Source organism: Streptomyces sp. CB00316, from assembly GCF_001905595.1.
Lineage (GTDB): Bacteria > Actinomycetota > Actinomycetes > Streptomycetales > Streptomycetaceae > Streptomyces.
Window position 1 is genome coordinate 55,603 of sequence record NZ_LIXI01000002.1, and the last position, 56,483, is coordinate 112,085.

Genomic DNA, 56,483 nt, shown 5'->3' on the forward strand with positions numbered 1-56,483 from the left:
GCGAGCGCCCTGGTCACCGCCCTGGTCGCCGGGATGTACGGCGGCACGGGCGTCTTCCTGCTCAGCTTCCTCGACGTCCCGCCCCGCCGCGACCAGGCCATCTACGCGGGCGCGGCGGCGGTGGCGGGCATCGGAGTCATCGCGGCCGCCTTCTTCCTGGAACGCGTCTGCCGCCTCCCCGAGGACGGCGAGAACAACCACGACGGCACGGGCACGGCGACCGCTTAGGGCGGCGGGCCGGCCAGTACCGTCGGGGCCGTCGTCAGGCGATGTCAGCGGGCCATGATGAGGCTCATCGCCTCGGCGCGCGTCGCGGGGTCGCGGAGCTGGCCGCGCACCGCGGAGGTGAGGGTCTTCGCGCCGGGCTTGCGGATCCCCCGCATGGACATGCACATGTGCTCGCACTCGACGACGACGATGACTCCGCGCGGCTCCAGGATCGACATGAGGGACTCGGCGATCTGGGTCGTCAGCCGCTCTTGGACCTGTGGGCGGCGGGCGTAGACGTCCACCAGCCGGGCCAGCTTGGAGAGACCGGTGATCTTGCCGGTGGCCGCCGGAATGTAGCCGACGTGCGCGACGCCCCGGAACGGCACCAGGTGATGCTCACAGGTGCTGAACACCTCGATGTCCTTGACCAGGACCATCTCGTCATGACCCAGGTCGAATGTGGTCGTCAGGACGTCTTCGGGCTGTTGGTACAGGCCCGCGAATATCTCCTTGTACGCCCGCGCCACCCGCCCCGGTGTCTCCCTGAGGCCCTCGCGGTCCGGGTCCTCCCCGACGGCGACGAGCAGCTCGCGTACGGCCGCCTCGGCCCGCTTCTCGTCGAAATCGCCGATCGATCCCTGGCCGTCGAGCGTCACCGGGTCGGTCATCTGTGCCTCGTTCCTCTGTGCTGCCCCGTGCGCGGTTCGCACGTGGACATCGCAGGCATACGGAAAAGCCGCGCCCCCACAGGCTAAAACCTGGGGGGCGCGGCATCCATTCCGGACCTGGTGAGACCCCCGTGACGGAGGTCTCACCGGATGCGCTGCGGATCTAGCTCTCGGGACGGTCCTCGGGGATCCCCTCCGTGGAGGGGGCGATGTCCTTCGTGAGGTCCGTCGCCGGGGCGATCTCCGGCGGGGTGGCCGAGCCGTTGGCGGTGGAAGCGCCGTTGGTGAGGGCCAGCTCCTTCGGGGAGAGCACCGGAGGCCGCGTCGACGGGGTGCGCCGGGCGGAGCCGGTCCACGCCGGGCGGGCGGGACGCTTGACGATCGGGGCGAAGATCTCCGCGATCTCGTCCTTGCCGAGCGTCTCCTTCTCCAGGAGTTCGAGCACGAGGGCGTCGAGGATGTCGCGGTTCTCGACGAGAATCTCCCACGCGTCGTTGTGGGCGCTCTCGATGAGCTTCTTGACCTCTTCGTCGACGAGCGCCGCGACCTCTTCCGAGTAGTCGCGCTGGTGGCCCATCTCACGGCCCAGGAAGGGCTCGGTGTTGTCGCCGCCGAACTTGATGGCGCCGAGCCGCTCCGTCATGCCGTACTGCGTGACCATCGCGCGGGCCGTCGCCGTGGCCTTCTCGATGTCGTTCGCGGCGCCGGTGGTCGGGTCGTGGAAGACCAGCTCCTCGGCCGCGCGCCCGCCCAGCATGTATGCCAGCTGGTCGAGCATCTCGTTGCGCGTCGTGGAGTACTTGTCCTCCTCCGGGAGCACCATCGTGTAGCCGAGGGCGCGGCCGCGGGAGAGGATCGTGATCTTGTGGACCGGGTCCGACTGGGGGGAGGCCGCCGCGACCAGGGCGTGGCCGCCCTCGTGGTACGCGGTGATCTTCTTTTCCTTCTCGGACATGATCCGGGTCCGCTTCTGCGGGCCCGCCACGACGCGGTCGATGGCCTCGTCGAGCATCTCGTTGTCGATGAGCTTCTTGTTGCTGCGCGCCGTCAGGAGCGCGGCCTCGTTCAGCACGTTCGACAGGTCGGCACCGGTGAAGCCGGGCGTCCGGCGGGCGACGGCGCCGAGATCGACGTCCTTCGCGACCGGCTTGCCCTTCTGGTGGACCTTGAGGATCTCCAGCCGGCCCAGCATGTCGGGACGGTCGACCGCGATCTGCCGGTCGAAGCGTCCCGGGCGCAGGAGGGCCGGGTCGAGGATGTCCGGGCGGTTGGTGGCGGCGATCAGGATGACCCCGCCCTTCACGTCGAAACCGTCCATCTCGACGAGCAGCTGGTTGAGCGTCTGCTCGCGCTCGTCGTGGCCGCCGCCCATGCCGGCACCGCGGTGCCGGCCGACGGCGTCGATCTCGTCGACGAAGACGATCGCCGGGGCGTTCGCCTTGGCCTGCTCGAAGAGGTCACGCACCCGGGAGGCACCGACACCGACGAACATCTCGACGAAGTCGGACCCGGAGATCGAGTAGAACGGCACGCCCGCTTCGCCGGCGACGGCGCGTGCGAGCAGCGTCTTGCCCGTACCGGGCGGCCCGTAGAGCAGGACGCCCTTGGGGATCTTGGCGCCGACGGCCTGGAACTTCGCCGGCTCCTGGAGGAACTCCTTGATCTCGTGGAGTTCCTCAACCGCCTCGTCGGACCCCGCCACATCGGCGAAGGTCGTCTTCGGGGTGTCCTTGGTGATCAGCTTGGCCTTGGACTTGCCGAACTGCATGACCTTGGAGCCGCCGCCCTGCATCTGGTTCATCAGAAACAGGAAGACGACGACGATCAGGACGAAGGGCAGCAGCGAGAGAAGGATCGAGACGAACGGGGACTGCTTCGACGGCGAGACGGTGTAACCCTTCTCGATGTCACCCGCTTCGAACTTCTGCTGGAGCGTGTCGGCGAGCTGGACGCCCTGGTTGCCGATGTAGCTCGCCTGGAACTTGGTGCCGGACTCGCCGGCAAGCTTCTGGCCGTCCTTAAGTTCGATCTTGAGAATCTGTTCGTCACCGGTGGTCAGCTTGGCCTGCTCCACCTGGTCCTTGCTGATCGCCTGGATCACCTTGGCGGTGTCCACCGTCTTGTAGCCGCCCGACGAGCCGACGACCTGCATCAACACGACCACGGCGAGGACGGCCAGCACGATCCACATGACCGGCCCACGGAAGTATCGCTTCACGTCCATCCATACGGAGCGAAGACGCCCCGTCCCTCCTGCCCGTAGGTAAATGCTGCTGTGTTTGAAAGCTCTGTTGGAAAAGAGTGCTCTTCGGACGGTACCCCAGCTAGGAGGCCCGCGACCGCTGCGTGCGGCGGAGAAACCCGCTTTCGAAGCTTCAACGGCCCGCGGGCGGCCAGGGTTCCCCGGGGGTCAGCCGCCGTAGACGTGCGGGGCGAGCGTGCCGACGAAGGGGAGGTTGCGGTACTTCTCCGCGTAGTCCAGCCCGTACCCGACGACGAACTCGTTGGGGATGTCGAAGCCGATCCACTTCACGTCGATCGCGACCTTCGCGGCGTCCGGCTTGCGCAGCAGGGTGCAGACCTCCAGGGAGGCAGGCTCCCGGGAGCCCAGGTTGGACAGCAGCCAGGACAGCGTCAGGCCGGAGTCGATGATGTCCTCGACGATCAGGACGTGCTTGCCCTTGATGTCGGTGTCCAGGTCCTTGAGGATCCGGACGACACCCGAGGACTGGGTGCCCGCCCCGTACGAGGAGACGGCCATCCAGTCCATCGTGACGGGGGTGGACAGCGCGCGCGCCAGGTCCGCCATGACCATCACCGCACCCTTGAGGACGCCGACGATCAGCAGGTCCTTGCCCGCGTACTCCGCATCGATCTTCGCGGCCAGCTCGACGAGCTTCGCGTCGATCTCTTCCTTGGTGAGGAGCACCGACTGAAGGTCGGTACCCATGTCCTTCTCGTTCACCCACGTCTCTTTCTCTGCCTGCCGGGCCCAGGGTGCGCCCCGGGTCCGGCCCGGCTGTTCGCCTGCGTTTCAGCCGCTCGCGCGTCAGCTCTGCCGAATGACCAGTCTGCCACCCTGCCGTCGGGCCTCGACGCGGCCGGGCAGGTTGATGGCCCGCTGGCCGCGCCAGCCGGTGATCAGACGGTCGACTTCTTCGAGGTGGCGGGCGAAGAGGGAGCCGGCCGGCGCCCCGGCCTCGATGACGGCCCGGCGCAGCACCCGGCGGCGTACCGCGGGGGGCAGGACGTAGAGCTTGGCGCACTCCAGCCGGCCGGTCTCGTCGCGTACGGCGAGCTCGGCCTCGGCGGCCCAGGTGTCCAGCGCGTCGGCGTCGTCGCGGGAGAGCTGGGCCGTCCGGGCGAGGGCTTCGACGACGCCCTTGCCGAGCGCCTTCTCCAGGGCGGGCAGGCCCTCGTGGCGGAGCCGGGAGCGGGTGTAGGCGGGGTCGGTGTTGTGCGGGTCGTCCCAGACGGGGATCGACTGGACCAGGCAGGCCTTGCGGGCGGTCTGCCGGTCGAGCTGGAGGAACGGGCGGCGGTAGCGGCCGGCCGGCCCGGAGGCGGCGGCCATGCCGGAGAGCGAGCGGATGCCGGAGCCGCGGGCGAGGCCGAGGAGGACGGTCTCGGCCTGGTCGTCACGGGTGTGGCCGAGCAGCACGGCGGCGGCGCCGTGGCGTTCGGCGGCGGCGTCCAGCGCGGCGTAGCGGGCGTCGCGGGCGGCGGCCTCGGGGCCGCCCTCGCGTCCGACATGCACGGCGACGGCCTCGACGGGGTCGAGGTCCATGGCGGCGAGCCGGGTGACGACCTCGGCGGCGCGGAGGCCGGATCCCGGCTGGAGGTTGTGGTCGACGGTGATGCCGCCGGCCCGGACGTCGAGCTTGCGGGCCTCGAAGGCGAGGGCCGAGGCGAGCGCCATGGAGTCGGCGCCGCCGGAGCAGGCGACGAGGACGAGGGGGGCGGCGGGCCGTTCGGGGAGGGCGGGCCGTTCGGGGAGAGTGAGCCTGCCCGCCGCGCCGGCCTCGGCGTAGCGGGAGGCGGCGGGCGCCGAGCGCCCGGCCTCGTCGGCGGGACGGTCGAGGCCGCCGGGGCCGCCGTGACGGTGGAATTCGGTGAGGACGTCGTGGAGTACGCGGCGGACCGCCAGGCGTATCGCCGCGACCGCAGGATGGGGACCCATGTCCGGTGCCCTTCATGGAGGTTCGGGAGGAGCGTCGAGCGCCGGAACGCGTGAGTCCCGTCACTCAGAGTGCGTCGATGGTGACAGAGGCGAGCTGTTCATCGAGCATTGCACGCCTTCCCATGCCCTCATGGTCCCTCGGATGGGTGATTGAGGGGCAGTTTCCCGGCCCTGAGCCGGGAGAGGGTCACGATTCCGCCGTGCGGTGCACCCGCGCGACCCACTCGGCGGGTTTGGCGATCTCCGCCTTGGTCGGGAGGGTGTTGGGCGAGGTCCAGACGCGGTTGAAGCCGTCCATGCCGACCTCTTCGACGACCGATCGTACGAACTTCTCGCCGTCCTTGTACTGCCGGAGCTTGGCGTCCAGTCCGAGCAGCTTGCGCAGCGCCTGGTCGAGCCGGCCGGCGCCCTGGGCACGGCGGCGCTGGAACTTCTCCCGGATCTCGGCGACGGAGCCGACGACCTCGGGACCGACGCCGTCCATCACGAAGTCCGCGTGGCCCTCAAGGAGGGACATCACCGCGGTGAGGCGGCCGAGGACCTCGCGCTGGGCGGGGGTCTGGACGATGTCGACAAGGCTGCGTCCGCTCTCCTCGCCGCGTTCGCCCTCGGGGCGGCCGGCGCCGGAGAGCGACTGGGCGGCCTCGCGGAGCCGCTCCAGGAAGGTCATCGGGTCGACGTCGGTCTCGTCCAGGAACGTCTGGATCTCGCCCTGGAGGTGGTCGCGGAGCCAGGGGACGCCGGTGAACTGGGTGCGGTGGGTCTCCTCGTGGAGGGCTACCCAGAGCCGGAAGTCGTGCGGGTCGACGTCGAGTTCCCGCTCGACGTGGACGATGTTGGGCGCGACCAGGAGCAGTCGTCCGCCGCCGTCGGCGGAGCCGGGGAGCTCGCGGGTGGCGGGGGCGAACGTCTCGTACTGGCCGAGGATCCGGGAGGCCAGGAACGAGAGCAGCATGCCCAGCTCGACGCCGGTGACCTTGCCGCCGACCGCGCCGAGCACGGCTCCACCGGGTCCGCCGGGGCGGCGGCTCTCCATCTTGGCGAGCAGCGGGCGCAGCAGTTCGCGGAAGCCCGCGGCGTTGGCCTTGATCCAGCCGGCCCGGTCGACGACCAGGACGGGGGTGTCCTCCGGCTCGGTCCCTTCCGGGATCATCCGGGTGAAGAGCCGGACGTGCTCCTCGGAGGCCTTGGCGTGCCGCCGGAGCTCCGCGACGACGGCGCGGGCCTCCTCGCGGCTGATCTCGGGCCCGGGCCGCACCAGTCGGGTCGCGGTCGCGACCGCGAGGTTCCAGTCGACCATCTCTGCACCACCGATGCTCGTCATGCGTCAACCGTACGTGAGCGACTCGCCCGGTGGTGGGGTGTTGCGCCGCCCTTCGGGTGGGGGTCCTTCAAAGGAGCGGGGCTCAGCCGCCCGGTCCGGCGAGGGCGGCGGCCAGTGCGTCGAGGGCGGATTCGGCCGCGGACGGCGATGTGGAGCCGGAGGCGAGGAAGGCGAAGGCGAGCAGTCGGCCCTGCGGGTCGACGACGGTTCCGGCGAGGGAGTTGACGCCGGTGAGGGTACCGGTCTTGGCGCGGATCAGGCCGCTCGCGCCGGTGTCGTCCCGGTAGCGGGTACTGAGAGTGCCGTTGAAGCCGGCGACAGGGAGGCCGGTGAGGACGGGGCGCAGTCCGGGCCGCTCCGGATCGGCGGCGCGGGCGAGGAGCGCGGTGAGGAGGGCGGGGGTGACCCGGCCCTCACGATCGAGTCCACTGCCGTCCGCGAGGCGGGCTCCGGCGGTGGGTACGTCGAGCTTCCTGAGTTCGGCGGTGACGGCTCGGCGGGCGCCCGCGAAGTCGGCGCTCTCACCCTTGGCGATGGCGGTCTGCCGGGCGAGGGCCTCGGCGATGTCGTTGTCGCTGTTGGTGAGGGCGCGCTCGACGAGAGCGGAGAGCGGGGCGGAGTGGTGGGTGGCGACGGTACGGGCCGTGTCGGCCGCCCGGGCCGCGTGGGGGGCGCCGGAGACCTCGACGCCCGCCTTCTTCAGCTCGGCGGCGAAGGCGCGGGCCGCGTCGCCCGCAGGGTCGTCGGTACGCGGGGCGTGGCCGTGATCCGTGCCGTTGAGGCGGCCCTCGTCGACCATCAGGGCGGTGACGGGGGCGATGTTGGGGTTCTTGCCGATGGGGTGGCGTTCGGGTCCGGTGTAGCGGGAGGTGTCGTAGGCGAGCCGTACGGAGTTCTCGCCCTCGCGCAGGGCCGTGGCGGCCTCGGTGGCCATCGAGCGCAGGGCGGCCTTGCTCAGGGTGGGGTCGCCGCCGCCGACGAGGGTGAGGGTGCGGTGGTCCTCGGAGACCCGGACGGTGGTGGCGATGCGGTGGTCGGGGCCGAGGGCGGAAAGCGCCGCGGTGGTGGTGGCGATCTTGACGGTGGAGGCCGGGGTCATCGGGGTGGCGGCGCCACGCCCGTACAGCTGCTCGCCGGTGGCGGTGTCGATGACGGAGGCGGCGACCTGGGTGCCCAGGGCGGGTGCGCCGATGAGCGGGGCGAGGGCGGTGCGCAGACCCGCGGGGTCCTGGGGGGCGGAACGGGTGACCGCGGTGTCGAGCGCGCCGAGGACGGCGGGGGCGCTGGGGGCCGGTTCCGGGGCGCCGGGGAGCCTGCGGCCGTGATGTGCGCCACCTGTACGGTCCGCGGCGGCTGCGAGCTGCCGCTCGGCCTTACGCTGACCGTTGTCCCAGGGACCGGCGGCGAGGACGGCGCCGGTGGCCACGACCAGGCCGAGCACGGCGGAGCCTGCGACGACCTGCCAGGTGTTGGACCCGTTGCGCTTGCTCTTCAGGTTCTTGATCCGGCCCCAGGGGTCCGACGGGCGGTTCGACGGTTCTTCCACCGGCTCGGCCACCGTTGACCAGCCCCTTTCGCGAGCACTCTTCTGCGTGGGGGACACTTAACCACCAGTCGTATGTGTTGATCATGGAGGAGCCACCCGTGGAGTTCGACGTCACCATCGAGATCCCGAAGGGTTCGCGGAACAAGTACGAGGTGGACCACGAGACCGGTCGGATCCGCCTGGACCGTCGACTCTTCACCTCGACCAGTTACCCGGCCGACTACGGCTTCGTCGAGAACACCCTCGGCGAGGACGGCGACCCGCTGGACGCGCTGGTCATCCTGGACGAGCCGACCTTCCCCGGCTGCCTCATCAAGTGCCGCGCCATCGGCATGTTCCGGATGACGGACGAGGCCGGCGGCGACGACAAGCTGCTGTGCGTCCCGGCCTCGGACCCGCGGGTGGAGCACCTGCGCGACATCCACCACGTGTCGGAGTTCGACCGCCTGGAGATCCAGCACTTCTTCGAGGTCTACAAGGACCTGGAGCCGGGCAAGTCCGTCGAGGGCGCCGACTGGGTCGGCCGTACCGAGGCGGAGGCCGAGATCGAGGCCTCGTACAAGCGTCTTGAGGCGCAGGGCGGCAAGCACTGACGTACCTCTTCCGGTTCCGTTTGTGAGCCGGACGGCCGTACGCGAACGGGCGGCACACCTTCCGGATGTGCCGCCCGTTCCGCTGTGCGCATCGCCCCGTCATGCGGCGGTCATGTCGGTGGCCATACTGGGCACACGTGCGCCCGGAAGGTGTAGCCGAGGAGGAACGAGGTCGAGTGGTGGCGGAATCGGGCGGTCCTGAGGACCAGAAGCCCCAGTCCGACGAGGCACGGAGCGCTTTCGCCCCGCCTGCCGGGACGAGTCACCCGGCGTCGCCGCCCGAGGAGGACCACCCGACGTCGGAGTTCGCGATCCCGACCGGGGTGCACCCCGAGGCGAGCGGTCCGGGCGGTTCCGGCGGCGGTTCCACCGGCGGCCCGAACTCGGACACGCTGAGTTCCGCTTTCACCCCGCCGAGCACGTACAACGCCCAGCAGGCGCCCCCCGCGTTCACCCCGGCGCAGGGCATTCCGATGGTCAGGCTGACCAAGGAGGCGCCCTGGCAGGACCGGATGCGCACGATGCTCCGGATGCCGGTGACCGAGCGTCCGGCCCCGGAGACCGTCCAGCGCACCGACGACGACACGGGGCCTGCCGTACCGCGTGTGCTCGACCTGACGCTGCGTATCGGGGAGTTGCTGCTGGCGGGCGGCGAGGGCGCCGAGGACGTCGAGGCGGCGATGTTCGCGGTGACCCGGTCGTACGGCCTGGACCGCAGCGAGCCGACGGTCACCTTCACGCTGCTGTCCATCTCGCACCAGCCCTCGCTGGTCGACGACCCGGTGACGGCGAGCCGTACCGTACGCCGCCGGGGCACCGACTACACCCGGCTGGCGGCGGTCTTCCGGCTGGTCGACGACATCACCAGCGAGGACGCCGACGTCTCCCTGGAGGAGGCCTACCGACGCCTCGCGGAGATCCGGCGTAACCGGCACCCGTACCCGGGCTGGGTGCTGACGGCGGCTGCCGGGCTGCTGGCCGGCTCGGCCTCCGTGCTGGTCGGCGGCGGGGTGCTGGTCTTCATCGTGGCGGCGGCGGGCGCGATGCTCGGCGACCGGCTGGCGTGGCTGTGCGCCGGGCGCGGGCTGCCGGAGTTCTACCAGTTCACGGTGGCCGCGATGCCGCCCGCCGCGATGGGGGTGGCGCTGACGCTGACCCACTCGACGGACATCCGCCCGTCCGCGGTGATCACCGGTGGGCTGTTCGCGCTGCTGCCGGGGCGGGCGCTGGTGGCCGGGGTGCAGGACGGGCTGACCGGCTACTACATCACCGCCTCCGCCCGCCTGCTGGAGGTCATGTACTTCTTCATCGGCATCGTCGCGGGCGTGCTGATCGTGCTGTACCTGGGCGTGCAGCTGGGGGCGGCGCTCAACCCCGAGGCGCAGTTCGTGCCCAACGACCGGCCGGTACTCCAGATCCTGGCGTCGATGGCGCTGAGCCTGGCCTTCGCGGTGCTGCTCCAGCAGGAGCGCTCGACCGTGCTGGCGGTCACCCTGAACGGCGGTGTCGCCTGGATCATCTTCGCGGCGATGGCCCGGACCGGGGGCATCTCGCCGGTCGCGGCGACGGCGGTGGCGGCCGGTCTGGTGGGCCTGTTCGGCCAGCTGTTCTCGCGTTACCGGTTCACCTCCTCGCTGCCGTACATCACGGCCGCGATCGGACCGCTGCTGCCCGGTTCGGCAACGTACTTCGGTCTGCTGGGCGTGGCGCAGAACGACGTGACCCAAGGGCTGACCTCGCTGTCGACGGCGGTCGCGACGGCGCTGGCCATCGCGATCGGGGTGAATCTGGGGAGCGAGATCTCACGGCTGTTCATGGGGGTACCGGGCGCGGTCGGCGGGGCGAGCCGCCGGGCTGCGAAGCGGACCAGGGGGTTCTGAGGGGCCGCGGGCCCACCCGTTCCGCCTACGGGCCCCTCCCTTGCGGGGCCGCCACTACGTGACGCCTAAGATGGTCGTCTGCTCCCCTCAACGGCCGAACGCCGAACCACGGCCGAGAGCCGACAGCCGAAACAGGAGATCATGGCGAAGCCAGCCGGTCACCACGTCTTCAACGCCTTCCGCGGCGCTCTCATCGGTACCGCGGAGGCCGTGCCCGGCGTCAGCGGCGGCACTGTCGCCCTGATCACCGGGGTGTACGAGAAGCTGATCGACGGCGCCGGGCACATCACCAGCGCGCTGCGGACGGGCGCGTCCGACCTGCCCCGCGGCCGCGGGACCGCGCGCGCCAGAGCTGAGCTGAGGAGTGTCGACTGGACGGTCCTGCTTCCGCTCCTGGCGGGCATGGCGGTGGCCCTGGTGCTCGCGGCCAAGCTGATCGCGCCGCTGGTCGAGGAGCACCCCCAGTTCGCCTACGCCTTGTTCTTCGGACTGGTTCTGGCCTCTCTGTGGGTGCCGTACTCAGGCTCGGGAAAGCGCTGGACCGTCGGGAACTACGTGCTCTGCGTGGTCGTCGCGGTGGGCGCCTTCACCCTGACGGGGCTGCCGCCCGGCGAGATGCCGACCCACCCCGTGGTGGTCGCACTGGCCGGCTCGATCGCGATCTGCGCGCTGGTGCTTCCCGGTATCTCCGGCTCGTTCCTGCTGCTGACCATGGGCCTGTACGAGCCGACGATCGAAGCCGTCAACGAGCGTGACTTCGGCTATCTCGCAGCCTTCGCGCTGGGTTGCGCGGGAGGGCTCGCGCTCTTTGTCAAGCTGCTGAAGTGGCTGCTGGAGAACTACCACCACATGACGCTGGTCGTGATGACCGGTCTGATGGCTGGTTCACTGCGCGCACTGTGGCCCTGGCAGGACGACGACCGCGGGCTGCTCGCCCCCAGCGGCTCGGTAGGCCTGACCTGTGCTCTGTTCGCGCTCGGTGCCGCCGTGGTGATCGCTGTTCTGGTGGTGGAGCACCGGGCGCAGGGCAAGAAGGCGGAGCCCACGGCCGCCGAACCGAAGCGTGGCCGGCACGCGCGCGTCCCCTCAGGCTCCAGGCGGGGCTGAGCCCGGCCTGCCGAGCCCCTGGGGCAGGGCACTCACCGGTCGCCCCCGACGGGGTCGGCCGGCGCCTCGACCGCGGCGGCCTTCCTGCTCTGGCTGCGGGCCCTCACGACCTCGATCACGATCGGCACCACCGAGATCAGCACGATCAGGATGAGGATCATCTCGATGTGCTCGTGCACGAAGTCGATCTTGCCGAGCAGCGCGCCGAGCACGGTGACGCCTACGCCCCAGAGCAGCGCACCGACGATGTTGTACGTGATGAAGGAGCGGTAGTTCATCCGGCTGACGCCCGCGATGATCGGCGTGAACGTCCGCACGATGGGCACGAACCGCGCCAGGACCAGCGACTTCGGGCCGTGCTTCTCGAAGAATTCGTGGGCCTTCTCGACGTTCTCCTGCTTGAAGAGGCGGGAGTCCGGGCGCTTGAAGAGGGCCGGGCCGACCTTGCGGCCGAAGAGATAGCCCACCTGGTCGCCGACGATCGCGGCGACGGCGATCAGCGTGCAGACGAGCCAGAGCGGGTACTTCAGCTGTCCCGTGGTCACCAGCAGCCCTGTGGTGAACAGCAGCGAGTCGCCGGGCAGGAAGAAGCCGATCAGGAGTCCGGACTCGGCGAAGACGATGAGAAGCAGGCCGGGCAGGCCGAACGTGTTGAGCAGATAGTCCGGGTCCAGCCAGCTCGGTCCGAGGGCAAGAATATTCAAAGCTCTGGGCTCCAGGATGATGTGTGCGGTGGCGACAGCGTAGCGACAGACGCTAACGACGCCAGGTGAGCGCCCTTGGTTCCGGTGGCGCACAGTGGTGATGCGCATCTCGTGGAGCGGGCCGAAGCTGATCCTAGGAGGTGCCACAGACATGGGCATTGAGGATTTCGGCGGCGGGCAGACCGCACAGGCGGACGTGCTGGTCGTCACCACCAATGACGTGCCGGGCTATCAGGTGACCCAGGTCATCGGTGAGGTCTTCGGGCTGACCGTACGGTCGCGCCACCTCGGCAGCCAGATCGGCGCCGGGCTGAAGTCGATGATCGGCGGTGAGCTGAAGGGGCTGACCAAGACCCTGGTCGAGACGCGTAACCAGGCGATGGAGCGGCTGGTGGAGCAGGCCCGGGCGCGGGGTGCCAACGCGGTCCTGATGATGCGGTTCGACGTGTCGGAGGCGGCGGACGTGGGGACGGAGGTCTGCGCGTACGGGACGGCGGCGGTGATCAGCAAGGGGTGACGCGGAAGGGGCGCGGTTTTGCCGGAGCCCGAAGGAGAGGCATGGTTCCACCCGAGCCCGAATAGGGGCGGTTTGGCCGTTTGGTCGCCCTAAGGTGTGCCGGTGGCCCCTGAATCCCCCGCGCCTGCGCACCCCCACCCCCCGGCCGCCCCTGCCCGGCGGCTTCTACCGCTCGCTCTGCCCGCACTCGTCGTCGGCGTGGTCTGCGCGCTGGTCCTGCTCGGGGTCAGCCTCCTGGCGGAGCAACTCCAGGACGTGCTCTGGGAGACCCTGCCCGACGCGATCGGCGTGGGGCGGTTCTCCTCGCTCTGGATGATCGTCATGCTCACCGCGACCGGCCTCGCGGTGGGCCTGGTCCTGCGTGCGGTGCCCGGTCACGGCGGACCCGACCCGGCCACCACCGGGCTGGTGGACGCCCCGATGCGGCCGGGCGTCGTCCCCGGACTGCTCCTGGTGACCACCCTGGCGCTGGCGGGCGGGGTGAGTCTCGGGCCGGAGAACCCGATCACCGCGGCCAACATCGCCCTCGCCTACTGGCTGGGCCGGCGGGCCGCGCCGGGCGCGCCGGTCGAGCTCTGGGTGGCGCTCGCCGCCGCCGGGACGATCGGCGCCCTCTTCGGCACCCCGATCGCCGCCGCGCTGATCCTCTCCGAGACGCTGGCCTCGCAGCCGGGGCCCGGGGCGTTCTGGGACCGGCTGTTCGCCCCGCTCGCGGCCGGTACGGCGGGGGCGCTGACCATGTCGCTGATCGCGGAGCCCGGCTTCGACCTCTCGCTCCCCTCGTACGCCGGACCGCACTGGGGCGACCTGCTCTCCGCCCTCCTGATCGCCTCGGCGGGTGCGCTCCTCGGCATGGTGGCGGTGTACGCGTTCCCGGTGGCGCACCGGGCCTTCCGCGCGCTGCGGTACCCGGTGCTCGCGCTGACCGCAGGCGGGCTGGCACTGGGGCTGCTCGGGGCGCTGGGCGGCCATCTGACCCTCTTCAAGGGGCTGGAGGAGGTGAAGGAGATCGCCGAGGACCCGGACGGCTGGTCGGCCGGGGAGTTCGCGGTGATGGCGGTGGTGAAGATGGCCGCCCTGGTGATCGCGGCGACGTGCGGCTTCCGGGGCGGGCGGATCTTCCCAGCGGTCTTCGCGGGGGCGGCGCTCGGCCTCTGCGCCCACGCCCTGGTCGACGCCGTGCCGCCGGCGCTCGCGGTCTCCTGCGCGGTGCTGGGCGTACTGCTCGCCGTCACCCGGCAGGGGTGGGTGAGCCTGTTCACGGCGGCGGTGCTGGTCAGCGACGCGTCCGTACTGCCGCTGCTGTGCGCCGCCACCCTGCCCGCCTGGCTGCTGGTGACCGGGCGCGTGCAGATGCAGCTGGACGGGGAGGGCAAGGCGCTGCGGTGAGGCGGGGCCGCAGGCCTACGGGACGGGGGTACCCGGCGCGCCGGGTGCGGCGGAGATCCGTATGGTCAGCTTCATACCGCTATGCACCGCTATACACCGGTTCACCCTGATACTGTCCCGACGGAGGTCCCCGCATGTCCACGCCCGTCAACGTCGCCGTCGTCTACTACTCGTCCACCGGCACGATCACCACCATCGCCCGGGCCGCCGCCGAGGACGCGAAGCGGGCCGGGGCGCAGGTGCGGCTGCGCCGGGCGGCCGAACTCGCCCCGCAGTCCGCCATCGGCTCCAACCTGTGCCGTGATGTCCCCGTACCGGGTCGGCGAACCGAAGATCACCGCGTCCGCCCACACCATGTCGTCCGGCGAGACCTCCGGGATGGAGGCGGGTCGCCTCGATGTTGGCGGCCCACGCCGGGCGGGCTCTGGCAGTCCGGGCAGTCGGCCGACAAGGTCTACAGCGGCTTCACCGCCAGCTCCACCGCCCACGGCGGCCAGGAGTCCACGCTGCTCGCGCTCTACAACACGATCCACCACTTCGGCGGCATCCTCGTCGCCCCCGGGCACACCGCCCGTCGAAGTTCGTCGACGGCAACCCGTACGGCACCTCGCACGTGTCCGGGCAGGGCGACATCCCCGTCGGCGAGGTGACACTCACCGCCGCCCGCGTGCAGGCCGAGCGCGTCGTGAAGTTCACCCGGGCGCTGAAGGCCGGGCTCGCCACCGAGAGCTTGAGAGACCCCAGAGCCCCAGAAGCCGAGAGCCGAGGAAGAGGACTCCCCCATGCCGCTCCACCGAGGCGCCCACCCACAGCGGGACCAACACTCCGAGGAGCGGCTCAGGCTCGCCCTCAACCCCTTCTACGGCGAGGCCGATCCGACGGCGGCGATGAACACCGCGCCGCCCCGGCACAAGCTCCCCGACGGGCCGCTGCCGCCGCTGACGGCGTACCGACTGGTCCATGACGAGCTGATGCTCGACGGCAACTCCCGGCTCAACCTGGCCACCTTCGTCACCACCTGGATGGAGCCGCAGGCCGGGGTGCTGATGGGTGAGTGCCGGGACAAGAACATGATCGACAAGGACGAGTACCCGCGCACCGCCGAGCTGGAGCGGCGCTGTGTGGCGATGCTCGCCGACCTCTGGCACGCGCCCGATCCGGCGGCGACCGTGGGGTGTTCGACCACCGGGTCGAGCGAGGCGTGCATGCTGGCCGGGCTCGCCCTCAAGCGCCGCTGGTCCCAGCGGAACGCGGACCGCTATCCGGCGACCGCCCGGCCCAATCTGGTGATGGGCGTCAACGTGCAGGTCTGCTGGGAGAAGTTCTGCACCTTCTGGGAGGTGGAGGCCCGGCAGGTCCCGATGGACGGCGAGCGCTTCCATCTCGACCCGCAGGCCGCCGCCGAGCTCTGCGACGAGAACACGATCGGCGTCGTCGGCATCCTCGGCTCCACCTTCGACGGCTCCTACGAGCCCATCGCCGACCTCTGCGCCGCCCTGGACGCCCTCCAGGAACACACCGGCCTCGACATCCCCGTCCATGTCGACGGCGCGTCCGGCGCGATGGTGGCCCCCTTCCTCGACCCGGAGCTGGTGTGGGACTTCCGGCTGCCGAGGGTGTCCTCGATCAACACCTCGGGCCACAAGTACGGGCTGGTCTACCCCGGGGTCGGCTGGGCGCTGTGGCGTACGGCGGACGAGCTGCCGGAGGAGCTGGTCTTCCGGGTCAACTACCTGGGCGGGGACATGCCGACCTTCGCGCTGAACTTCTCCCGGCCCGGGGCGCAGGTGGTCGCGCAGTACTACACGTTCCTGCGCCTCGGGCACGACGGCTACCGGGCGGTCCAGCAGGCCTCCCGGGACGTGGCCTGCGGACTGGCCCGGGCGGTGGAGGAGCTGGGCGACTTCCGACTCCTCACCCGGGGCGACGAGTTGCCGGTCTTCGCCTTCACGACGAACCCGGACGTCCACGCGTACGACGTGTTCGACGTCTCCCGCCGGCTGCGGGAGCACGGGTGGCTGGTCCCGGCCTACACGTTCCCCGCCAACCGGCAGGACCTGTCGGTGCTCCGGGTGGTGTGCCGCAACGGCTTCTCCTCCGACCTCGCCGCACTGCTGATCGACGACCTGAGGCTGCTGCTCCCGGAACTGCGTTCGCAGAAACACCCGTTGAGCCATGACCGGGGGGTGGCGACGGCCTTCCACCACTAGCCGCCCCGCCCTGCGACAGCTGGTCCGAAACCGGGGCAGGACGCCGTTCCGCTGCTGTAGGTTCCTGCCATGTCCACGAGCAAAGACATGGAGAACCCCGAGTCGCGGTTCTCCGCGATACTAGGGAGCGCGGCACGACTTCCGGGCGTACGTATCGACCGGGCTTCGTATCTGCGTCGGGCGCTGGCCCGCCATTGCTCCGAGGCCGAGATCCGCAGGGCGGTCGAGCTGAGTCCCGCGCTGGCGGGCATTCCGCTGGAGGTTCTGGACCGGGTGGCCAACGAGTCCATCACCTTCGAGACCGCCAAGGTGAGTGCCTTCTCCGCTGCGGCCGGCATGCCGGGCCTCCTGGCCCTTCCCGCCACCGTGCCCGCCGACCTGGCGCAGTACGCCGGCCATGTGCTGCGCATCGCCCAGAAGCTCGCCTACCTCTACAGCTGGCCCGATCTGTTCTCGGAGGACGCCGACCTCGACGACGCGACCAGAAACGTCCTCACACTTTTCGTCGGCGTCATGTTCGGTACCCAGTCGGCGAACACCGCGGTCGGGAAGGTCGCGACCATGATGTCGCGGGAGGTCGCCAGAAAACTGCCGCAGAAGGCGCTCACCCAAGGCGTCGTCTACCCGGTGGTGAAGAAGGTCGCGGGCTATCTGGGCGTCGAGATGACGAAGCAGACCTTCGCGAAGTCCGTCTCGAAGGCCATCCCCGTCGTCGGAGCCGTGCTCTCCGGCGGGCTCACCCTCGCGACCTTCCGTCCCATGGCGAAGCGGCTCAAGAAGCACCTCTCCGGCTTGGATCTGGCAAGGCCCGCGCCCGGCGTGGTGATCGGGGAGGTCGTCGCCGTCCACGACTCCCCGCTCTCCGGTCGGGATCGCGCCTTCTGACCTGCGGCCGATCGGGTCCCGCTACCGGCTCAGCCGTGCGAACCTTCCCCACCGCCAGTGGGAAGAACACGGTGATGATCGCCACCGGCCGAAGAACCGCCAGGAGTTGGGCATGCTCGGCGGCCCAGGAGCCTCCAGGACGATCGCGTCGGTCACGTTCCCCGCCATCCTTCGGCTGCCTCTTCGTAGGCAAGCTTGACTAGTCGTCGTCCCCGGGGTCGGGGACACCCGTCGCGTACGGGTTCTCCTCACCCTCGGCGAGTACGCCGACGAACGGGTCACCCTCGCCCGCGAAGGTGTACGCGCCGCCCTCGATCCGCTCGATCAGCCCCCGGGTCCACTCCGCGCCCGCGTCGGCCGAGTGCACCCACAGGTTCATGATCTCGCCGATGTGGCCGAGGGATGCGGGGCCCTCCTCGGGCGTGTAGTACCCGGTGACCGAGTCCCGCCACTCCTTCATGCCCTCCACCCGCTCCTTGAGCAGCGCGACCGCCTCCTCGCGGGGCAGGTCGACGATGAACCCGATCGCCGCCGAGAGGACGTCGAGGTTCTGGTCGTAGGAGCGGATGGCGTCGCGCAGCAGGGTGCGGTACTCCGCGAGCCCCTCCTCCGTGACCTCGTACTCGGTACGCGGCGGTCCGCCGGCCGTGGAGGGGGCCGTCTCATGGGCGAGGAGCAGTCCCTGCTTCGCCATCTGCTTCAGGGCGTGGTAGATCGACCCGGGCTTCGCGTTGGACCACTCGTGGGCACCCCAGTACTCCAGGTCGTTGCGGACCTGATAGCCGTGCGCGCGACCGTGCATACGCACAGCACCGAGGACCAGCAGCCGGATCGCGGACATGACACCCATCCATCCTTCCCGAGGGCCGACCGCTCCCGGGCTTCCTATTCAACTTTGACTAGGGTAGCCCGTACGGCCGGGGCCAGCAGCGCCGCCACCAGGCGCCCGGCACTCAGGGCGACCCACACCACGTCGTACGCACCGAACACGTCCCGTGCCGTCGCACCGAGGAAGGCCGAGGCCCCCGCACCCAGCAGGTGGGCGGCGTTGGCCCAGCCGAAGACGACGGGGCCGCTCTCCCCGTACACGCGGCGGCAGAGCTCGATGACCGGCGGCACGGTCGCCACGTCGACGAGACCGTGGACCGGGACGAGGCCGGGATGACGCCGACGACCTGGCTGAACCAGCAACGCGTCTACCTCGCGCGCGCGTTGCTGGAGGAGTCCGACCTGCCCGTCGAGCAGGTGGCCGAGCGGACGGGGCTCGGGTCTGCGGCCAACCTGCGGCGGCACTTCCAGAGGCCCTGGGCGTCTCGCCGAGCGCGTACCGTACGACGTTCCGCGGGCCGGCCCGGTAAGGAGTCCGCGGGCCGGTCCCGTGAGGCGGCGCGCTGCCAGGAGGCATGCCGTCAGAACGGGAAGACCGAGCGTCCGTGCTGGATCGACATCCACTTCTGCGTCGTGAACGCCTCCACGACCGCCTCGCCGTTCAGCCGCCCCACGCCGGACGTCTTCTCGCCGCCGAAGGCCACCAGTGGGTCGTCCTGGACGGTGGAGCCGTTGACGTGGAACATCCCGCTGACGATCCGCTGCGCGAACCGCACCCCGCGCTCCGCGTCGCCCGTGTGCACGGCGCCGCTGAGCCCGTAGGGGCTGTCGTTGACGATCCGTACGGCGTCGTCCTCGCCGTCGAACGTCATCAGCAGGGCCACCGGGCCGAGGATCTCCTGCGCCAGCAGCGGGGAGCCGTCGGGGAGGTCGGTCAGGACGGTCGGCTCCACGACGTTGCCGCGGGTCCGACCCCGTACGAGCGCCGTCGCCCCGTCCGCGACCGCGCGGTCGACCAGCCCGGTCAGGGCGTCGGCCTGGAAGGCGTTGACGACCGGGCCGATCCGGGTCTCCGGGTCTCTCGGGTCGCCCGACTTCAGGGCGGCCACCTCGGCGGTGAAACGCTCGGTGAACTCGGCGGCCACCGAACGGTCCACCAGGATGCGGTTGGCCGCCATGCTGACCTGGCCCTGGTAGAGGAAGCGGCTGAAGACCGCTACCCGGACCGCGTAGTCGATGTCGGCGTCCTCCAGCACCACCAGGGCGCTGTTGCCGCTGAGTTCGAGGATGGTCCGCTTGAAGAACCCGGCCGCCGTCGCGGCTATGTGGCGGCCGACCCGGTCGGAGCCGCTGAACGAGATCACCTTGGGCACGGGGTGCTCGATGAACGCGTCACCGATCTCGGCGCTGTCGGTGATCAGGACGTTGAGCAGCCCGGCCGGCAGCCCGGCGTCCTCGAATATCCTCGCGATCAGTCCGCCGCCCACGACGGGGGCACTCTGGTGGGGCTTCACGACGACCGCGTTACCCAGCGCCAGGGCGGGCGCGACCGACTTCATCCCCACCAGGAAAGGGAAGTTGAAGGCGTTGATCACCCCTATGACGCCGACGGGGAGCCGGTACAGACGGTTCTCCCGACCGTCGGAGACCGCGGGCAGCAGGCGGCCGGTGGGCCGCAGCGACTGGCGGACCGCCTCGCGCAGGACCTCCGTCACACCGCGCACCTCGTACGCGGCGCGCAGCCGGGTACCACCCAGCTCGTCGATGATCGCCTCGGCGATCTCGTCGGCACGCTCCCCCGTGATGCGCAGGGCGCGCTCCAGGACGGCCCGCCGCTCGTAGGGGTTGGTGGCGGCCCACTCCTGCTGTGCCCGCTCGGCCGCCCGGTAGGCCTGGTCGACCTCCAGCGCGGTCGCCACGGTGACGGCGGCGAGTTTCTCACCGTTGTAGGGATTGAAATCGATGATGTCCCATGAGCCGCTGCCCGTGCGCCACTCGCCATCGATGTACTGGTGGGCCAGTTCATGGAAGAAGGACATGCAATCCCTTACTGCAGGCGTTCGCAGACTCCTGATGCGACGTCATCGTAACTACAAATCAAGTCAGTTGGAGGAGTCCTCGCAGGAGATCGCGGCTCTCCTCAGGTCCGGGGCTGTCCTTCCGCAGGCACCCCATGGCCTTTTCGTACTGCGCGACTTCCTCGGCCTTGTCCAGATAGAGCGCACTTGTCAGCTGCTCCAAATAGACAATGTCCGACAGATCGGATTCCGGGAATCGGAGCATCGTGAACGAACCGCTCTCGCCCGCATGCCCTCCGTAACTGAACGGCATCACCTGGAGCGTGATGTTCGGCTGCTCCGACATGTCGATCAGGTGGCGCAATTGTGCGCGCATCACGTCGCGCTCGCCGTACGGGCGGCGGAGCGCGGCTTCATCCAGGACGGCGTGGAAGGCCGGGGCCCGTTCGGAGACGAGCACCTTCTGGCGCTCCAGGCGCAGGGCGACCCGGCGTTCGATGTCGGCGACCGGGGCGCCGCGCATTCCGCGGGCGACGACGGCGTGTGCATAGGCCTCGGTCTGCAACAGGCCATGCACGAACTGGACTTCATAGATTCTGATGAGGGAGGCCGCTCCCTCCAGACCTACATAGGTCTGGAACCAGCCGGGCAGCGCATTGCCGTAACTGTGCCACCAGCCCGCCACATTGGCCTCGCGCGCCAGGCCGAGGAGCGCGTCGCGCTCCGCGGCGTCCGCGACACCGTAGAGCGTGAGCAGATCCTCGACGTCCCTGGCCTTGAAGCTCACCCGTCCCAACTCCATGCGGCTGATCTTCGATTCGGAGGCCCGGATGGAGTAGCCGGCCGCCTCACGGGTGATACCGCGCGACTCCCGCAGCCTTCTGAGCTGAGAGCCCAGCAGGATGCGCCGCACCACCGATCCACTCGACTCGCCTGCCGACACTGGTCCGACCCTCCCCATCGCCTACCGGGCACTCGGGGCGCCCCCGCGACCCCGAAGCCAGGATTCTGCCACCAAAACGCTTCAGCCCGTACTCATTCGATTACGGAAATGGGAAGACGTCCGGAAAGCTCCGAAACTGCCCGACGGAAGAAATGCCCTGGAATCACCACGGTATCGGGCAGGTCCGGCGCGTGCACGTGCATCTGCCCTTGCATCTGCTCTGCGCATTGGGAAGCATGACCCCTGCGCACCTGCGTGCTCGTGTTGTGCCGCTGTACCCCCCGCAGTACCGCTTACAGGCAGTGCCGCTACAGCCGCGAATCCCGGGAGTGCCTCGTATGGGGACGAATGGATCGACGATGCTCGAGCCGTTACGGCAGGGGCTTCCCCCGACCGACCCCTCAGGGGTCGCCGGCTCGGCCTCCTGCGCTCTGCCCGCCCGTTACGAAGCGGTCGGCGGAGCACGGCAGTTCACCAAGTCCACCCTGGAGCGGTGGGAGCTGGGCGACCGTTTCGACGACGTCGCCCTGGTGGTGTCCGAGCTCGTCACCAACGCCCTGCGCCACGCGCTGCCGAGCGACCCGCCCCGGGAGTTCCAGGACCCGCCGGTGCGGCTGCATCTGATGCGGTGGAGCTCGCGGCTGGTCTGCGCGGTGCGCGATCCCAGCCGGGAGAGCCCGGTGGCGGGCGAGGCGGCGGACTCCGCCGAGTCGGGGCGCGGCCTGTTCCTGGTGGAGTGCGTCAGCGACAGCTGGGGCTGGCACCCCTCCCCGGCGCCGGCCGGTGAGCTGCCGTCAGCACCCGTGTACGGCAAGGTCGTCTGGGCACTGTTCCGGCTCTCGGACTGCGCGAAGAACGGACAGTGAGGGTCCGCCGCTCGGGGCCCTGCCAGGAATCGTCCGGCCACCTGGCCGCCGGAGTCAGCCTCCGGCCGCCAGGTGGCTTTCGGTCGTCAGATGGCCTCCGGCCGTCAGGTGGTCGAACTCGCCGTCCTTGACGCCGAGCAGCAGCGCCTCGATCTCGGCCGGTGTATAGACGAGCGCGGGCCCGTCGGGGTGGCGCGAGTTCCGCATCGCCACATCGCCTCCGGGCAGTTTCGCGAACTCCACACAGGATCCCTGGGAGTTGCTGTGCCTGCTCTTCTGCCAGACGACTCCGCGAAGCTCTGTGGCCGCCATGCCGTTGTACACGTGGTGCACAGGACGCTCCCCGAGTTGCAAAGTGCAAGTGTCAACTAGATCGGATCATAGCTCTGTTCATATGCCGATGCATGAGCAGATGCACGTGCACGTGGGGTGTTGCTTTGATTACAGGCTTTCCTTCTTGGAGAAGGCCTTGAAGGCGAGCCGTGAAGGAGGCCCTGGAGGAGAGACGAACGGCACGCCTATTTGGCTCCCGCTTAACGGAGTTGGCCGGAAGAATCTTGGTAACGTGGCGCGGTCTTTCGACCGGAGAACAGTCAAGGGGGAACTCCACGTGACCAGGTTCGTACGCACCGGAGGTGTCGTGGTCGCCGCTCTGGCCGCCTCGCTGGCGCTGACCGCATGCGGCAGTGACGACGACGCGGGCAAGGCTTCCGGCCCCGACGCCGGATCGAGCGCGACACCAGGCGACGCCCAGGGGCCGGAGGGCGCCGGTACGGACGCCGCGGCGCTGGAGGGCACCTGGGTGGGACTGACCGACGGCAAGAACGTCACCCTCTCCATCACCGCGGGCAAGGTCGCCCTCGTCGCCGACCAGGCCGTCTGCCAGGGCGATGTGAAGGACATGGGCGAGGTGATGCTCGCACTGAAGTGCACCGGCGGGGCCGACGACCGCACCATGGGCGCGATCGAGTCCAACGACGGCAAGAAGCTGGTCCTCTCCTGGGACGGCGGGGTCAAGGACACCCTCTCCAAGGCCGATCCGGGCAGGCTGCCGACGGATCTGCCGTCGCTGCCTTCGGACCTGCCGTCGCTGCCGGAGATGCCCGAGGCGCCGGAGCTTCCTGAGGTGCCGTCGGCGTCCTGAGGCCCTGGCCACTCAGTTCTCCGCGAGGGTGCTGCTGACCCGGGTGGAGCCGCCGCGCTCGTCCAGGGCGCGGGTGAACTCCTCCAGCGCCTCCAGGAGCAGCGCGGCGCCCCGGCGCACCACCGGGTCGCCGACCGGCGTCGTACCGTCCTCCGTCGGCGTCGGCACATCCCAGTGGGCCACCGCGTCCACCACCGGCTGCCAGTCGGGCAGCCGCCGCTCCCGTACCGCCTTGGCGCCCTTCTCGGTGGCCCGGCGCAACGCCTCGGCCAGCTGGGCGGCGCCCGGCACCGGGTCGGCCGACCGGGCCGGAAGGTGGGCCTCCAGCACCATCGCGGACCGGCCGAGCTGGGCCAGGGCGTGCTGGGCGTCGGTGGCGGCGGCGCGGGAGATGCCCCGGTGGCGTACGGGTTCGTGCTGGGCGGTCGCCAGCGCCTCCTGCCAGGCGACCCTGGCCTCGCGGGTCGCCACCAGGGCGTCCCGTACCTCCTCCGGGTCGCGGTGGGCCGGATCGGCGTACCGGTCGACCACCGTCGCCGCGTACCGCCCGTCCGCCACCAGCCACTCGGCCAGCCGGTTGCGCAGCCGCGGGGTCTCCCAGGCCGGGTAGAGCGCGTACGAGATCATCGCGAGGAGTCCGCCGACCAGCGTGAGCACGATGCGTTCGGTGACGGTCTGGGACCAGTCGTCGCCCGCCATGCCGAGCAGGAAGACGACATAGCCGGAGACACAGACCTGGCCGACCGCGTAGCCGGTCCGCATCAGCAGGTACATCAGCCCGGCGCAGACCACCGCCAGGAGCGCGGAGAGCCGGGCGTCGGGGTGGGCGGTCTGGACGATGGCGGTGGCGAGGCCGATGCCGACCAGGGTGCCGCAGAAGCGGGCGACGGAGCGGCCATATGTCTGCGAGAACTCCGGGCGCATCACCATGACGGCGGTCATCGGCGCCCAGTAGCCGTGCCCGAGCGGCAGGGCGGCGCCCACGAAGTATCCCACCACGGCGACCACCGCGACCCGGATCGCGTGGCGCAGGATCGGGGAGCCCGGGTGCAGCTCCCGGCGCATCGCCTTCAGCACGACCGGCACGAGACGCAGCAGGGTGGGGCGGTGGCGGGTGTCGGGGGCGAGGTTCTCGGGCAGGCCGCTCTCGGTGCCCGTGCCCTCCGCGATCTCCAGGACGTCGTCCAGCAGGGCGGCGAGGCGGTCGGCGGCGCGGAGGGCGGGGCCGACGAGGATCACGTCGTTGTCGGGGGTCTTGAGGACGCCGAGGTCGGTGGCGGAGAGGTGGACGGGCTCCCCGTACCGCACGGCACGTGCGGCGGCGTCGAGCACGGACCCGGCGGCGCCGAGCAGCTCGTTCACCCAGGCCCGCTCCAGGCCTTCGCCGGGCACGCCCATCGCCGGGTCGGCCAGCGAGGCGAGGACCGGACGCAGCCGTTCCGCGACGCCCCGGGCGCCCTGGAGCTCGGCTGGACGGCGGCGGGCCTGGCGCGGGGTGACGGCGGCGGCGCTGCGGGCGGTCATCAGCGGCAGCGGGTCGAAGGGAGCGACCGGATCGTGGCGCAGGCGCCGGGCGTAGTCGGCCTCGGCCGCCAGCGCGTCGGCGAGCGCGTCGCGCTGGGCGCCCCATCTCCGTACCGGGAACAGGACGATCAGGGCCGCCTGGACCACCCCGCCGACCAGGATCATCCCGGCGTGGACGGCGGCGTCCGCGACGGAGGTCGGCAGGGTGATCGTCACCAGCATGATCGCGACGTTGGACGAGGCGATGATCCCGCCCGTGGGACCCGCCGACCAGGCCAGACCGGCGAGGAACGTCCAGGCCCCGAGCAGGCAGAGGAAGAGCACGGGATGCGAGGCGGTGACGTAGCCGAGGAACGTCGACACGGCGAGGCTGGCGCCGGAGACGAGGGCGAGCACGGGGCGCGGGCGCCAGCTGCGCTGGAAGGTGGCGATGGCGGCCTGGAAGGCGCCGAACGCCGAGCTCGCCGCGATCTCGGGCCCGAAGAGCACGAGGCTCGTACCGACGACGAGAGCGAGTCCGGCCGCCCCGCGGAAGGCGATGAGCGGTTCGAGTCTCTGCCGCTCGATCTCCAGCCCCGAGCGGGCGGTCTCCTTCAGCGCCCGGAGCCAGCTCATGGGCCGAGCCTATAGCCCCCAATACGGACGAGTCGGGCTTACGCCATGATTTCGCCATCACGTCCACGGGGCGTGTCGCCGCTCCTGGAACCCATACGGGCCCGGTCGGCGGCCTCGGTGCCGTGGTTCCAGCCGTCCAGGTCGGTGGCGCCGCGGACGCGGGTGGTGGTGGTCCGGGGGAACATCCGCTCGGCGGTCTCCGTGACGGCGACGTCCCGGGCGGCGAGGACGGGGAGCAGGCCGCCGGTTCCCTTGCGGGTGTCGGTCCCGGTGGCGGTGTCCGTGTCGGCCGCCGTCGCCGTGGCCCGTTCGGTGGTGTCGGCGAGCCGGGAGCCCAGCCGCTGCGCGTACGCCATCAGGAACGACTGCCGGAAGGTCTTGGTCCGCTTACGGCCGGAGGCCCGCTGCCCGGCCTCCGCCCGGGTCATCGCGGCCGTGCCCTGCACGAGCAGCGAGGTGAACAGCAGCTCGACGGCCTCCAGGTCCGGCTCGAAGCCGACGACCGTGCTGAAACCGAGGTCGCCGTTCCACACGGCCTGGCAGCGGTTGGCGGAGGCGACGGCGTCGAGCAGGATCGCCTTCGCGCTCTCGTACGGCGGCTCCACCCCGATCCGGCAGGCGCCGGGGGTCTCGGTGCTCTGCGTACGGGCCGCGATGAGGGCCTCGTCGATGCTGTGCCGGGCCATCAGCTCCTGCGCCTTGCCGGTCAGCGCCTCGGCCTCCTCCGGGAAGCCGGTCGCCTCCGCCTTCGCCAGCAGCGCCCGGATCCGGGTGAGCATGCGGGGCTCGTCGGGGGCGGGCGGCCGGTGGAGGTGGTCGGCGGCGGTGCCGGGCGCCGGGCCGACGGGCTCGATCGCGGGGAGCCGCAGCAGCAGCCGGTACAGCTCCAGGAGGTCGCAGGCGTAGCTGAAGCGGTCGGGCTTGTTGCGCGGTACGGGTCCGGGCAGCTCGGCGAGCTGGGCGCGCCAGCGGGACGGCAGCTCGGCATACCGGGCGGTCTCGGCGGCGATCAGCGTGGCCGCCAGCGCAGCCCGCCGCTCGTCCAGCTCCAACCGGACGAACCGGACCAGATCGGCGGGGTGCCAGCCCCTCCCCCAGGCCCGCGTCACGAACTCCTCGCCGCGCCGGTGCAGCGCGTCGTCCGCGTCGGGGGCGGCGGCGAGCAGGGAGGCGCCGGTGTCCAGGGCCGCGTCGCCCTCCGCGTACAGCGCCGCCGCGCATGCCTGGTCGATCACCGGTTCCATCCGACCAGGGTAGGCGGGGTGCCGGGGTGACCTTCCGGGGGCGGCCACGACGGTGACCGTCCGGGGGCGGGCTGCCGTTCCGGGGTGGGCTCCCGTTCCGGCGCGGGCAGCCGTTCCGGGGTGGTGTCAGTGGTGGGTGCCAGACTCGCACCATGACCGAACGGTGGGCGGTGGCGGCGGCCGACGGGGGCGGGGCGCTGCTCGTGCCGCTGGAGCGGGACGGCACACCCGCCGGACCGGTCCTGGCCGAGCCCGATCTCGTCGAGGCCGTCCGCTCCCGGCCCGAGGTGGCCCGCTGGGTGTGGCGGTCCACCGCCGAGCTCTACCCCCGGCTGCTCGCCGCCGGGGTCCGCGTCGAGCGGTGTTACGACATCGAGTGCGCGGAGTTCCTGCTGCTCGGGCACGCGGGGCGGCTCGGTGAGCCCCGGTCAGCGGCCGCCGCGCTGGCCCGGCTGGAGAACGCGCCCGTGCCGCCGGACCCGCCCGCCCGGTCCGCCGAACCTGGCTCCCAGTCCTCCCTCTTCGAGCCGCCCTCCGGACCCGGGGTCCCCTTCGAGGGGCTGCTGCGGGTCTACGCGGACCAGGTGCGCCGCCACGACACAGCCGAGCACCCGGACCGGATGCGGCTGCTGACCGCCTCGGAGTCGGCGGGGATGCTCGTCGCGGCCGAGATGCACCGATCGGGGCTGCCCTGGCGGGCCGATGTGCACCGGGACGTGCTGCGCGGATTGCTGGGCGAGCGGTACGCGGGCGGGGGCGAGCCCCGCCGGCTCGCCGAGCTGGCGGACGAGGTGTCGGCGGCCTTCGGCAGAAGGGTCCGCCCCGATCTGCCCGCAGATGTGGTGAAGGCCTTCGCGCAGGCCGGGATCGTGGTGAAGTCGACCCGGCGGTGGGAGCTGGCGGAGCTGGACCACCCGGCGGTCGAACCGCTGATCGCGTACAAGAAGCTCTACCGGATCTGGACGGCTCACGGCTGGAGCTGGCTCCAGGACTGGGTGCGCGAGGGCCGTTTCCGCCCGGAGTACCAGCCGGGCGGCACGGTCAGCGGCCGCTGGACGACCAACGGCGGCGGGGCCCTCCAGATCCCCAAGGTCATCCGGCAGGCCGTCGTCGCCGACGAGGGCTGGCGCCTGGTCGTCGCGGACGCCGACCAGATGGAGCCGCGGGTGCTGGCCGCGATCTCCCGCGACCGGGGCCTGATGGAGGTGGCCGGTCATGACGGCGACCTCTACAAGGCCCTGTCCGACCGGGCGTTCCACGGCGACCGCGAGCACGCCAAGCTGGCGCTGCTCGGCGCGATCTACGGCCAGACCTCCGGGGACGGGCTGAAGAACCTGGCCGCCCTGCGCCGCCGCTTCCCCCTCGCCGTCGCCTATGTCGACGATGCGGCGCGGTCGGGCGAGGAGGGGCGGACGGTCCGGACCTGGCTGGGCCGCACCAGCCCGCCGGTCGCAGTGGCGGGCCAGGACGAGGAGGCGGGCATCCCCCAGGAGGGCGGCGAGGCCGTCTCCGACGGAGGTCTGGCCCGGGCCCGCGGCCGCTTCACCCGCAACTTCGTGGTCCAGGGCAGCGCCGCCGACTGGGCGCTGCTCCTCCTGGCCGGACTGCGCCGCACCCTCCACGAACAGGGGCTCCGGGCCGAGCTGGTCTTCTTCCAGCACGACGAGGTGATCGTGCACTGCCCGGCCGAGGAGACCGACGCCGTGACCGAGGCGATCCGGGCGGCCGGCGAGCTGGCCGGACGGATCGCCTTCGGGGAGACCCCGGTGCGGTTCCCGTTCACCACGGCGGTCGTGGAGCGGTACTCCGACGCGAAGTGAGCGGGGCCCGCCTCCGGAGTGCGGTCCCATCGAGCTCCCTGCTTCCGCCGGAACCGTCCCTACTTCTGCTGGAGCTTCAGCCACTCCGGGCTGGTCGCCACCGCCGTGAGCTGCTCCATGGTGAGCGCAGGCTCCGGACGGGTCGCGGGCGTGGACTGCGCGCCGGAGTTGAAGGCGGAGACCACCACCCGCAGACCGTCGGGCCGCATCGTGTCGGCCGTCCACCAGACGACCCCCGCGCCGCCCTTCTCCCCGGGCTGCTGGGAGGTGGCGAGCAGCGTCCCGTCGGGCAGCGTCGTCGCGTCGCCGTACAGAGCGTCGGCGACGCTCCGCATGTCGGGCTGCACGTTGATCTGCACCAGGGTCTTCCCCTGCCCGTCGTCGACGACGACGGAGGCGAACTCTCCCTCGCCGTCGATCCTCTCCCCCACCGTGAGGCCCTCGGGCAGCAGCCTCAGGAGGGTCGGCATCAGCAGCGCGTTGTCGAGCGGGGGCGCCTGCGACCCCTTCTCCCCCGGGCGCGACGGGTCCGGCGAACCCTGACCGGCCCGCGGGGTCTCCTGCCCGGGACGCGGGTTCTCCTGCCCGGCGCGGGGAGCGTCCTCGGCGGCGGGCGTCGGCTGCACGGTCGAGGAGGAGGCCCCGTCGGTGCCCACCGTGTCGGCCCCGCCCGTCAGCGCGGCCGCCAGCGGGCGCCACTCGTCGGCCCGCGCCAGATCCATGAGCCCCTTGTCGTCCAGGGCGGGGCCGGGACGGGTGGCCCCGGTCCCGCCGCCCGTCACCCGGTCGTAGGCGCGGGCGTCCACCGCGACGCCGCCGGCCGTGAAGAAGACGGCCCGCGCCGCGTCGGCCGAGCCGCCCGGGCCCGGCGCTCCAGCGGCCCTGGCCCCGGTGTCGAAGCAGACGGTGAGCCCGGAGTCGTACCCTTGCTCGCCGCTGACGATGCCGGGGGCCACGCCCGGTCGCTCCTCACAATCGGTGCCCTTGGCCGCATTGCTGCCCGGCGCGGGATACAGGAAGACCTGGACCGACCCCTTCCCCTTGCCGTCGTCGTAGACAGCGGACACCGAGGCGCGGTTCGGGCCCTTGTCGTCCCCGGTCAGCGTCCCCCGCGCCTCGCTGACCTTGCCCGGCGGGAGCAGTTCCTCCAGGACGGCGGCCAGCTTCTCCTCGGAGAGACCGCCCGGCAGGCTCACCGGAGCCGCCGGCCCGCCGCTCGCCACCTCCGTACCTCCTCCGGGGCCACCGCCCAGCAGTCCGGCCCCGAACGCTCCGCCTCCCCCGACGAGGGCCAGGGCCAGCACGCTGCCCGCCACAGCGGCGCTCCGGCGGCGCCGGAGCGAGCGGCGCCCCTGTTCCAGAGCGCCGTCGACCACGGCGGTGCGGGTGGTCAGTTCGAAGGTCTCCCCGGTCCGGCGGAGCTCCTCGCTGAGTTCGTCTTCAAAGGGCATGGGAAACCACCACTTCTCGTTCTGAATGCCTGGCTGACTACACGGCTGGACACGCGACTGGACACACGGCTGAATACGCGGCTGGGTGAATCGGCCTGGACGCGGGAGCGGCAACGCGGATGCCCGGTCAGCGAGCGGCGAACTCCGCGATGCTGCCGCCCAGCTGGGCACGGAGCCGCCCGAGGGCTCGCACGCAGCGGGTCCGTACGGCAGCGGGGCTGACCTGGAGCGCGACGGCGGTCTCCTCGATGCTCCGGTCCTCCCAGTACCTGAGGACCACCACCGCACGGTCCTTCGGTGCCAGTTGGGCGAGCGCCCGGAGCAGCGTCATCCGCAGCGCCGGATCGTCGGGGTCGGTCCGGCTCTCCTCGGGCAGCTCGGCCAGCGGGCGTTCCGAGGCGGAGCGGCGGCGCCGATGGGTCAGGAATATCCGGACGAGCACGGTCTGCGCGTACGCCGCCGGGTTGTCGATCCGCCTGGCCCGGCCCCAGTGGACGTACATCCGGCCCAGCGTCTCCTGCACCAGATCCTCGGCAAGGTGAACGTCACCGCTGGTCAGCAGGCAGGCCGAGCGGTACAGATGGCTCGCCCGCCCGGCAGCGAACTCCTTGAACTCCTCGGCACGCGATGTCCTCATGCCTTCCCCCGTCCATCGTCTTCCGACCTCCGTTCCGCCCCTTCATCTGATCGACGCGCCAGGTCCGGGCAAATGTTTCACCCGGCCGGCGACGAGTTCCCCGGCCCCATGGATCACGGGAGACCGCACGCGAAGCGCCCCGTTCACGCGCCGGACGGCGTGAACGGGGCGCGGGGCGGTGGTGCGCCTGCGCGGCTGCTGTGTCTACCCGCGTTCCCACAGCGCGGGGACGTTCGGCGGCTCCCAGCCCGTCATGGACCGGTGTGCCTGCCGGCAGCGGTAGGCGACCCCGCCGTAGGTGACGCGGTCTCCCGCGCTGTAGGAGGTTCCGGGTACCCAGGTGCCACCCGGCGGATCGGTCGGCGGATCGCTCGGGCCCGGTGTCTGGGCGACGTCCAGCACGAAGTCGAAGGTGCCCTGGCGCCCGTTGCCGACGCTGCGGACGTTCATCAGCAGCTCCGGGTCGAACAGGGCGTCGGTGTTGTTGCGCGGCTCCCCCGGGAAGTAGAGCTGCGTGGTGAGGATGCGGCCCCCGGGCGCCTGCGCCTTCACATGGATGTGGCGGGTGCGCCCCGGGTAGAGGCCCGGGGCGATCGTGGTGAGGCTGAACGCCCCGTCGGCACCGGTGAACTGGTGCCCCCGGAAGGCGTACTGGGCCATGTCGTAGGACCCGTTGGTGTCGGCCTGCCAGAAGTCCAGCAGGGCACCGGAGATGGGCCGGCAGGCCCGCCCGAAGACGTAGCCGCTCACGGTGAGCGGTACGCCCGGGGTGCCGGACGTCACCAGGCTGGTGCGCCGCGGGGAGTTGGGCTTGAAGTACGGCCCCTCCATCTGCGGCGGTGTCGTATCGTCGCCGTCGTCGCACTGCGGGGGTGGGTGCCAGGAGAGCACCCCCGTCCGATGAGGCGGCGTCCCGGGCGAGGGCGACGCCTCCTCCGGCGAGCAGAGGAGCCGCGCTCGCGACGATCGCGGCCTTCAGGAGGCCTTTGCGGCTGATGCGCCGCGGATGGCCCGACGCATCGTCAGACGCCTGCGGATCATGAGGGGTTGTGTTGTCCATCTGTGGGGTCATGACAATCTCCTCGAAGTCCTCGGTGCGGGGAGGCGGAGAGGTTCAGGAGGTTCGGTGACGCCGGTGGCCGATGGAGCAGGGCCCGCGGGACAGGCCCGCGGGCCACGGGCGGTCGGGGCGGCGGTCAGATGCGCTGCCAGAGGGCCGGGACGGCCGCCGGGGTCCAGCCGGCCTGGGCCGTGTGTCCCTGGAGGCAGCGGTAGGTCGCTCCGCCGTACGTCACGGTGGCGCCGACGGCGTAGGTCGTGCCCGCTGCCCAGGTGCCGCCCGGCTGGTCGGTGGGCGGCGGGGTGGTGGGCGGGGTGGTCGGGTTGCCGCCGCCGCTGGTGACGAGCGTCAGCCCGTACGCCTGCAGGGCCGGGAGGAGCGGCTGGAAGTACGTCGTACCGCCGGAGGAGCAGTTGCCGGAGCCGCCGGAGGTGACGCCCTGCGCCTGGCTGCCGGAGATGTACGCGCCGCCGGAGTCGCCCGGTTCGGCGCAGACGCTGGTGCGGGTCACACCGGAGATGGTGCCCTCCGGGTAGGTGACGCTGGTGTTGAGCTGCTGGATCGTGCCGCAGTGCCAGCCGGTGGTGGAACCGGACCGGCAGACCGAGGCGCCGACGACGGACGGGGTGGAGCCGGCGACGGTCACATCGCCGCGCCCGTAGCCGTTGACCAGGGGCTTCGGCACCCAGTTGGCGTTGGTGGCGACCCAGGCGTAGTCACGACCGGGGAAGGTCGAGCCCTGGAAGGTGCCCTGGGCCTGCTGGTTGACGCCGTTGGTGGCGGTGCCGGTCCGGCCGCAGTGGCCGGCGGTGACGAAGCCGTTCTGGGTGCCGCCGCGCGTCACGGAGAAGCCGACGGAACAACGGCCGCCGCCGCCCATGTAGTACGCGTCGCCGCCGCGGATGTCCGCGAGGGGGCGGGGCTGCTCCGTGGAGCGGGCGACGGTGACCAGTTGGTCGCTGACCCCGGCGGCCTTGACGAACGCCTGGCCGGCCGAGGTGCTCGCGGCGTTCACGACGACCCGGTTGGCCTCGACGTCGACGTACCAGACGGGCACGTTCTTCGGGGCCTTGCTCAGCGCCGCCTTGTCGAGGGCGTCCTTGACCGCTTCGAGGCGGTCCAGGCTGTGGCCGACGACCTCGGCCCTGGCGCCCGCCTTCGTGATGAGGGCGGCCTCGGAGGCGTCGGTCGTGGAGACGGTGAGGTCCGCCTTGTCCCCGCTGACCCGGGCCCCGGCGAAGCTGGTGCCGAGGGACTTCTCCAGACCGGCGGCGATGGCGGCGGCACGGTACTCGCCCGCTATCCGGGACGTGGCGGCGTCCGCGTCGAGCCCGAGGTCGCGTTCCATGGCGGCCAGCAGGCCGGGCGAGAGGCTGTCGGCGGAGACGGCCGGGGCGGTGGTTCCCGACGGGCCGGCGGACGCCACTCCGGCCAGTCCCGCGATTGCGAGCGCGCCCACGGCCACCGTGGCGGTTGCGGTGGCGAGCACGCGTCTGCGGAGCTTGGTGTTCTCCACGTAACTCTCCTTGTTTCAGGGGGGTGTCCCGGCCCGGTGGGGGGTTGGTCCGGACCAAGGAATTGCCGACACCGTAGCCGCGCGCGGACCGGGCACAGGAGATCCCGTTCACCCCCTCCTCCCGCGTTATGGGGACCTCCCGCGCCAGGGTGGCTTTGGCGGCACCGCCTCCCCGCGGGGAGCCGCCCGAAGCCGCCCGGCGTCTCCCCTTCGCCGGTACGCCCGGGTAGGTTCGGCCCCATGCACACAGGGCAACTTCTGGGCTCGGGACGCACCGCCGACGTGTACGAACTCGACGGCTCCTGGGTCCTTCGCCGCTACCGCGACCGCTCCGACACCACGGAGGAACTGGCCGTGATGTCGTACGTCCGCGCCTTCGGGTACCCGGTGCCGCGCATCGGCCCGCCCGCCGACGGGGCCCGCCCCACGGATCTGGTGCTCCAGCGGCTGACCGGCCCGACGATGTCCGAGGCCCTGCTGGCGGGGGCCCTGGGCGCCGCCGAGGGGGGCGTGCTGCTGGCCCGGCTGCTGCGCGAACTGCATGCGATCCCGCCCCGCGTCTCGGCCGATCCGCAGGACTGCGTCCTCCACCTCGACCTGCACCCGGAGAACGTGATGCTCACGGACCGGGGTCCAGTGGTGATCGACTGGTCTACCGCCACGGAGGGTCCGCCCGCCCTCGACCGGGCGATGTCGGCGCTGACCCTGGCCCGGGTGGCGCTCGCCCCGGAGTTCCCGGCGCCCGAGGCCGGGGCCCGTACGCTGCTGACGGCGCTCCTCGCGGAGCTGGCCGGCGACGGCGGCACCGACGCCGCCGACCTGGCCCGCGCCCGGGCCCGCCAGCGGGAGAACCTGTTCCTGACGGCACCCGAACGCGGCTGCCTGGACGCGGCGGTGAAGATGGTGCTGGGCTGCGCGCCCTCGTCGTAGGGGGAATCACTCGCGCGTCCCCGCCAGGTTCCCGGCGGCGGCCCCCGCACCGATCACCGACCCGACGGTCACCCGCGGCCACGCCCCTCGACCGCGGCGAGCGGCAGCACCTGCGCGGCTGAGAAGCCCCCTCCCCGTGCGCACGCGCATCGGCGTGCGCTTGACAGGCATTCCCTCAGAACACCATGATTCCATTAATTGACTAATGGAATCGAGGCGAGGCGCGTGGCAGACACGAGCACTCCGAACGCAACCGCGGGCAGCTGGGCCCTTGAGGCCCGCGGACTGGGCAAGCGCTACTTCCGCGGCTGGGCGCTGCGCGACTGCTCCTTCCGCATTCCGGCCGGACGCATCTGCGGACTGGTCGGGCCCAACGGCGCCGGGAAGAGCACCCTGCTGGGACTGGCGACGCGTCAGGTGCAGCCGACCACGGGGGAGTTGCGGATCTTCGGCGTTCCCGTCGACGACCCCGCCGTGATGCCGCGATTCGCCTTCCTCGGCCAGGACAAGCCGCTGTTCAAGCGGTTCACCGTGGCCGACACCCTGCGGATGGGCGCCGAGCTCAACCCCGGCTGGGACGCGGCTGCGGCCGAGCGGATCGTGCGCTCCGGCAACGTGCCGACGCACGCCCGGATCGGCACGCTCTCCGGCGGCCAGCGCACCCGCGTCGCCTTCGCCCTCGCCTTCGGCAAGCGCCCCGACCTGCTGCTCCTCGACGAGCCGATGTCGGACCTCGACCCGCTGGCCCGCGACGAGATGAGCACGCTGCTGATGGCGGAGGCCGTCGAGCGCGGGACCACGGTGGTGATGTCCTCCCACATGCTGACCGAGCTGGAGGACATGTGCGACTACCTCCTGGTCGTCGCGGAGGGCCGGATCCGGATGGCCGGGGACGCCGACGCGCTCGTACCCGCCCACACCCTGGTGACGGGCGTGGCCCGGGAGGGCTCCCTGCCGACCGAGCTCGACCGGCACACCGTGGTCGAATCCCGCGTCCAGGGACGGCAGTTCCAGGCGATGATCCGGCCGAAGGGACCGCTGTCCGCCGACTGGGAGAGCGTCGAACCCTCCCTGGAGGAAGTCCTGCTCGCCCATCTCCGCTCACCGGACGCACCCTCGCTCTACACCCAGGGCGCCCGCGTCGACGCCGAAGGGACCCAGGCCGCATGAGCACCCCCACCCTGACCGAGACCCCCGCCGGACTCCGGCCCCGGCGCCGCCTGCTGCGCGGCCTGCCCTGGCTCGTCGTACGCCAGCACCGCACCGCGCTGGCCTGTGTCCTCGGCCTCGCCGTGCTCGGCACGCTCTGGATCGTGTACCAGCGGCACGAGATGGTCCAGCTCCTCGAAGCGGGCGGCTGGCCGGAGAAGGACGTCCGGTACGCGGTCGACGACAGCCGGAGTTACAGCTACGTCTCCTCCCTCCTCTCGGGCCTCCCGTTGATCCTCGCCGTCTTCATCGGCGCCCCGCTCATCGCGGGCGACCGGGAGAACGGCACCGCGCAGCTGGTCACCACCCAGTCCGTGACCCGCCGTCAGTGGCTGATCGCCAAGCTGGGCCTCGCCTACACCCTGGCCCTGGTCATCGGTCTGATGCTCTCGGCCGCGTTCACCTGGTGGTGGGAGCCGCACCGCTCCTTCTTCCTCAGCGAGTGGGTCGAGGGCCCGATCTTCGACAACACCGGACCGGTCCTGCCCGCGCTCCTCCTCTTCGTGACCGCCGCCGGTATCACGATCGGCGTCCTGGTGCGCCGCGTGCTGCCCGCCATGGTCGTCACGTTCCTCTTCACCGCCGTCACCCAGTTCGTCTGGGACGAGGTCCGGGTCCGTCTCGGCTCCACCCAGATGTTCACGTACCCGAAGGGCACCGAGCTCCCGGCCCGCTTCGACGAGGCGTACGAGGTGGACCGCTGGGTCGGCAACGCGCAGGGGGAGCTCTTCGGCTGGGGCACCTGCGCCGAGGCCACCGAGAAGGCGCAGAACGCGTGCGTCGAGGAGCACGGCATCATCAACGACGTCATCGAGTACCTCGACTACGACCAGATGGCGGCCATGCAGTGGACCGCGGCAGGCATCCTGCTCGCCGGGACGGCATTCCTCACGGGGTTCGTCCTGTGGCGGGTCTCGCGCCGCCCGCTGTAGGGGCCGTGCGCGTCCCCTACGTAAAGTGTCGGCAATCGAGCGGAAGGTGAAGTCCGTGGTCGTGTTCCGCATCGACCGGCGCAGCGGGGTGGCGACGTACCTCCAGATCGTGCGCCAGGTCGAACAGGCGCTGCGCATGGGAGCACTGGAGGAGGGCGACCGGCTGCCCACCGCGGCCCAGGTCGCCGCCACGACCAAGGTCAACCCGAACACCACGCTCAAGGCCTACCGCGAGCTGGAGCGCGCGGGTCTGGCCGAGGTGCGCCAGGGAGCGGGCACGTTCATCACCCGTTCCCTCGCCCAGCCCCAGTCCGGCCCCGGCTCGCCGCTCCGCGCGGCCCTGGCCGAGTGGATGGACCAGGCCCGGGCGGAGGGGCTGACGGGCCAGGACGTCACAGCCCTGTTCCGCGCGGCGTTCGAGACCGCGTACCCGGGCGAGGCGCAGGGCTGAGGCGCCCGGGCCCCGCGGCCCTCTCCGGGCGGTGTCAGGCCCGGTTGTAGCGGTAGCCGCTGCCGTGGGCGGGGCCGACGTCGTGCAGGATGCCGGACCCGTCGACGGCGAAGAACGAGGGGTCGGTGTCCCGGCACATCCCGGTGGAACGTGCCTTGTCCACCGTGGCGGTACCCACGTTGATCCGGTTCCCACCGTTCGTCACGGACGAGAGCGCCGCCGCGTACTCGCAGTGCCCCGAACCCTGTACGTCCGCGACGAGCGTCACCGCGACCTGTCCCGGGGACACGCGCCGGATGACCACGGTGTGGGGCTGGAGGACGTCGTACTGCGACGCGATCGACCAGGTCCCGACGAAGTGCTGCGGCACCCGGTTGTCCGGGGCCGGGGGGTCGGGGTCCGGGGCGGGCGGCTCCGGCGCGGTTCCGGAGCCGGAGCCGGAGCTGGAGCTGGATCCGGAGCTGGACCCCGGACCGGACGCGCCGTTGTCGGACGAGCCGGAGCCGGGCTGGGTACCGCCGCCGCTGGCGCTGGACGAGGAGGACCCTGAGCCGACCGAGCCGCCTGATCCGGAGCCACTGCCCCCGGGGACGGCGGTTCCGCCGGAGCCGGAGGCCTCACCCGCGCCTGCGTCGCCGCCCTTGCCCTTCTCCTGCTCTTGGCCCTTGCCGTCCTTGCCCTTGTCCTTCGCCTTCTCCTCGTTCCCGCCCTCGCCCGTGGGGCCTGCGGAGGCCGGGGCGGAGGGGCCGTCGCCGGTTCCGGAGGGCGCGGCCGCGTCGCTGTCTCGGGCGTCCGTGCGGGCGCCGAAGCCGTGCTGGAGAAAGGCGACGGTGGAGCCGGTGGCCAGCACGGCGAGGACCGCGGCCGCCACGACCCAGGTACGCCGACGACGGCGCGGGGCCCTTCCGCCGGGCTCCTCCGCCGAGACGACCAGGGCGGGCGGGGGCGCGGCTCCCGGAGCGGGGGTCGGTTCCGGTGCGGGAGCGGGGTCAGGTGCGGGAGCGGGCGCCTCCTCCTGTGCCGGTGCCGCTTCCGGTGCCGGTGCCGCCTCCGGTGCCGCTTCAGCCTCCGTCACGGGTACGCGTACGGGCCCCGGTTCAGCCCCCGGTACGGGCACAGCCTCAGCCACCTTCGGCACATCCGCGTCCAGCAGCACCGCCGCCTGCCGGGCCAGCCGGGCCAGGAGCCGCGGCGGCAGCCACGCCCCGCCGCGCAGGGCGGCGCCCGGGCCCTCAGACGAACCGGCACCCGCCAACAGCGCTTCCACGCCCGGTCTTTCGGCGGGCTTCTTGGTCAGGCAGCGCGCGATCAGCTCGTGCAAAGCGGCGTCCCCCACCTGGCTGAGGTCCGGCGCGGACTCGACGATGCGGTACATCACGGCGTGCTGGTTGCTCGCCCCGTTCCCGAACGGCAGCTGCCCCGTGGCCGCGTACATCAGGACGCAGCCGAGCGCGAAGACGTCCGCCCCCGTACCGGTCTCCTCGCCGAGGATCTGCTCGGGCGCCATGAAACCGGGCGAGCCGATGACCATGCCGGTGCTCGTCAGCAGCGACTCGGCCGAGACCTGGAGCGCGCGGGCGATGCCGAAGTCGATGACGCGGGGGCCGTCGACGGTGAGCAGGACGTTGGACGGCTTCAGGTCCCGGTGCACGATTCCGGCGGCGTGGATGCCGCGCAGCGCCCGCAACAGCCCCTCGGCCAGGGCGTGTACGGATTCGGCGGGGAGCGGGCCGTGTTCCCGTACGGCCTGTTCGAGGGAGGGTCCCGGCACATAGCCGGTGGCCACCCACGGATGGTCGGCATCGGCGTCGGCGTCCAGCACCGGGGCGGTGTAGCGGCCGCCGACGCGGCGGGCGGCATCGATCTCGCGGCGGAAGCGGGCCCGGAACTCCCGGTTGGAGATATGTTCCTCGTGGACGACCTTCACCGCGACCGTACGGCCCCCCGCCGAACGGGCCAGATAGACCCGGCCCATGCCGCCCGCCCCCAGCCGGCCGAGCAGCGGATAGGGCCCGATCCGTTCCGGATCACCGGCCACGAGGGGGCGTATGCCCTCCATGGCGGTGTAGCGCTCGCCGTCGTGCTGTTCCCTGCCGCCGCTCATGCTGACCCGATCCCCCGATGGCCCGTACCCCTGCGGTCGCCCGCGCTCGGCTCAGGATAGAAGCCCTGTCTGCAAGGCAGAGTGGCCGGGGCCGTCGGCGGCACGGCTCAACTGGCGCTCTGAGGGCCCGCGTTCCAGGCGCAGCCCACCGGGACCGGCTCCCCGCCGCGCGGGGCGCACCAGCTCACCCGTCCCCAGTCACCAGCCTGTTGGCCGAGGTTCACCGACACGTTCCACGGGCGGCCGGAGAGCCCCCGTCCGACCGCCTTCACACACGCCTCCTGGACCCTGAAGATCCAGGCGAACTCGCTTCTGCGCCGGGCCTCGGGCAGGTACGGCCGACCGCTCGGGTGAGCGGCGACCGGCCCAACCCTCAGGTCCTTGCCGATCTCCCGCAGCAGGGCGCGCAGCAGCGTCCGCGAAGCGGCGTACTCCTCCGCACGCCACGGCGGCAACCGCGATGCCGCCGCCCGGTCCCTCACGGCGACGGGCAGCGCGTCCAGCACCTCCTCACTCCGGCCGACCACGTAGTGCACGCCTTCAGCAGCCGTACGCCATCGAAGTGGTACGGGTCCGACGGGTCCGACGGTGTTCAGAGCCGGTCCGGCGGTGTTCAGAGCCGGTCCGGCACCCGGCGCGGTTCCCGGATCGGGCGGGCCATCAGGAGCGCGGAAGCGGTGAGGAGCCGGAGACCGAACGCACCTTGCCCGCCTGCCGGACACACCGCCCCCGCCCCGCGCCCCTCAGCCCTCGCCCCTCACCCCTCGTCGCGCAACTGGGCCGCCAGGGAGGCCAGCGGCTCGCACTCCTCCAGACGGCCGAGCGCCGTCAGCCGGGCGACCGCCGCGTCGAGCCGGACGAGCGCGGGCGCGGGGCGTTCCAGGTAGATCCCCTCCACCGCACCCGAGAGACGGACGCACTCCGCCCACTCGCCCGCGCTGCCCTCCTCCGGCTCCGGCTCACCCAGCAGGGCCAGCGCCTCCTCCAGGGCGGTGAGGGCGTCCTCGTACGCGCCGACATAGGCATGGACCCGCCCGTGCTCGTAGGCCAGGGCGGTCTCCAGGGAGCGCCCCTCGGGCTGGAACCCGGCGGCACGGGCCGCGTCCGCGACCCGCCCGGCCTCGGCCAGATGGGCGAGGGCGCCGGCCAGGCCGTCGGGGCCCTGCCGCTGGGCCCGGAGGCGGGCGAGCTCCCGCAGGCAGTTGCTGACCAACTCGTAGCGCGGGGACAGGGTATGGGCGGCGAGCGCCCGTTCCGCGACCTCACCGGCCCGGTCGAACTCGCCCGCCTCACCGAGGATCATCGCCGTCTCCGCCGCGATCATGGCGTGGCTCCCCGGATCGTCGTCCCAGCCGGCCGACTCGGCCGCGAGGGCGACGAACTCCGCCGTGGCGGCCTTGAGATCGTCGCCCGCGTGCAGCGCCCGGGCACGTACGAGACGCAGCTGGGCGACCAGTCGGTCATCCAACTCACCTCCTTTGACGTCCGGTTCGGCGAGCAGCGAGTCGAGCAGTGCGATGCAGTCCTCGACGCGGCCGAGGTCGAGGCTGAGCTGGGCGGCGTTGCTGTACGTGCAGAACGCGTCCATCCGCTTGCCGTCCCGCAGATCCGCCTCCGCCGACCGGGTCAGATGGGTCAGCGCCTCGTCGGGGCGGCCGAGGTGCATGCACGCCTGGGCCAGATCACCGTGCAGACGCGAGGTGTCGACCGCGTCGGCCGGCCACGCGGCGGCCAGGCGCAGCCCTTCCGCCAGGTCCGCGTGCGCGGCGGCCGCGTCGCGGAGGCCGAGCTGCAGCCGGCCGCGCAGGCCGAGCGCGCGCGGCAGGTGCCAGGCCGGACCGTGCGACGCCAGCCGGTCGCGGAGGGCGTCGATCTCGGCGACCGCCGCCGGCAGGTCGCCGGAGAGCGCGTACGTGCCGGCCCGCAGCAGCATCGCGCCGGAGACCTGCGTGGTGAGGCCGTGCCGGGTGGCGAACTCCTGGAGCAGATCCGCCTCGGCGAAGACGACGGCGGCGTGCGCCTGATCCCCCGTCGTCTGCAGGCGCACGCCGAGCGCGGACGCCCGCAGCCTCAGCAGGCGCCCCTCGATGTACGGGGCGAGGCCGGGTGCCTCCTCCTGCAGCCGGACCACAGCGGCATGGGCGTCGGCCAGGACGGCGGCCTTCACCTCGACCTCGTCCTCACCCTCCTCCCCGGGGGCCTCGGCGGCGGCGAGCAGGGCGCAGGCCCGGCCCAGCACCACCTCATCCGGCACTCCGGCGTCCTCGTACAGCCCGGCGGCCTCCTCGTGGAGATCGACGGCGGAGGCGTGATCGCCGCGCTCGGCCGCCCGGTACGCCTCGTCGCGCAGCAGGTCCGCGCACAGCCGGCCGTACGGGCCGACGGCCGGGTCCTCGGGGTGGGTGTAGTCGCGGGCGGCGACGAGCGTACGCAGCCGCGCCCAGCAGGCCCGCGCGTCCGGATGCCCCTCCTCCTCCAACGCCCTCGCCCGGCAGATGAGTTCGGGCAGATCCTCGGGCACGGCAGCGGCCGTACGCGAGACGGACGCGGCAACCGGTGCATCGCCCGGGGCCAGGTCGTCCAGACCGCGGGTGCGCAGGGCCAGTTGCAGCGCGTCCAGGAGCGGGGCGCGGTCGAGGCGGTCCTTGCGGCGGCCGGAGTGGGCCGTCGTTCCGTTACGGGTGTCGAAGCGGGCGGCCAGGCCCTCGCCCCGGCCCCGTACCTCGGCGCACAGCCCCGCCACGGTCCAGGCACGGCCCGCGTACCCGGCCACGGGCAGTTCACCGTGGCCGAGGCCCTCGACGCGGCTCAGCAGCACCTCGACACCGGTCAGGAAGTCGAGCTGGTCCAGTGGCGAATCCACCTCGTCGAACAGGTTCCGGTTCTCCGCGAGCAGTTCGAGCCCACGCGCCTCGTTGCCGGTCAGGGCACAGAACTCCAGGTGCCGGCCGACCTCTCCGGCCATCGAAGGATTGCGCCGGCAGGCGCGGTACCCGGCGAGGTGCAGCTCCCGGGCCCGATCGGCGTGGCCGGTGCGCAGCAGGGGCAGCAGCGCGTACGAGACCGAGCGGGCAGGCTCCTCCTGGCAGGACTCCTTCCCGGCCAGGACCGGCGCCCAGACCTCCAGCGCGCGCTCGTCGTCGCCCGCGGCGATGCGGTACAGGGCACGCTCGCAGATCTCGCAGGCCTCGCAGTCGCTGTGCGGGGTCCGGCGGCGGCCCGCCCAGAGCTCGTAGGCGAGGGTGGTGTCCTCACCCACGTGGACGGCGAGCTGGTAGGCCTGCCCGTAGTAGGGCTGGAGGCCCAGGCCCTCCTTCTCGTACCGGTCACGCATCTCGGTCAGCCACTGGCGCAGGCTGGACAGCGGTATCTCGGGCAGCGCGCGCAGGGCGTTGGCCACCCACTTGAACCGCCAGAACAGCTGGTGGCGCAGGCGCTCGTCGAAGGCCTCGGGCTGCTCGTCGAAGAGGGCGAGCAGGCGGGCGAAGACGACGGGCGACTTCCGGGGGTCGGAACCGTAGGTGTATGCCTCCTGGAGTTCGAGGAGGGCGTGGATGAGCGGGACGGGCTCGGCGAACCGCTCGGCGGCGTCGACGAGTTCCTCGGCGGTGACGGTCCGGGTGCGGCCGTAGGGGAGCCGGTGGTTCTCCCGGAGCGCGTGGAACAGCTCGTCGGTGCTCCGGGGGTGAGGTGCGGTAGGCATCGTCAGCTGTCCTTGCGGAGGGCGTGGGCGAGAAGATCGAGGAAGGAGCGGTTGATCAGGCTCGACTCGGCGGGCCGGAGCGGGCGCCGGGAGAGCAGCGCGGCCTGCCCGTAGAGGGCCTCGGCACTGGTACGGGCCAGCTCGGGCTCGTCGATGGCCACGGCGGTGCGCACCAGCGGGTTGAGCTGGTTGAGGATCAGCTGGGCCCGCGGGGCCTCCTGGCGCAGCGCGCCGAGGATGTCGCCCCACAGGCCGCCCTCCTGCTCGCGGGCGAGCTGGGAGCGGGTGCGCTCGTGCCGGGCCTCGCGGCTGTCGACGAGCAGGGCGGGCGCTGATGCGGGATGGAACGTACGCAGCGCGACATCGCAGTCGAAGACGGCCAGCGCGTCGCGGGCCAGGGCGAGGTAGGCCGACGCGGCCAGTTCGGTCTCACGGTCGACGGGGTCGAGGTGGGCGGTGAGGGTGGCCGGATCGAGGTCGGCGACGCTCGCCTCGGGCCTGATCTCGGGCAGCCGGTGGACCAGTTCGCGGTCGTAGGTGTAGCCGCCGTTGACCACGCCGAGCCCGGCGGCCGAGGCGATCGCCGAGACCTGCCGGAACTCCTCCACGCTCGATGTCACGAGCACCGTGCGGTGGGTGCGCGCGAACTCGTCGAGGGTGGTGTGGCCGTCGGTGGTCTCGAACGGCAGCCAGGGCAACAGCAGCCGCAGGATCTCGTCGTCGTGCACGGCGAGCGACTTCACGGCAAGGTGATGGGCTTGCAGGAACCGGCCGAGCAGATCCGGATCGCTGGCAGCGGCCCGGGCGATCCACGCGCGCAGCCGCTCGGCGAGGGCGTCGCGGACGGCCGCGAGCGTGTCGTCCTCGTACAGCGACTCGCGGGACGCGGTCGGGCGCAGGCTCTCGGCGTCGATGACGCAGCGGACGAAGAAGGCCCACTCCGGCAGGATCTCGTCGGCCTGCTCGGAGAGCAGCATGCCCTTGACGTGCACCCGATGGCCGTGACGCCGCCCGGCGGGCACCGCCTCGGGCAGCACGCAGGCGATGCCCTTCAGCCCGACGGCCGGCAGGTCGAGCTCGATGGTGTCCAGCGGGGCGAACCCGAAGACCTCCTCGCCGTACGCGGCCAGCGCACGGGACCGGGAGCCCGGGGTGGGGAACGTACGCGCCCAGGGCGCGGGTTCGGGATTGACAAAGACAGCCGAGGCCCCCGCCGTACCGTCGCTGAAGGTCACCGGATGGCGCAGCAGGGACCCGAAGTGCCGCCCCAGCGCGTACACCTGCGCGGGCCGGGTCCACTCCCCCGTATCGCTGCGCGGCGTGAGCGTGACGGTGGTCCCGGGCCGGGGCCGGGCGGAGGCGGGCAGGGTCCGGACGCTGTAGCTGCCATCCCCGTGGCCGCGCCACTCCACGGCGGGTGCGTCGGGGGTCCGGGCGGAGCGGCTGAGCACGTGGATCTCGTCCGCCACGAGGAAGCACGACAGCAGCCCGATCCCGAACTGCCCGATGAAGTCACCGCGTTGCTCGGCGATCCCGTCGGCGCGCTTGCTGCTGCGCCCGATCGTGGCGAGGAAGGTGTGTACGTCCGCCTCGCTGAGCCCGACGCCGTCGTCCTCGACGCGGACCACGGACCCGTCGGCGAACAGCCGGATGCCGAAGGCGTCGGCGGGCGCGTCCGGTTCGAGGCCTCGCCGGGCGGTCAGGGCGTCGACCGCGTTCTGGAGGAGTTCGCGCAGATAGACGCGCGGGCTGGAGTAGAGGTGATGGGAGAGGAGATCGACGAGGCCGCGCAGATCCACCTGGAAGGCGCGGTCGGCGCCGTCCGGGGACACGGGAAGAGGGAGAGTCATCGGACCGTCCAGGGAAGAGAGCCGCCGAGCGGCATACGGAGAGGAGCCGGAACTCGCCGCTCAGGCGCGGTTGTGGCGGTGCCGATGGGCGAACTGCCCTTCGGGATCGTCGAAGTAGGTCCAGGGCCAGCCGGTGTAGGCGCCGTCGAGCTCGCGGAAGACACGCCGGACCGTGTGGCGCTCGTCGGCGATCGACAGGGCCATGGCGAACATGCTGAAGTCGTGCTGCCACCCAGGACGCCGCACGTAGGCGGGGTGGAGGATGCTGTGGTCGGCCGCGTCGCGCAGCTCCGCCCGGATCTCGTCGGATCCGAGGCGGTCCTCGTCGTCCGACTCGACCCACTCCTCGATGGAGGCCATGGCGATCACACAGCCGAGCGGATGCCCCTGCGGAGCCCGCCCCAGCGCATCCCGGGCGAACGCCAGCGCCTCACCCGGCTCGCCGCCCCACCGGGGCTGCAACTGTGACACCCAGTCGATGTGGACCTCCAGGTCCAGCGGATCACGGCGCAGCGCGGCGTCGAACCGGGCCCGGTTGACGTCCTCCCCCAAGGACAGCCCCCGCCCGGAGGTGAGGAGCCGCCGCCACGGGGTCACCCACCCGGGCTCCAGCTCGGCGGCTGCCAGAAGCTGCTCCTCGGCAAGGGCGAGCCGCTCCTTGAAGACCCGCCACTGCTGCTGGGTGACATCGGCGGCCCGCGCGGAGGTGCGCGCCTCCCACCCCCAGCTGACATGCCGCGCCCCGGATATCACCAGGGCGGCCGCCCGCTGCTCGGCGTCCTCCTCGACGGCCTGCCCGATCCACTCCTCCACCCCGTCCACCTCGGCCAGCTCAGCGAGCACGCGATGGTCCCGCCCGATGTCGAAGGACCCGAGCGCGGCCTTGACGCCCTCCCAGTCCCCGGCGTCGGCCGCCTCGACCAACGTGAGCACCCGCCGGTCCCCCAGCGCCCGGAGCGTGTGGGTCCCGTTCCTCCGCTGACGCGATGCGGGCAGAGCGTACGGATCCTCCGCCGGTCTCTCCCCGCCCCTGCCGAACAATTTGCCGAGCATGCCGCGCCCTCCCCAGGTCCCGCGTGATCTTCGGGTGCAGCATAAGGGGGTCCTGGGACACTGTTCTCCCAGGGTAATCACCAATGCTTCAGGCGTACGGATTTACCTTCCCACCCCGCACGAGCCGCTCCTTCGCCCCGCCCTCACGGCCCCGGCGGAGCATCGGCCGAAGGCTGGATCAACCGGAGCATCTCCTCCACGACCGACGCCTGCCGCGCCCTGCGCGGTGTCGGCGTCGCGCAGCAGCCGCACCACCACACGCGCGGGCAGCGCGGGGTGCCGGGAAGCCGCGCTACGTACGTACTCGTGCGGATCGTCCAGCGGCCGCACCGCCGACGTGGGGCGTCAGCCGGGAATCCGTCGCGGCCCGGTACCGTACGTCCGCGTCGCTGTCCCGGCCGAACTCATCCCCGCAACGGAGCATGCGCCGAGCGCAAAGACCGACTCGACACGGAGGTAAGCCGACTCGTCTCCCCATCGGAGCAGGCGGCCGCAGGCAGGAGAAGTGCGGGCTGCCGTGCCGCTCACAGGCGGTTCAGCGCTTCCAGCAACAGGGCCTCAGTGCTGTCCTGCCCGGAGCGGCAGCGCGGGAAAGACTGCCCATGTTCGACGAATATAATCGGCCTCATGTCGAAGCATGACGCGCTGCTTGTTGACGTTGCCGCCCTGGTGGAGTCCGGGCGCAGCAATCAGATGCCCCTGACCGTGGTCGCCGGTGGTGCTGTCATCACGGGCCGGCTGGCACCCGAAGCCGTCTGGAGGCAGCGAGTGTCGGAGGTCCTTGCTGACTCGGCCCGCCTGAGCGACTTTTCCGCCACGTTCACCACCGATGAACCCGAAGAAGGGCCGCCCACGCATCTGCACTTCCACGTGGCGCGGATTCTGCAGGGCACGGTGGGGATCCCGGAGACAGGCGGGATGTACCGGGTCGCGATCGAGGACGTCAGCGCCTGGACGATGGGCGACTTCAGCTACTCCGACCACTGACCCGCTGCCTCGCTGGGGCGCCTCGATACGCGGTGAGGGTCCGGCCGGAGTGCTCCGGCCGGACCCTCACCCATGCTTGCCGACAGCTCGCGTCTGCCCGTCTGTCAGGCGGCCACAGGGGCGCCGAGCAGCGCGGATGCCTGCTGCACCGGGTTGAGAACGCGGGTGGGCGCGGGGACCGGGGCCAGGTCGCGGCAGGTGAAGCCGAGCTGGGTCATGGCCCGCAGGACTTCGCCGGCGCTGAAGTCGCGGCGGTCCTGACGTGTGATGACCTGTCCGACCTGCTTGACGGGGTAGGTGCGTCGGCCGATGATCACCGATTCGCCGGAGGCGTGCTCGGGCTTGATGCCCTTCATCGATTCCAGGACGCCGCTCCTGGTCAGGTCGAACGGGAATCGGGCGATGACACAGCGCATGATGCCTCACAGGGAGAGAAGCGAAAAGGGAGTGGTCCTGCCGGGGTGGGGACGGCTCAGCGGGCGAGGGCGAGTACGCCCAGGGCACTGCCGTGCTCGTCGACCACGGGCAGGGCGTCGACGTGGCTGTAGCGCATCGTGCGCCCGGCTTCGGCCATGGTGGTCACGGGCGAGGCGAACGGTCCTCGGTCGCCGAGGATGTCCCGCAGCTGGACCCTGTCCGAGTACGCCGAGCTCTCACGGACTGCTGCGAGGCGGGCGCGAGTGACCAGTCCGATGCAGAGACCGATGTCGTCGCAGACCAGCAGATGCCCGGTATGAGCACTGGCCATGACGGACAGGGCCACCTCGACGGTCATGTCGTCGCATACCTGCGGCCCGGCGGTGTCCATGACGTCGGCCACCGTCCTGCCCACGGCTGTGGCCTCGGTCGAGCGGGGCTGCATCTGGACCAGCGTCAAAAGGTGCCTCCTGCACAGGTGAGTCAGCTTCCGGATCACGAAGTTCTCAGGCCGCCGCGTCGAAGGCGGACTGATGTGCGCTCACGCGCCGGGCCGCGGAGGCGGGGCTGCGTCGGCCTCTCGAGGACGCGCTGCGCTGACGCCGCGCGGCCACCGGCGCGGTGATCGTCACGGGAATGCCTGAGGGGGCCTGGGCGCCGGTGATTCGGCCGAGTGCATCTTCCCCGGAGCGGATCTGGGTGGTCTGGGGCACGATGCCGGCGGCGGTCATGAGGCGGGTCATGTCGCGGCGCTGGTTGGGGGTGACCAGGGTGACGACGCTGCCGGACTCCCCCGCCCGCGCGGTCCGGCCGCCGCGGTGGAGGTAGTCCTTGTGGTCGGTCGGCGGGTCGACGTTGACGACGAGGTCGAGGTTGTCGACGTGGATACCGCGGGCGGCGACGTTCGTGGCCACGAGCACGGTGACGTGCCCGGTCTTGAACTGGGTCAGGGTCCGGGTGCGCTGGGACTGCGCCTTCCCGCCGTGCAGAGCCGCCGCCCGCACACCGCTGGCCAGCAGGTGGTCGGTGAGCTTGTCCACGGCCCGCTTGGTGTCCAGGAACATGATGACCCTGCCTTCGCGCGCAGCGATCTCGGTCGTCGCCCGGTGCTTGTCGGTGCCGTGGACGTGCAGGACGTGGTGCTCCATCGTGGTGACCGCACCGGCGGAGGGGTCGACGGAGTGGACGACCGGGTCGCTGAGGTAGCGGCGGACCAGGCGGTCGACGTTGCGGTCCAGGGTGGCGGAGAACAGCATCCGCTGCCCTTCGGGGCGGACCTGGTCCAGAAGTTCGGTGACCTGGGGCATGAAGCCCATGTCGGCCATCTGGTCAGCCTCGTCCAGCACGGTGATCGCGACCTGGTCAAGCCTGCAGTCACCGCGGTCGATGAGGTCCTTGAGCCGACCCGGCGTCGCCACGACGACCTCGGCGCCACCGCGCAGCGCGTTGGCCTGCCTGCCGATCGACATTCCGCCGACCACGGTGGCCAGCCGCAGCTTGACCGAGCGGGCATAGGGCGTGAGAGCGTCGGTCACCTGCTGGGCCAGCTCACGCGTCGGCACGAGGACCAGGGCGAGCGGCTGTCGGGGCTCGGCGCGCCGTCCGGCGGTGCGGGCCAGCAGGGCCAGGCCAAAGGCAAGTGTCTTGCCGGAGCCGGTGCGCCCCCGGCCGAGTGCGTCGCGGCCCGCGAGAGTGTTGGGCAGGGTCGCACCCTGGATCGGGAACGGAACGCTCACGCCCTGGGCGGTCAGCGCCGCCAGCAGCTCCCCCGGCATGTCGAGGTCGGCGAACACCTCGACCGCGGGAAGCGCGGGAGTGACCGTGACCGGCAGAGCGAACTCGCCCTGGACCGCTACGGGTCGCCGCCCATGGCCACCCGAGCGGCCCGAACCGCCGGAACGGGCCGGGGCAGCCGAGCGGGGCGGGGTGGTCGAGTTGAAGCGGCTGCCGCCACGGCCGGATTCGACGGTACGGCTGCGTGCGCGGGAAGAGCGGTTGTTCGTACGTGTGGGGTTCATTCAGAACCTTCCTTGATACGGCACGCATCAAGGAATTCCCGCAGCGGAAGAACAGCGCAAGGAATCACAAGAACGGGCCGAGCGAAATACAATGAGGCCGGTGGTTTATCCCGGATCGGGATGCAGGCCATGGAATGAGTGACGCCATAGGGGCGAGGAATCCCGCCCCACCGGCGAGAGGGACCCCGAAGGAGTGGAAGCGGCTCTGCGGGCGAAGGTTCTGCCGCAGACGGCACCCGCCCGGGAGGATGCCCGTAGCTGGGTCCCGCACCCCGAAGGATGCGGGACCCAGCTACGAAGTGCGCGTCAGCGTCAGGCGGGAACGATGTTCTCGGCCGTCGGGCCCTTCTGGCTCGGTGCGATGTCGAAGGTGACCTTCTGGCCTTCAAGGAGCTCGCGGAAGCCCTGGGCGGCTATGTTCGAGAAGTGGGCGAACACGTCAGCGCCGCCACCGTCCTGCTCGATGAAGCCGAAACCCTTGGCCGCGTTGAACCACTTCACAGTGCCTGACGCCATGTGACATCTCCTTCAGGGGGCAGGTACGCCGAGACCCGTGAGGTACGGATCCCGCGTCGCCGCGATGATGCCCCGACCGGAGAAAACCGGAAATACAATGAAGCTTCCGCTGGTCGAAAATACCCACGCAGAAGCCTGAAGTTCTGGGAACCACAACTGCAACCGAGATCGACAGTAGCATGCCGTAATGATCTGCGTACGGTGAATAACTCCACTCTGCTTGCCGCCGCAATAACACTCTCGGCACGGCGCGTTAAACCCTCACGCCGTGGCCATAGATATTGGCCCACTCTGAGCGCAGCGTTGCAGAAAGGACGCTCGCCCTTCACAGCGCGAGGATGCCGACCACGCGAAGCAGGTCAGCGCGTCGCCGCCGGACGAAGGGCCAGGGAAGGCGCACCTGGTAGAGCGGCGGCATCTGCCGGACTTCCACCGGCCGCGACGGGCTCAGGCGGCGGGTGGCGCGCTGGGCGGCTTGGTGTCTCGGTGGTGTTCGGCGTTGACGCGCTGGGCTTCCTCGAGTTGGTCTTCGAGGATGACGATGCGGCAGGCAGCCTCGATCGGGGTGCCGGCGTCGACGAGCTCGCGGGCGCGGGCGGCGATGCGGAGCTGGTAGCGGGAGTAACGGCGGTGGCCACCCGCGGAGCGCAGTGGGGTGATGAGACGGGCCTCGCCTATGGCGCGAAGGAATCCCTGTGTGGTGTTGAGCATCTCGGCGGCCCGTCCCATGGTGTAGGCGGGGTAGTCGTCGTCGTCGAGGCGGCCGAACGAGTCGTCTGCTGTCATCTGTGCCTTCCCGTGGAGCACGCGTCGGAGGGGCCCGGGTGCCATGTGGCACCCGGGCCCCGAAGGAACTGCTACACCATCAGCCGGCCTTGATCGGCTACGCCGGCTCTGTGTTTCCGCATACCTGCCGGGAAGAGGTCCGGGGGCTGCGGGGATCGCGGTTGCTTGACCGGAGACCACCTCACTATCGATGTCCTGCGGTACCCGGGCCCAAAACGTTCACCCGGGCGATCCTGATGGTGCTCAACTCCTCCGTTCTTCCCTCTGGACGAACTACTTCCCTACTCCTGGTGGCCTCTCTCAGCGCCACTCCGACAGCCAGCCCCGTCGCCCGTCCTGCATCTGCTCTGGCTTGGAACCCCACTGCCGAACCTCCCGACACGCGCGCCGCAGCCTGACGCCATTTGCCGAGGAACCACTGGTACTGCGGACTGCACTTACCACTGCGGCACTGCTCTCGGCAGCCCCTGAAGACCGCGGGCCACCCGGTCCGGTCGCCAGCCCCGTCGCCATCCTGCAACAACCCCGGCTTCGGAACTCCGCCACCGCACCGACCTGCACACTGCAACTACTGAGTACTGCTGCCTGGCAGTTCATCTCTGCCGGGCTCTGCTTTCCTTCTTGGCTACGAGAGAAACCATAACCACCCTGCACGCCAATGTCTACCTCAGCCGGAATAGTTTTTCAGATGCCAGTCGGAAAGACTCCCTGCCCGAGCCACTGACGGTGCACGTGCGGGCCGTCCCGGCCGAGCCCCATTGCACCCTGACCAGGAGCCCTACCCGAGCAGCCAGCCTCTCCGACTGCGCCGCCGATCCGACGGACACGCTTCACCGTCGGGGGCGCATCCGGGTGGAGCTCGGCAGACCAGGGCACGACACTCCGACAGACAGGCCCCCGGCGCTGGTGACAGGACGGGATCCGATGGGCACGAGGAGCGCGATGCCTCTCCTGCCCCCACGGGAGTTCACGAAGCACTCGTCCCAACGATCCCAGCAGGAGCTGTCGACACGGCGGTCCTGGTCGTCTCGGAGCTCGCCACCAAGGCACAGCGCCAGGCGTCGGCACCTGGACCTGGTCACCTGCTAGGACAACCGCTCGGTGGCCGTCCACGACAACAGCCCGCGCCCCCTCGCATGCGGGCCCTGGAGCTGACAGACCGTCAGTACCTCCCCGCCCGGTTCGACGGCGCCCGAGCACGCTTCTTGACGCATCACGGTTGGTTGCGCCCTGGGCCCCCGCCGAGGGCGGCGACCGGTCAGGATGCGGCCAGGAGGATGGCGATGTAGTGCGCGGTGAACGCTGCCACGGTGAGCGCGTGGAAGACCTCGTGGAATCCGAACCAGCGAGGTGAGGGGTCGGGTCGCTGGATTGCGTACACGACCGCGCCCGCGCTGTAGAGAAGACCGCCGACCACGATCAGTGTGAGTACGGCTGCTCCTCCGGTGTGCAGGAAGTCGGCCAGGTACCACACAGGCGCCCACCCCAGAGCCAGGTAGCACGGGGTGTACAGCCAGCGTGGCGCTCCGACCCACAGGACCCGGAACGCGATGCCGGCCGACGCGCCGACCCACACGGTCCACAGCAGCACGGGCCTATCGCTCGGCGGCAGAAGCAACACGGCCAGGGGGGTGCAGGTACCAGCGATGATCAGGAAGATGTTGGCATGGTCGAGACGTCGTAGGAGAGCCTCCCCCAACGGCCCCCAGGTACCACGGTGGTAGACGGCACTCGTTGCGAACAGCAGCCAGGCAGTGACGGCGTACACGGCGCAGGCCCAGGCCGCCTGCGGCGTGCGAGCCAGCCAGATGAGCGCGACGCCCGCAATCAATGATGCGGGGACCATCCCCGCATGCAGCCAGCCACGCAGCCTCGGCTTGACCGGCTCCACCAGGTCGACAGCCTGCGTTACCAGAGCAGCGACCAGATGAGCACTTCTCGCTCCATCGACACCCTGTGCTTCGCCGCGCTCTCCACGCCCTGAGCCGACGTGGACGCCTCCGGCTCCAGCTGCTTCGCGGGACATGGCCTCCCGACCTTCACCGGACTCATCGGCGTCACTGGCAATCATGCGCTCATGCTAGAAGAGCCCACACGAAAGCCTTCAAGAGGTCCGGGAGAAGGGGCTCGTCGTCGATGCGGGACCGACGCCGCCAGACGAACCCCCGCGATTCGACGTCGGTTGGGCCTTCCGGAGCCGAGTAGACCGACCGGCTGTGGGGAACGATCAGGGCTTCCGAACCGGCATCTCCGCTCGCCCACCCGCAAGGAGCGACCATGCTTCCTGAAGTTCACCCCCACCTGTCCACCCCTCTGACCGATCAGTTGCAACATCAGCTGGGCCCCGCTTCGGAAACCAGCCAGCTCGACGTGGAGCGCGTCGCGGGCATCGCAGTCGTCGCAGCTGCCCACTCCGGTGGCTACGCGGCAATCGGCCATCTCCTCGGACTGCTGGCCGCGCTCCCCGCCCCCACCGAGGCAGGGGAACGCTTCTGGTCGGACCTGTGGAGGACTTCAGGCACCGCCTACCTACTGCCCGCCACTATCAAGGCCGGTGTACTCGAATCACTGACAGGCGAGGGAACCACCCTGGCCCGACAGATCCTCTCGGCCGTCGACGAGATGACCCCGCCCCAACGCCTCGCAGCCGGAGAGGTGATCGGCCAAGCCCTCATCGAGTCCGACCACCTGCCCGACCTCAAGACACAGGTCATCGGCGAACTATGGCTCCGCGATCTCGAACTCACCGCGTGGCACGTGCTGCACGCCGACCGCAGGTCGGACGATCCTGTTGGGCGGAAAGCCTTCCTCAAAGCTTGGTCGAACGTCTGAGAACAGGCTCGCGCTGGGCTCGGCAACGGCGCGTCTGCGGCGGACGGCCGCCGCCGGCTCGGGTTCGTACAGCTGGGTCGTGAGTGAGGTGCCGTAACCCTGCGGCACACCACGAGGCGCTTCCCCTTGAAGCGCTTGGCCCAGACCACAAGCGGTCGCTGCGCTCCCGCACACAGAAAGCGCTCCGGCCGAACCCCCCTCCGCAGGCATCTGAAGCCTTCCCTCTCCCGCGGAAGGCGCAGGCTTTCCTGAAGCAGCGTCCGTGATACCACGGCCACGAAAAGAGAAAACCCCAGGTCACGGGCTATGTGACCTGGGGTTCTTCTGAGCCGCCTTCGGGATTCGAACCCGAGACCTACGCATTACGAGGGCTCGTGGGATCGTGACAGCACCTGCCGACACGTGCCGGCAGGTGCTGTTTCCCCAGGTCGCGGGCAGGCGGCACCCTCAACCGCATCGCTGGATGCCGCCTGCTGCCGCGCAGTCCGCTCACGCAATGCTCACGCGGCACAGGACCCCGGGGCCTGCTGCCGGCAGGTCGGCGGCGTCAGCGGATGAAGAACCGTGCAGCGATGATCTGGATCGCGATGGCGCCGCCGGCGTAGGCGGCACCCTTGAGAGCCTGGACGGTGAGCGCCCAGCGGAGGAAGCGCAGCCGACTCAGGATCTTGCGCCACGAGCACCAGGCGGTGAGACCGCCGGAACCGCCCTGGCGCATCCGGATCGCCTTGACGCGGCGCGTCCAGACAGCCTTGATCTTCCTGGCACCCTTGGCCGGATAGGCCGTATAATTCACGGGAGGGAACTCCTTCTCGTCTTTGATTCGAAGCAGGGTGTTTCCTTCAGGGGAGGTTGGACGCGGTTGGGAAGCCTTTCGTCCGACCTCTCCTGCCTTTACTGGTGCGGCGGCGCGCGACAGCCGCCACCGAATCCGCTGCTACGAGAGCCCGGCGATTCGACAGTCACAGAGTAGCCCCTCCAGTGGTCGACAAATGCACCTGCGCCGCGTCACCCAATCCTAATCACACCCAAGAGCGGCAAGCGCGATCTTTACGGTATCCCGGCCCGCAGACTCCGCCGACCGCAGAAGTATCTCCATTTCAGGATTCATCCGATTTCGACCCAGCTCTGACACCAGGGAGCCGCACTCGCCCTCGGTAAGGGTCGCCCCGAGGTTCCACAGGAGGGCGGTCCGGGCCGCCGGGGGAAGTGCGGCAAGTGAATCCGGAATACTGCATTCCGGCTTGTCGGTAGCCGCGCTGTTGCGCCGGTCCCCGTCGGCGAGCTGGCCGCCTCTACTGTTGCGCCGGTCCCCGTCGGCGGACTGGCCGCCACATGAGCATGCGCTCGCGCAGTCAGCGCAAGGTGAGTGCCGCGCCATCAACAAGAGACGCTCCACGCGCGCGAGGTCCTCGCCCAGACGGTCCGTCCCGGCGATCTGCGCAGATCGCACCAGCCGCCTCAAGGTCAAGAGGACCTCGGGGCGGGGCAGCCTCCTCCCGTGCAGCCAGTGCGAGAGCAGGGAAGGGGAGACACCGAGAGCCTGCGCCTTCTCGGCCATGGTCGCCCCGGGGAGGAACCGGGGCAGCACCTCCTGGAAAGCGAGCGCGAAAGCCTTCACCCCCTCCGTAGCCTCGTCCACGCAGGAGTTTTTGATCGATCCGAGTGACGGCATGCAAAGGAGCCTCTCGCTCGCCGGAGATCACCAGGGTTTACGTGATCGCCAGAACCCTACCCCTCCCTTTCCGCGCCGCAGAGCCGTCCGGCATTATTACGCGGATGTATTCATGGCAGCGGCTGCAATGTGTTCAAGAATGACCACTTAAGGGGCAAAACGGATCTTTACTCTGCCGGAAAGCGTAAAGATCCGAAACCACTGGAACGGGCGGCGCCACTTGTGCTAATAATGAGCAGGAATCGTGGCCCGTGATGCGTCTTCAGGGCCGCACCGGAAGTACGGCATGAAATGGAGGCGCTATGACGCCGTCGTGGCGCGATGACAGCCTCGGAACGATGAAGCGGGTCGCCCTCTGGCTCGTGTCGGAGGTCGGCGAGGGGCAGCCCTTCACCAAGGAGGCGCTGCGCGACGCCTTCCCCGGGGTGTCCCAGGTGGATCGGCGCATGCGTGATCTCCGCGACTTCGGGTGGCGAATCGATACGAACAGGGAGGACGCGGACCTCGACTCCCACGAGCAGCGTTTCGTGAAGCGCGGCGATCCGGTATGGGAGCCCGGCCGAGCCACCCGGAAGACCGGTACGACGGCGATCGGCGCCGGGCGTCGCCGCGAGGTCCTCCAGCGGGACGGCAACATGTGCCGCTCCTGCGGGATCGTTCCCGGTGAGACCTACGCCGGCACGTACGAAGCGGCCCAGCTGGACATCGCACGGCGCGAGGTTTTGAAGCCCGGCGGGTCGCAGGCCACCGAGCTGGTCACCGAGTGCAAGCGGTGCCGCATCGGCGGCAGGGACCTGGTCGCGGACCTGGACCGAGTCCTCAAGGAGGCCGCCGGACTCAGCTCCATCGAGCGCGGGGTACTGTCCGGCTGGGTGGAAGCCGATGAGCGCCAGTTCAGCCGACTGGAGCAGCTCTGGAGCGACTATCGGTCCCTGCCCGAGGAGTCGCGCGCCCATTTGCGCAAAGAGCTGGGCGTGGACTGAGCATCCGGCAGGCGCGGAGGGCATTCGAAGCAGGACGAGCAGAGGCAGGAGCGAGGACAGCGGACATGGCCAAGGATTACGGGCTGCCGCCCAGGGCTGAGGAGAACCGGGCCACCGTTGAGGCCCGGCTGGCGGAGAGCGCGGCCGGCGGAGGCACCCGCGAGACGTTCACTGTCGAGTGGCGGGGCAAGCCGGAGCATCTCGAAGTGGTCGAGATGCAGGTCGGCGACCTCTACTACAACCCGGCCACCCATCGGATCCGAGCGCAGGCCGATCACGATCCCAAGAAGTCCGAGCTCCTCGAAACTGACCCGTGGAACACGGATGCTCAGCGGTACCTGGGGCGCCTGCTGCAGGTGGTTCCCGCCGATCCAGCAAAGACCGATCCCGCGTTCGACGAGCTCACCGCGAGTCTCAAGGAGTTCGGACAGACCGAGCCGGGGTTGATCACCCACGAGGGCGTCCTCGTCAACGGCAACACCCGGCGTGCCGCGCTCCTGGAACTGCACGGTCCGAACCACCCCATGCGCGTGGCTGTGCTGCCCTCTTCCTGCGACTGGCAGGACGTGGCCGCCGTTGAGCTCTCGCTGCAGCTGCGCAAGGAGCATCGGCGGGACTACTCCTACATCAACCGGCTCCTCGCCGTGGAAGAACTGGTTGATCAGGGCACCCCACTCGCGGCGATCGCGACCACCTTCCGCACCACGGCTAAGCGGGTCCGGCAGGACCAGTGGGTGCTGTCCATCATCCGCCAGTTGATCAAGCGCAGTGCGACCTCCGGCGAGCGACTGTCCCTGGTCGCGTTCGAAGAGCATGCGGAGAAGTTCCGCGAGCTGCATCGCGCCTACGAGAAGCAGTACGCCGTCAACCCCGAGCGGGCCGATCTGCTCGTGGAGAACCGCCTGGCCGCCATGCTCATGGGCTTCGCCAAGACAGACGTGCGCTTTATCGATGACAAGTTCCGTAACACGTACCTCTCGGAGAAGCTGCCAGACGGGTTGGCCCCCGACCCTGCTCCGTCCCACGGGGGTGTAGCGATCCCGGGCCTGGGGCGTGCGGTACAGGGCCCCAGCCCAGCCGTCTCAGCTGCCAGAGCCCTGACAGACGTCGTCCTCCACGCTCGGGCGGTCACCCAAGCCGGTAGCTCCGCACCGGCGG

General features: G+C 71.0%; 48 protein-coding genes, 1 tRNA gene and 5 pseudogenes (2 of these 54 only partly in view). 22 read left to right on the forward strand and 32 right to left on the reverse strand.

Going from position 1 to position 56,483, the window contains the following annotated elements; all coding sequences use genetic code 11:
* Positions 1-228: the final stretch of a DUF3180 domain-containing protein gene (locus AMK21_RS04380; protein ID WP_073874401.1), read on the forward strand. The gene continues 264 nt to the left of window position 1, outside the view; the window shows 228 of its 492 coding nt (coding positions 265-492); the start codon falls outside the window, past its left edge; its stop codon occupies positions 226-228.
* Between the two features lie 44 nt (positions 229-272).
* Here the strand turns inward: AMK21_RS04380 and folE are convergent, their stop codons facing one another.
* The 6 genes from folE to dacB all read right to left on the reverse strand — a co-directional run bounded on the left by folE (position 273) and on the right by dacB (position 7,940).
* Positions 273-878, reverse strand: coding sequence for a GTP cyclohydrolase I FolE (gene folE, locus AMK21_RS04385; protein ID WP_073874403.1), 606 nt, complete (start codon positions 876-878; stop codon positions 273-275).
* A 163-nt stretch (positions 879-1,041) separates the two neighbouring features.
* A complete protein-coding gene (gene ftsH / locus AMK21_RS04390; RefSeq protein WP_073874405.1) occupies positions 1,042-3,102 on the reverse strand; it encodes an ATP-dependent zinc metalloprotease FtsH in 2,061 nt (686 codons plus the stop codon).
* Between the two features lie 186 nt (positions 3,103-3,288).
* A complete protein-coding gene (gene hpt / locus AMK21_RS04395) occupies positions 3,289-3,828 on the reverse strand; it encodes a hypoxanthine phosphoribosyltransferase (protein ID WP_003968263.1) in 540 nt (179 codons plus the stop codon).
* Positions 3,829-3,927: 99 nt separating this feature from the next.
* Positions 3,928-5,058 (reverse strand): tRNA lysidine(34) synthetase TilS, encoded by a 1,131-nt coding sequence (gene tilS, locus AMK21_RS04400; protein ID WP_073874407.1) that lies wholly within the window; start codon positions 5,056-5,058, stop codon positions 3,928-3,930.
* A 187-nt stretch (positions 5,059-5,245) separates the two neighbouring features.
* Positions 5,246-6,382 carry a zinc-dependent metalloprotease gene (locus tag AMK21_RS04405; RefSeq protein WP_073874409.1) on the reverse strand — a complete coding sequence of 379 codons (1,137 nt, stop codon included), beginning with the start codon at positions 6,380-6,382 and terminating at the stop codon, positions 5,246-5,248.
* Between the two features lie 82 nt (positions 6,383-6,464).
* Positions 6,465-7,940, reverse strand: a complete 1,476-nt coding sequence (gene dacB, locus AMK21_RS04410) for a D-alanyl-D-alanine carboxypeptidase/D-alanyl-D-alanine-endopeptidase (RefSeq protein ID WP_073874411.1) — start codon at positions 7,938-7,940, stop codon at positions 6,465-6,467.
* Positions 7,941-8,026: 86 nt separating this feature from the next.
* Between dacB and AMK21_RS04415 the strand changes: the two genes are divergently transcribed.
* The 3 genes from AMK21_RS04415 to AMK21_RS04425 all read left to right on the forward strand — a co-directional run bounded on the left by AMK21_RS04415 (position 8,027) and on the right by AMK21_RS04425 (position 11,508).
* Positions 8,027-8,521, forward strand: coding sequence for an inorganic diphosphatase (locus AMK21_RS04415; protein ID WP_018514302.1), 495 nt, complete (start codon positions 8,027-8,029; stop codon positions 8,519-8,521).
* Between the two features lie 176 nt (positions 8,522-8,697).
* Positions 8,698-10,401, forward strand: a complete 1,704-nt coding sequence (locus AMK21_RS04420; protein WP_073874413.1) for a threonine/serine ThrE exporter family protein — start codon at positions 8,698-8,700, stop codon at positions 10,399-10,401.
* A 141-nt stretch (positions 10,402-10,542) separates the two neighbouring features.
* On the forward strand, positions 10,543-11,508 hold the full coding sequence (locus AMK21_RS04425) for a DUF368 domain-containing protein (RefSeq protein WP_073874415.1): 966 nt from the start codon (positions 10,543-10,545) through the stop codon (positions 11,506-11,508).
* A gap of 32 nt (positions 11,509-11,540) precedes the next feature.
* On the opposite strand, the gene AMK21_RS04430 is transcribed toward AMK21_RS04425, so the two are convergent.
* Positions 11,541-12,212 carry a DedA family protein gene (locus tag AMK21_RS04430; RefSeq protein WP_073874417.1) on the reverse strand — a complete coding sequence of 224 codons (672 nt, stop codon included), beginning with the start codon at positions 12,210-12,212 and terminating at the stop codon, positions 11,541-11,543.
* Positions 12,213-12,363: 151 nt separating this feature from the next.
* Here AMK21_RS04430 and AMK21_RS04435 point away from each other — a divergent pair, with 151 nt between their 5' ends.
* The 5 genes and pseudogenes from AMK21_RS04435 to AMK21_RS04450 all read left to right on the forward strand — a co-directional run bounded on the left by AMK21_RS04435 (position 12,364) and on the right by AMK21_RS04450 (position 17,213).
* Complete coding sequence (locus AMK21_RS04435; RefSeq protein WP_073874419.1) at positions 12,364-12,729, forward strand: YbjQ family protein; 366 nt, start codon at positions 12,364-12,366, stop codon at positions 12,727-12,729.
* Between the two features lie 102 nt (positions 12,730-12,831).
* Positions 12,832-14,118: an ion channel protein gene (locus AMK21_RS04440; RefSeq protein WP_073874421.1), complete on the forward strand. Its 1,287-nt coding sequence runs from the start codon at positions 12,832-12,834 to the stop codon at positions 14,116-14,118.
* Between the two features lie 134 nt (positions 14,119-14,252).
* A pseudogene (locus AMK21_RS35285) lies at positions 14,253-14,848 on the forward strand (NAD(P)H dehydrogenase); the annotation flags it as partial.
* Between the two features lie 52 nt (positions 14,849-14,900).
* The gene (locus tag AMK21_RS04445) at positions 14,901-16,328 is read left to right on the forward strand and encodes a glutamate decarboxylase (RefSeq protein ID WP_073874423.1); all 1,428 of its coding nucleotides are present in this window, start codon (positions 14,901-14,903) and stop codon (positions 16,326-16,328) included.
* 69 nt (positions 16,329-16,397) lie between these two features.
* Positions 16,398-17,213, forward strand: coding sequence for a hypothetical protein (locus AMK21_RS04450; RefSeq protein ID WP_073874425.1), 816 nt, complete (start codon positions 16,398-16,400; stop codon positions 17,211-17,213).
* A 21-nt stretch (positions 17,214-17,234) separates the two neighbouring features.
* Here AMK21_RS04450 and AMK21_RS35735 read toward each other — a convergent pair.
* From AMK21_RS35735 to AMK21_RS04460, 3 genes and pseudogenes are all read right to left on the reverse strand, one after another.
* Positions 17,235-17,346: pseudogene (locus AMK21_RS35735) on the reverse strand (ABC transporter permease); the annotation flags it as partial.
* Between the two features lie 66 nt (positions 17,347-17,412).
* On the reverse strand, positions 17,413-18,054 hold the full coding sequence (locus tag AMK21_RS04455) for a PadR family transcriptional regulator (protein ID WP_073875538.1): 642 nt from the start codon (positions 18,052-18,054) through the stop codon (positions 17,413-17,415).
* A 44-nt stretch (positions 18,055-18,098) separates the two neighbouring features.
* Positions 18,099-18,359, reverse strand: a pseudogene (locus AMK21_RS04460) (MFS transporter); the annotation flags it as partial.
* A gap of 15 nt (positions 18,360-18,374) precedes the next feature.
* Between AMK21_RS04460 and AMK21_RS37035 the strand changes: the two are divergent.
* Positions 18,375-18,455, forward strand: a pseudogene (locus tag AMK21_RS37035) (hypothetical protein); the annotation flags it as partial.
* Positions 18,456-18,622: 167 nt separating this feature from the next.
* On the opposite strand, the gene AMK21_RS04470 reads toward AMK21_RS37035, so the two are convergent.
* Positions 18,623-20,080 (reverse strand): aldehyde dehydrogenase family protein, encoded by a 1,458-nt coding sequence (locus AMK21_RS04470; protein WP_073874427.1) that lies wholly within the window; start codon positions 20,078-20,080, stop codon positions 18,623-18,625.
* Between the two features lie 58 nt (positions 20,081-20,138).
* Complete coding sequence (locus AMK21_RS04475) at positions 20,139-21,020, reverse strand: helix-turn-helix domain-containing protein (RefSeq protein ID WP_199863104.1); 882 nt, start codon at positions 21,018-21,020, stop codon at positions 20,139-20,141.
* Between the two features lie 341 nt (positions 21,021-21,361).
* On the opposite strand from AMK21_RS04475, the gene AMK21_RS04480 reads away from it, so the two are divergent.
* Positions 21,362-21,868: an ATP-binding protein gene (locus tag AMK21_RS04480; RefSeq protein WP_073874431.1), complete on the forward strand. Its 507-nt coding sequence runs from the start codon at positions 21,362-21,364 to the stop codon at positions 21,866-21,868.
* A 54-nt stretch (positions 21,869-21,922) separates the two neighbouring features.
* On the opposite strand, the gene AMK21_RS04485 is transcribed toward AMK21_RS04480, so the two are convergent.
* On the reverse strand, positions 21,923-22,201 hold the full coding sequence (locus AMK21_RS04485) for a DUF397 domain-containing protein (protein ID WP_073874433.1): 279 nt from the start codon (positions 22,199-22,201) through the stop codon (positions 21,923-21,925).
* A gap of 277 nt (positions 22,202-22,478) precedes the next feature.
* Here AMK21_RS04485 and AMK21_RS04490 point away from each other — a divergent pair, with 277 nt between their 5' ends.
* Positions 22,479-23,012: a hypothetical protein gene (locus tag AMK21_RS04490; protein WP_073874435.1), complete on the forward strand. Its 534-nt coding sequence runs from the start codon at positions 22,479-22,481 to the stop codon at positions 23,010-23,012.
* 12 nt (positions 23,013-23,024) lie between these two features.
* On the opposite strand, the gene AMK21_RS04495 is transcribed toward AMK21_RS04490, so the two are convergent.
* Positions 23,025-25,151 (reverse strand): FUSC family protein, encoded by a 2,127-nt coding sequence (locus tag AMK21_RS04495; protein WP_073874437.1) that lies wholly within the window; start codon positions 25,149-25,151, stop codon positions 23,025-23,027.
* A gap of 38 nt (positions 25,152-25,189) precedes the next feature.
* On the reverse strand, positions 25,190-26,395 hold the full coding sequence (locus AMK21_RS04500; RefSeq protein ID WP_073874439.1) for a DUF2786 domain-containing protein: 1,206 nt from the start codon (positions 26,393-26,395) through the stop codon (positions 25,190-25,192).
* A 152-nt stretch (positions 26,396-26,547) separates the two neighbouring features.
* Here AMK21_RS04500 and AMK21_RS04505 point away from each other — a divergent pair, with 152 nt between their 5' ends.
* Complete coding sequence (locus tag AMK21_RS04505; protein WP_073874441.1) at positions 26,548-28,215, forward strand: bifunctional 3'-5' exonuclease/DNA polymerase; 1,668 nt, start codon at positions 26,548-26,550, stop codon at positions 28,213-28,215.
* Positions 28,216-28,274: 59 nt separating this feature from the next.
* Here AMK21_RS04505 and AMK21_RS35740 read toward each other — a convergent pair whose 3' ends face one another.
* The 4 genes and pseudogenes from AMK21_RS35740 to AMK21_RS04525 all read right to left on the reverse strand — a co-directional run bounded on the left by AMK21_RS35740 (position 28,275) and on the right by AMK21_RS04525 (position 32,879).
* Positions 28,275-29,666 (reverse strand): hypothetical protein, encoded by a 1,392-nt coding sequence (locus AMK21_RS35740; protein ID WP_234421822.1) that lies wholly within the window; start codon positions 29,664-29,666, stop codon positions 28,275-28,277.
* 127 nt (positions 29,667-29,793) lie between these two features.
* Complete coding sequence (locus tag AMK21_RS04515) at positions 29,794-30,303, reverse strand: SigE family RNA polymerase sigma factor (RefSeq protein ID WP_073874443.1); 510 nt, start codon at positions 30,301-30,303, stop codon at positions 29,794-29,796.
* 204 nt (positions 30,304-30,507) lie between these two features.
* Positions 30,508-31,363: pseudogene (locus AMK21_RS04520) on the reverse strand (carbohydrate-binding protein).
* Between the two features lie 136 nt (positions 31,364-31,499).
* Positions 31,500-32,879 (reverse strand): carbohydrate-binding protein, encoded by a 1,380-nt coding sequence (locus tag AMK21_RS04525; protein ID WP_073874445.1) that lies wholly within the window; start codon positions 32,877-32,879, stop codon positions 31,500-31,502.
* A gap of 240 nt (positions 32,880-33,119) precedes the next feature.
* On the opposite strand from AMK21_RS04525, the gene AMK21_RS04530 reads away from it, so the two are divergent.
* The 4 genes from AMK21_RS04530 (at position 33,120) to AMK21_RS04545 (ending at position 36,401) form a co-directional block, all read left to right on the forward strand.
* Entirely contained in the window at positions 33,120-33,809 is a 690-nt protein-coding gene (locus tag AMK21_RS04530; RefSeq protein ID WP_073874447.1) for a phosphotransferase, read from the forward strand.
* Positions 33,810-34,034: 225 nt separating this feature from the next.
* Positions 34,035-34,979 carry an ABC transporter ATP-binding protein gene (locus AMK21_RS04535; protein WP_073874450.1) on the forward strand — a complete coding sequence of 315 codons (945 nt, stop codon included), beginning with the start codon at positions 34,035-34,037 and terminating at the stop codon, positions 34,977-34,979.
* On the forward strand, positions 34,976-35,950 hold the full coding sequence (locus AMK21_RS04540) for an ABC transporter permease (RefSeq protein WP_073874452.1): 975 nt from the start codon (positions 34,976-34,978) through the stop codon (positions 35,948-35,950). The genes AMK21_RS04535 and AMK21_RS04540 overlap by 4 nt, the downstream gene beginning before the upstream one ends.
* 46 nt (positions 35,951-35,996) lie before the next feature.
* Complete coding sequence (locus AMK21_RS04545) at positions 35,997-36,401, forward strand: GntR family transcriptional regulator (protein ID WP_079181069.1); 405 nt, start codon at positions 35,997-35,999, stop codon at positions 36,399-36,401.
* Between the two features lie 34 nt (positions 36,402-36,435).
* Here AMK21_RS04545 and AMK21_RS04550 read toward each other — a convergent pair whose 3' ends face one another.
* From AMK21_RS04550 to AMK21_RS04570, 5 genes are all read right to left on the reverse strand, one after another.
* Complete coding sequence (locus tag AMK21_RS04550) at positions 36,436-38,505, reverse strand: serine/threonine-protein kinase (RefSeq protein ID WP_073874455.1); 2,070 nt, start codon at positions 38,503-38,505, stop codon at positions 36,436-36,438.
* A 107-nt stretch (positions 38,506-38,612) separates the two neighbouring features.
* The gene (locus AMK21_RS04555) at positions 38,613-39,032 is read right to left on the reverse strand and encodes a hypothetical protein (protein ID WP_073875541.1); all 420 of its coding nucleotides are present in this window, start codon (positions 39,030-39,032) and stop codon (positions 38,613-38,615) included.
* Positions 39,033-39,262: 230 nt separating this feature from the next.
* Complete coding sequence (locus AMK21_RS04560) at positions 39,263-42,208, reverse strand: hypothetical protein (RefSeq protein WP_073874457.1); 2,946 nt, start codon at positions 42,206-42,208, stop codon at positions 39,263-39,265.
* Between the two features lie 2 nt (positions 42,209-42,210).
* Positions 42,211-44,058 carry an HSP90 family protein gene (locus AMK21_RS04565; protein WP_073874459.1) on the reverse strand — a complete coding sequence of 616 codons (1,848 nt, stop codon included), beginning with the start codon at positions 44,056-44,058 and terminating at the stop codon, positions 42,211-42,213.
* Positions 44,059-44,118: 60 nt separating this feature from the next.
* Positions 44,119-45,111 (reverse strand): hypothetical protein, encoded by a 993-nt coding sequence (locus tag AMK21_RS04570; protein WP_073874461.1) that lies wholly within the window; start codon positions 45,109-45,111, stop codon positions 44,119-44,121.
* Between the two features lie 627 nt (positions 45,112-45,738).
* Between AMK21_RS04570 and AMK21_RS04575 the strand changes: the two genes are divergently transcribed.
* Positions 45,739-46,098 (forward strand): hypothetical protein, encoded by a 360-nt coding sequence (locus AMK21_RS04575; RefSeq protein ID WP_073874463.1) that lies wholly within the window; start codon positions 45,739-45,741, stop codon positions 46,096-46,098.
* Between the two features lie 104 nt (positions 46,099-46,202).
* On the opposite strand, the gene AMK21_RS04580 is transcribed toward AMK21_RS04575, so the two are convergent.
* The 6 genes from AMK21_RS04580 to trhA all read right to left on the reverse strand — a co-directional run bounded on the left by AMK21_RS04580 (position 46,203) and on the right by trhA (position 51,726).
* A complete protein-coding gene (locus AMK21_RS04580) occupies positions 46,203-46,514 on the reverse strand; it encodes an SCO5918 family protein (protein ID WP_073874465.1) in 312 nt (103 codons plus the stop codon).
* A 56-nt stretch (positions 46,515-46,570) separates the two neighbouring features.
* Entirely contained in the window at positions 46,571-46,975 is a 405-nt protein-coding gene (locus AMK21_RS04585; RefSeq protein WP_073874467.1) for a CBS domain-containing protein, read from the reverse strand.
* 46 nt (positions 46,976-47,021) lie between these two features.
* Complete coding sequence (locus AMK21_RS04590; protein WP_073874469.1) at positions 47,022-48,533, reverse strand: DEAD/DEAH box helicase; 1,512 nt, start codon at positions 48,531-48,533, stop codon at positions 47,022-47,024.
* A 312-nt stretch (positions 48,534-48,845) separates the two neighbouring features.
* Positions 48,846-49,049, reverse strand: coding sequence for a cold-shock protein (locus AMK21_RS04595; RefSeq protein WP_056786685.1), 204 nt, complete (start codon positions 49,047-49,049; stop codon positions 48,846-48,848).
* A gap of 447 nt (positions 49,050-49,496) precedes the next feature.
* On the reverse strand, positions 49,497-49,835 hold the full coding sequence (locus AMK21_RS04600) for a MerR family transcriptional regulator (protein ID WP_073874471.1): 339 nt from the start codon (positions 49,833-49,835) through the stop codon (positions 49,497-49,499).
* Between the two features lie 1,258 nt (positions 49,836-51,093).
* The gene (gene trhA, locus AMK21_RS04605) at positions 51,094-51,726 is read right to left on the reverse strand and encodes a PAQR family membrane homeostasis protein TrhA (protein ID WP_374194566.1); all 633 of its coding nucleotides are present in this window, start codon (positions 51,724-51,726) and stop codon (positions 51,094-51,096) included.
* Here trhA and AMK21_RS36590 point away from each other — a divergent pair.
* On the forward strand, positions 51,688-51,819 hold the full coding sequence (locus AMK21_RS36590; protein ID WP_267893901.1) for a hypothetical protein: 132 nt from the start codon (positions 51,688-51,690) through the stop codon (positions 51,817-51,819). The two genes, trhA and AMK21_RS36590, sit on opposite strands and share 39 nt — an antisense overlap.
* A gap of 293 nt (positions 51,820-52,112) precedes the next feature.
* Complete coding sequence (locus AMK21_RS04610; RefSeq protein ID WP_199863106.1) at positions 52,113-52,667, forward strand: hypothetical protein; 555 nt, start codon at positions 52,113-52,115, stop codon at positions 52,665-52,667.
* 327 nt (positions 52,668-52,994) lie between these two features.
* Here AMK21_RS04610 and AMK21_RS35010 read toward each other — a convergent pair.
* Positions 52,995-53,110 (reverse strand) — tRNA-OTHER (locus AMK21_RS35010).
* Between the two features lie 104 nt (positions 53,111-53,214).
* Positions 53,215-53,463 (reverse strand): hypothetical protein, encoded by a 249-nt coding sequence (locus tag AMK21_RS04615; protein ID WP_073874473.1) that lies wholly within the window; start codon positions 53,461-53,463, stop codon positions 53,215-53,217.
* A gap of 1,181 nt (positions 53,464-54,644) precedes the next feature.
* On the opposite strand from AMK21_RS04615, the gene AMK21_RS04625 reads away from it, so the two are divergent.
* Together AMK21_RS04625 and AMK21_RS04630 are read left to right on the forward strand one after the other, a co-directional pair.
* On the forward strand, positions 54,645-55,325 hold the full coding sequence (locus AMK21_RS04625) for a hypothetical protein (protein ID WP_079181070.1): 681 nt from the start codon (positions 54,645-54,647) through the stop codon (positions 55,323-55,325).
* Between the two features lie 65 nt (positions 55,326-55,390).
* Positions 55,391-56,483: the 5' portion of a transcriptional regulator gene (locus AMK21_RS04630; protein WP_073874477.1), read on the forward strand. Its footprint extends 329 nt past the window's final position; the window shows 1,093 of its 1,422 coding nt (coding positions 1-1,093); it begins with the start codon at positions 55,391-55,393; its stop codon lies beyond the right edge, outside the window.

What these genes read in the sequence shown, in the direction of transcription:
- AMK21_RS04625 (WP_079181070.1), top strand. Translation starts at nt 54,645, where the DNA reads ATGACGCCGTCGTGGCGCGATGACAGCCTCGGAACGATGAAGCGGGTC.
- AMK21_RS04505 (WP_073874441.1), top strand. Translation starts at nt 26,548, where the DNA reads ATGACCGAACGGTGGGCGGTGGCGGCGGCCGACGGGGGCGGGGCGCTG.
- AMK21_RS04610 (WP_199863106.1), top strand. Translation starts at nt 52,113, where the DNA reads ATGCTTCCTGAAGTTCACCCCCACCTGTCCACCCCTCTGACCGATCAG.
- AMK21_RS04570 (WP_073874461.1), bottom strand. Translation starts at nt 45,111, where the DNA reads ATGCTCGGCAAATTGTTCGGCAGGGGCGGGGAGAGACCGGCGGAGGAT.
- ftsH (WP_073874405.1), bottom strand. Translation starts at nt 3,102, where the DNA reads ATGGACGTGAAGCGATACTTCCGTGGGCCGGTCATGTGGATCGTGCTG.
- folE (WP_073874403.1), bottom strand. Translation starts at nt 878, where the DNA reads ATGACCGACCCGGTGACGCTCGACGGCCAGGGATCGATCGGCGATTTC.
- AMK21_RS04580 (WP_073874465.1), bottom strand. Translation starts at nt 46,514, where the DNA reads ATGCGCTGTGTCATCGCCCGATTCCCGTTCGACCTGACCAGGAGCGGC.
- AMK21_RS04575 (WP_073874463.1), top strand. Translation starts at nt 45,739, where the DNA reads ATGTCGAAGCATGACGCGCTGCTTGTTGACGTTGCCGCCCTGGTGGAG.
- AMK21_RS04550 (WP_073874455.1), bottom strand. Translation starts at nt 38,505, where the DNA reads ATGAGCGGCGGCAGGGAACAGCACGACGGCGAGCGCTACACCGCCATG.
- AMK21_RS04565 (WP_073874459.1), bottom strand. Translation starts at nt 44,058, where the DNA reads ATGACTCTCCCTCTTCCCGTGTCCCCGGACGGCGCCGACCGCGCCTTC.
- AMK21_RS36590 (WP_267893901.1), top strand. Translation starts at nt 51,688, where the DNA reads ATGCAGCCAGCCACGCAGCCTCGGCTTGACCGGCTCCACCAGGTCGAC.
- AMK21_RS04600 (WP_073874471.1), bottom strand. Translation starts at nt 49,835, where the DNA reads ATGACAGCAGACGACTCGTTCGGCCGCCTCGACGACGACGACTACCCC.
- AMK21_RS04540 (WP_073874452.1), top strand. Translation starts at nt 34,976, where the DNA reads ATGAGCACCCCCACCCTGACCGAGACCCCCGCCGGACTCCGGCCCCGG.
- tilS (WP_073874407.1), bottom strand. Translation starts at nt 5,058, where the DNA reads ATGGGTCCCCATCCTGCGGTCGCGGCGATACGCCTGGCGGTCCGCCGC.
- AMK21_RS04530 (WP_073874447.1), top strand. Translation starts at nt 33,120, where the DNA reads ATGCACACAGGGCAACTTCTGGGCTCGGGACGCACCGCCGACGTGTAC.
- AMK21_RS04435 (WP_073874419.1), top strand. Translation starts at nt 12,364, where the DNA reads ATGGGCATTGAGGATTTCGGCGGCGGGCAGACCGCACAGGCGGACGTG.
- AMK21_RS04480 (WP_073874431.1), top strand. Translation starts at nt 21,362, where the DNA reads ATGCTCGAGCCGTTACGGCAGGGGCTTCCCCCGACCGACCCCTCAGGG.
- AMK21_RS04500 (WP_073874439.1), bottom strand. Translation starts at nt 26,395, where the DNA reads ATGGAACCGGTGATCGACCAGGCATGCGCGGCGGCGCTGTACGCGGAG.
- AMK21_RS04590 (WP_073874469.1), bottom strand. Translation starts at nt 48,533, where the DNA reads ATGAACCCCACACGTACGAACAACCGCTCTTCCCGCGCACGCAGCCGT.
- AMK21_RS04450 (WP_073874425.1), top strand. Translation starts at nt 16,398, where the DNA reads ATGTCCACGAGCAAAGACATGGAGAACCCCGAGTCGCGGTTCTCCGCG.
- AMK21_RS04495 (WP_073874437.1), bottom strand. Translation starts at nt 25,151, where the DNA reads ATGAGCTGGCTCCGGGCGCTGAAGGAGACCGCCCGCTCGGGGCTGGAG.
- AMK21_RS04470 (WP_073874427.1), bottom strand. Translation starts at nt 20,080, where the DNA reads ATGTCCTTCTTCCATGAACTGGCCCACCAGTACATCGATGGCGAGTGG.
- hpt (WP_003968263.1), bottom strand. Translation starts at nt 3,828, where the DNA reads ATGGGTACCGACCTTCAGTCGGTGCTCCTCACCAAGGAAGAGATCGAC.
- AMK21_RS35740 (WP_234421822.1), bottom strand. Translation starts at nt 29,666, where the DNA reads ATGCCCTTTGAAGACGAACTCAGCGAGGAGCTCCGCCGGACCGGGGAG.
- AMK21_RS04475 (WP_199863104.1), bottom strand. Translation starts at nt 21,020, where the DNA reads ATGGGGAGGGTCGGACCAGTGTCGGCAGGCGAGTCGAGTGGATCGGTG.
- AMK21_RS04595 (WP_056786685.1), bottom strand. Translation starts at nt 49,049, where the DNA reads ATGGCGTCAGGCACTGTGAAGTGGTTCAACGCGGCCAAGGGTTTCGGC.
- AMK21_RS04405 (WP_073874409.1), bottom strand. Translation starts at nt 6,382, where the DNA reads ATGACGAGCATCGGTGGTGCAGAGATGGTCGACTGGAACCTCGCGGTC.
- AMK21_RS04515 (WP_073874443.1), bottom strand. Translation starts at nt 30,303, where the DNA reads ATGAGGACATCGCGTGCCGAGGAGTTCAAGGAGTTCGCTGCCGGGCGG.
- AMK21_RS04455 (WP_073875538.1), bottom strand. Translation starts at nt 18,054, where the DNA reads ATGTCCGCGATCCGGCTGCTGGTCCTCGGTGCTGTGCGTATGCACGGT.
- AMK21_RS04425 (WP_073874415.1), top strand. Translation starts at nt 10,543, where the DNA reads ATGGCGAAGCCAGCCGGTCACCACGTCTTCAACGCCTTCCGCGGCGCT.
- AMK21_RS04445 (WP_073874423.1), top strand. Translation starts at nt 14,901, where the DNA reads ATGCCGCTCCACCGAGGCGCCCACCCACAGCGGGACCAACACTCCGAG.
- AMK21_RS04560 (WP_073874457.1), bottom strand. Translation starts at nt 42,208, where the DNA reads ATGCCTACCGCACCTCACCCCCGGAGCACCGACGAGCTGTTCCACGCG.